Below are 57,671 nucleotides of genomic sequence, written 5' to 3'. Positions count from 1 at the left end.
ACGGCAGTTGAGGCATGCACATAACGTTTACAGGAAGCTTAGACAAGGTCGTTATTTTCGTTATATCAGACACCTGCGTAACACAAGGAAAGAATAACCCATGCACACCTGTTTCCTGATAGACCGGAATTCTTTCCAAAGCATCTTTCAATGCATTGGGCAAGCCTAGCAGGAAGCTGTCGGAACGTAAGTTGATAAAAATTTTAACCTCATCTCTCTTCAGCTGGTCCATTATCTGACGAAGCTTCTGTGCAAATGCTTCCGCATCCGTGATACTTCTTTTCCCATCCTTTATAACTGAATCTTCTATATTAATACCGGACACGCCCAGTTCATACAGCCGCCTGATATTACTGCTGATCTCAGCTGCACTGCGACCATATCCTGCTTCAAGGTCAACTGTTACAACTGCCTTTGTTGATGCAACGATACGTTGAATAACAAACAGATAATCTGAAAAAGGCATATCCTCACCATCGGAGTAACCCAGTGATTCAGCTACGGCGGCGCTGGACGTGGCTACTACTTTAAAACCAAGTTTTTCATACACGCCAGCACTCTGCGCATTCCATACGTTTCCAACATGTAACAGTTCTTTGATATGATGCAGCGCTAAAAATTCATCAAATCTGTTCTTCATAATTTTTGTTTAAAATAAACTGAATAAGTTATCCCGCCAGGTCATAATTAATACCTAACAACGATGTCCATAGATTTTACACAAAACTATTGCTAACGGATCACTACAAATTGTATAAAACGGAAAACTAACTCGCAGCCAATACCTGGTTGATTGCCGAGGCCTGTTTGGCAAAAGCATTAGGGGTAACGCCGGTAAAAAGCTTAAACTCTTTAATGAAATGTGCCTGATCAAAATACCCCGCGCTGTAAGCTATACTGGTAAGCTTTTCCTCTTTCTGGGATATCAGGTTCAGACTATGTTGAAACCTGTTTATTTTATAGAATAATTTGGGGCCTAAACCGGTATACTGGGAGAACATCATGTTCAGATACCGTGTAGATATATTATGACGCTGAGACAAGGAAATGATATTATCATCACTATAATTGTCTTTCAGGTAATGAACAATATCTCCTATAAATTTGATCTTGTTATGTTTCTTCTCTGATGCGGCCAGTTTATCCCATAAATAGGATTCCAACAATCCTACTCTTGCACGCAGGTTTGAAATATCCAGCAGTTTTTTATGCAGTGTTCTTAACGACGGCCCTAGTACGTCTGCAGCGTCGACTATCTGATTGTTAAACTCTGATATGTGCTGGTTAAAAAAGTAAGCGGCAGAATGAGGATAGAATTTAAAGCCCAGCATGATATTCCGCCCCATTGACTGTATAGCCAGCGGTTTTGTTATCTGGCCCCAAAGCTCGATCGGGGGAGTAGTGTAAAAAGCGTCATCTGATTTTGACAGCCAGTTACCGTTACCCAGATTAAAGATCACCTCCATCGTGCCGCTGGGAAACACCAGATCATCATAGCTGCTATCCGAATCAGATTCGTAATAGTAGAAGCACTTGATATACGGCTGAAGTTTTGCGCCCGGAAGAATTTCTTTGAATATCATCTACACAAATATAAAGCTATTGCCGAAGGCCGCATTGTAAAAAACGGAACTGTTTTCTGTTTACCGGTTCACCGGTAAAATCCCTGTTTTCACCGGTTTGTTCAGCACTTTTACCTGTTAAGGGTTGCCCTCCCCTATCGTGCTGGTTACTTTTACGGCAGGAAACCATAACTGTTTTAACCTTGATAAACATATTTATTACACACTAAAAACCAAATAGTTAACATGAAAAACTCAAAGAAGATCATCCGGTTTGACGCAACTCCCCCTGCAATTTGGCGTATTTACCTCCCTTCTTATTAAGTAATTCGCACTAAGTTTGCAGGCACGAATGCTACACATGCAAATACAGATCAACAACAATCATATTAATATTGCTAGTAAGAAGTTTGCAGATAAGTATGCGGAATGCATAATTTATTACAATACCACATCACCGTATCTGTTTTAGTGTATAATCCTGCCGAAAGGCCATATCATTCAATTTCGTAAGTTTTCAATTTCAATTCTATGCATACAACCAAGAAGTCTGCAATCGGCTTTATTTTCATTACTTTATTGATCGACGTAATGGGATGGGGACTGATCATTCCTGTAATGGCCGATCTGATCGCTCAGCTGAAGCACATACCGGTTAATGAGGCCAGTCCTTACGGCGCTTATTTATTATCTGTTTTTGCCATCACGCAATTCTTTTTTGCCCCGGTGATCGGAAACCTGAGTGATAAATTTGGCCGCCGTCCTATTTTATTGTTTTCCCTGCTGGGCTTTGGTATTGACTACATCATCCTGGCGCTTGCTCCTACATACGGATGGCTGTTTGTAGGACGTGTTATTGCGGGTATTACAGGCGCAAGCTTTACTACAGCTACGGCTTATATTGCTGACGTGAGTACAGATGAGACGACAAGAGCTAAGAACTTCGGCATGATCGGGGCTGCTTTTGGGTTAGGTTTTGTACTCGGGCCTGCTCTCGGTGCGCTCTTGGCCACATGGGGGATCCGGGCCCCCTTCTATGCCGCGGCAGTGCTTTGCCTTTTAAACTGTTTGTATGGATTTTTCTTATTACCTGAATCCTTGAGCAAGGAGAACCGCCGTCCATTCGATTGGAAACGTGCTAATCCCTTTGGCTCACTGAACTTCCTGACAAAACATCCTGAGATCGGAGGATTGGCGATAAGCTTTTTCCTCATATATCTGGGTAGCCAGTCAGTGCAGGGCAACTGGAATTTCTTTACTATCTACCGCTTTAACTGGAGCGAAAAAATGGTAGGTATTTCACTCGCCGTCGTAGGTGTGCTGGTGGGTGCTGTGCAAGCCGGACTTACAAGGGTTGTCATCCCTAAGATCGGCAATGAGAAAAGTATATATTTCGGTCTTTCCTTTTATACAATAGGACTTATACTCTTTGCTTTTGCAACACAGGGCTGGATGATGTTCGCATTCCTGATCCCTTATTGCCTGGGCGGGATCTGCGGTCCGTCGTTACAATCAGTAATATCCGTTCACGTACCGCCTAATCAACAGGGAGAACTGCAAGGTGCGCTTACCAGTCTGATGAGTCTTACTACCATTATCGGCCCACTGATCATGAATAGCACATTCAGCTATTTCACTACCGATAAAGCGCCGTTCCATTTTCCAGGTATACACTTTTTAATTGGCGCAGCATGTATGTTACTTAGCATCATCATTACCAATAAAGTGCTAACCCGTGAAAAGAAAGAACGACCTGAATTGAAGAAAGCAATTGCCGGAGGCAACCTGACGGATGTACCAATGCATTGATGAAATGTTCGATAAATAAAAAGGATGGAGCAGCTCCATCCTTTTTTATTTTATTATACTTCATCGGCTATCGCTTCTCAAAAAAATCCAGCACAGCCTTATTAAACGAAGCCGCATTCTGTGAAGGATAATCATGCGTTTCTTTTGGTGCAATCAGCAAGGTACCTCCTTGTATATGTTCCGCAATCCCTTTTGTATGCCCCGGCAATACAAGATCCTTCTCACCAGCCATCACTAACACCGGGCAATGAATGGCCTTTAAATCGTCGAAAGTATGATGGGGTTCTGTTAGTAACATATTAAGCAGCCGTGCCCTGTTTTTTCCCCATGACGTGGTATCGTTCTTTAGTTGCTTTAACTGATGATCTATTTCTTTGAACACAATTTTATCAACTGCAGTCTTGTCTATAAAAACATTGGCGCCCATGGTCACCAGCTGCTTTACTTTGGCGGGATATTTCATTGCCATAATAAGGCCTGTATTTCCACCATCGCTCCAACCCACTATACGTGCACTATCAATGTGTAAATAATCCAGCAAGGCATTCATATCTTCCGCAAACAGATCGTAGTTGTACGTCTTGCCATCCTCGCCCGATTTTCCGTGCCCCCGTGTATCGACAGCAATGACCCTATATTTTTGGGCGAACGCCGGTATCTGAGGTGCGAATGAACCTATAGACTGTGAATTGCCATGCAGCAACAAAAGAGGTTCGCCCGTACCATATGACTCATAATAGATCTTTACACCATTTACCAAAGCGTAATTGCCTGCACTATCGTTTGCACCGGGTTCTGGTTGCTTTTTAAATAAAGTACCATCTATCTTAATAGATTTACTGCCGTAAAATGCTGTATCGGTCGTTAATGTTGTGGCGAAATTCAGGTTCTTGGTATAATGCCAGCTCTCCAGGGTATCCGCTTCAAAGTCGCCATTAGACAGCGGTACTTCTTCAAATTCATTTTTTCCCTTTTCTATCCACAATCGAAAATGATCGAAATAAAAAATGCCTTTCCCCTCATAAAGTCCGCCAAACACCAATTGGGCCGCATCTTTATCAACTTTACCGTTGATCGTATAAACAGCCCAGTTGTTGCTGCGGATAGGCTTATCCTTCATATTATAGAAGAAGCCCATTTTCTTGTTTACTTTATCCACCCGCACCCATACCCCGGCTTCAGCTTTCGGGTCAATAGCCTGTACTTTGACAGCAGCTTCCAGCCTGAACTTTTTACCGGCAAAGCTGTCGGCGTTCATAAATCTGATAAAAGCGCCCCAGCTGCTGTTTATTGCTTGAGCATGGAGTAATATAGGGAAGAGCAGAATAAAACAGGATAACAATTTCTTCATAAGATATATTGAGATAATTAAAAGCGATCAGGCGCGGCCGTAGCATATACCCAACTTCGTCCTTTACTGACCAGACAACATACTGATTTCCGTTGATATTTGTAACATTCTGCCGGGATAAACGTTTCACCCTCTTGAAATATTCTAAAACTAATCCATTTCATGCCGGTTATTTTGAGGTTCATGAAATGATTAATATATCAACCAAAATATAGCTATCCGCGATCTTCACTACGCAAATTAAAGAAGATTTTGAGGCAGTTTCAAACAATGTCCCTGAACTGTAGAATTTTGTCTTTTTAACGTAGAAATCGCGGCTTGAACTGCAAAAAAGTAAAGATCATCAACCAATAACCAGCGGTTTAAGCCTGGATATAAGTTGCATACAGCTTTCATATGACGTTCATGATCTTCATACCGGCATTGATTATTTTTTTTATTATTTTCAGGACACCTGCAACCGACAGGGTGCCAACCAAATCTATATTCTAGTCATTCGCTGGATCAATGAAGTATTTAAAATATCTGATAATAACCGGATGCCTGCTATTCACCAGTCTGTTGGCTCGTCCTAACAACAGTCTGCCTTACTGCGATTCTCTCATAAAAAAGGGAATAGATTCCATGATGGCGAAAAAATTCGTTCCGGCCATCACACTGCTCACAGAAGCACAGGTCATGTCCACCGAAAACCACTGGCAGAAACAGTTATTCCTATCTACCAACAATATCGGTCTGACCTATTATTTCATGCTGGATTACGGCGAGGCATTGCGGAACTTCCTTATCGCCTACAATATTGCTATGGAAGAAAAGGACGCCACGCTCGAAATGACCGTCCTGAATAATATAGCCATCCTCTACTCCAAAGAAAAGAACTTCGACAAAGCCACAGAATACTTCCTGAAAGCTTATAACATCGCTAAAGAGAAAAACGATAAGATCAGGATAGGCAACTATGCTTCTAACCTGGGCATCGTACATAACGAAATGCACCAACTGGAAAAAGCCAGGGAATATCTCCGGGAAGCCGCATTCTATCTCCAGGACGATACCCGTAGATTGCTGGGCGCCCGCTATGCCTATGCCCAGAATCAGTTTCAGCAAGGTAACATTGAAGAGGCTGACCAACTGGCTTCAAAGCTATATGCTACCGCCCGCGATTCCGGCTACAGGGATGAACAGATCTCCCTCAGTATCCTGCTGGCCTCCTTAAAACTAAAGGCAAATAACTCCGACCAGGCCACCTTTTACGTTAATGAAGCCCTTTCCCGCTCTCCCAACCTGGAAGAGAAGATCGAGATCTACCAGACCCTGTCTGATATCCACTTCAGGAATCATGCTTACTCCCTGGCAATAGCCGGCAAAGATTCCGTGATGCGGTTCAAAGACTCTATCAATACTATCAAGAACGGACAGCAATTCGAAAACAGCAAACTGAAATTCGAATTACTGAATTCCAAACATACCCTTTCCCTGAACGAAACCCAGCTCACCAGCCAACGCCGCTTACTTTACACGGCTGTGGCGTTTATAGCCATCATTATCGCATTTTTTATCTGGCTGATGCGCATTAAAGCAGCGGAAAATCGTCAGAAAGTTATACTCGCCGAACGAAGCCATAAGATCATGGCACTGGAGTTCGAGAATGAGAAAAGCCAGAAATTGCTGCTCGAAGAACAATTCAAGGAGCAGGAAACTGCCGCCCTTCTCGAACAGGAGAGACTGAAAAATGAGATCGAGATCCGGAACCGGAAATTGTCAGCCAAAGCATTATACCTCTCCGGCAGAAATGAGCTGATTGACGAGATCATCACCGCTCTTTCCAAAATACCTGATTTAAGTAAGGAGGGCGTCCTGGTCAAACATATTTCCCAACTCAAAAGTTACCTGCGGACCGACAATGAATGGGACGATTTCAGTACCCATTTCCAGGAAGTGAATCAGGGATTCCTGAACGCCCTCCGGCAGAACCATGCAAATCTGACCTCCAACGACGTTCGCTTCCTGTCTTACATATACATGAACCTGAACACGAAAGAAATTGCCGCACTGTTAAACATCACGCCGGAAGGTTGCCGTAAACGGAAGGAACGTATCACAAAAAAGATGCAACTCGCTGATAATACATCACTTTTTGAGTATTTGTCCGGGTTATAGGACAGATGTCACATTTTGTCCGGGTCCTGTCCTGTTAATTACATATGCGTTTTGGGAGAAGCGGGGTACTTTCACAAAGAACCCAATCGACCAAAATACATGAGAAAATTTTTACTCTGCAACTTCTTACTGTTCCTTTTCTTCTCAGCCAACGCTCAACAGCTATCCTATGAGGCGACCTGGGACCACGGAAAACTATGGGATGTTACAAACGATCCCTCTGTTCCGGAAAGATTATATGCCATCAGCCTGATTAATCACGTCATGATCTCCAATGACAGAGGCAAAACCTGGGATATCTTCTATTCCTTCGAAAACAGCGCTTCCAGGATTTCCAACTTCAAGCTGCTGCCCGGTGGCAAATCCTTCGCGTTTACAGCTATAACACCTAACATCGAAACAGGCGGACTGTATGTAGTGAACCTGGAAACCAAAGAAACGATCCGGCACTATATCACACCAGACCAATTTCTCGGCGCCTGGGTAGAATCGTATGATATTTATGACGCAGAAGGCATGACTGCCGTGCTCAATACCATGTACATGGATGGTTTTACACCATATACAGAAGTCTATTTCACAAAAGATGGCGGTGAAAAGATGTTTACTATTTACTACAGTAATCAGCACCAAAGCGTTCATATTAACAATACGTTCTTCCATCCTGACGATCCTAAAAAGATCTATATGGCCAGGAGCCTGGGCAGTGAGGGTGTCAACGGCGGATTATTCATTTCATCTGATGAGGGTCAACACTGGCGGGAAGAACTGGCAGGTAAAGGACCTCTTTCTGCATACGCGTTCAATCCAAAAAATCACAATGAATTTTTCATCGGCACCTTTATCAGTTTTAGCCAGTTCCCTGAGGCACTCTATCATACACTGGACAGCGGGAAAACTTTTGAGAAAGTCCCTGTAACCTTTACCGACCAGACGCTAAACAACATCGTCAGGATAGTGTACGATCCTGGTAATAACAAGAACATGTGGATAACGGACGAAAATGAAATACTGAAGAGTACCGACGGAGGCGCCCATTGGACATCTACATCTTTTGATCCCAGGTCAGACGTATATCACTATGGCACATCCCTGGTTGTCAATCCAAAAAACAGTGACGACATTCAGATCTACTCAGATGCCTGGCCGCAATATTCCACCGACGGAGGAAAAACACTCAAACCAATTAAACTTCCTTTCTGCGTAGCCTCGTCAATGGCGCTGGGTGCCAATGGGAATTCGCAACAGTTATATTACACTATTCTGGGCGGATACATTTCCAAAAATCCAGCTACCAACAAATCAACTGCCTATAATATCCAGCCATATGACATGGTGAATGTATCTGAAATGCGCGTCATTACAGATACCACTGTAGACGGTCGTGTTTTCCTGTTCAAACCAAGCGATGGATTTGCCAATCCTTCCGAACTGTACTACAGTGACGATATGGGCGCCACACTCAATAAGCTTCCCTCCGAACAGTTTGCCACCGGTCTGAGTTTCATTCAACGCGACCCAAACAATAAAGACCGCTACTGGGTATCCTATTCTTTTTATGATTCGTTTTCCACCCTGTTCAGAGTTGACTTCAGCGATCCGGACCAACCGGAAGCCATAGCTGTTCCTGTTACAGTCAACGGTGTAATTGCAGCAGCTTTTGTTCCTCAGGGCAACAACGGGCAAACCGTCTACATTGCCGGAGGCAGTAAGGTGTACCTCTCACAGGATGGTGGTGTGACCTGGGGAGAAAAAGCAGGTGGAGAACTGGCTAACCTGGTTGATGGCTATGATATGATCACCGACCTGAATGCTAATCCATTTGATGAGAAGACAATGGCTGTCGCCACTACCCAGGGTATCTTCCAGACCACGGACGGCGGAGAGGAATGGAAGCTGTCATTGTCAGCCACTGACCTCAGAAAAGTAGTCTACTCTAATGCTGTAAACGGACATATCATTGCAGCGTCCTATTCAACATTATTTACCGATACACGCCTTGCATTTTCTACGAACAAAGGTGTTAAATGGTCAAATGTCCCTGCTTCAGTACTGGCTTATATTCCCGCCAGCCCATATATGGACTTCAAATTTTATGAAGACCGTGCAGAGATCTACTTTGCCACATCAGACCTGGGCGTAGTAAAATACAAACTTGACAACCTGCTATCGCCACAGCTGATCTTCCTCACCTCATTTACCGGAAGCCTTCAAAGAGGTAATGCATTCCTGGAATGGAGAACACGTAATGAAGAAGGGCTTCTGCATTATGAGCTGGAAAGAAGCACAAACAATAAAGACTTTTCCCTCATTAATACACAACAGGCGACGAACAATAACGGGTCTTTCTATTATAAGTATGAAGACACCGAATTCCCTGCCCTCGCAGCGCAATTTGGCAATGTTTACTACCGGTTAAAACTGGTAAGTGACGATAACACTTTTGCGTATTCAGATACCGTAAGACTGACTGCAAGGGATATGTTCCTCTATCCCGTACCGGCTCATGACGTTATTAACTTACACGTACAGGGCGTCACTGAAGCCGCCAAATACAGGATCCTGCTGGTGGATATGCTGGGCAGACAGTATTCCATTCAGCAATTTAATATCCCGACAGGACAGACGACCATCAACATGTCTATCAGCCGTCTTTCCAGCGGTATGTACTTCATGCTGGTGGAAACCCGTCCGGGAGACATCAAGAAATTCAAGTTTATTAAACTCTAATCTGTCCTATAGTGTAATCCTGTCCTACAACACGAGGGGGGCTTATTGCCCCCCTTCTATTTTTATTTAAAATCCAAAAGGCGTCCGCAAGCCACGTGGTTCGGGCGACAGGAAACGCCCCGTCTGCGGATCATACAATCTTGTTCCAAAGTGGTATAACTCAACTTTAAAGCCATTTTTGAAGAGCGTTTCATCTAACATCTTCCCCATGAACTTTACATTATTCTTCGGATATTCCGGTCCTTTCAGCGCCTGATTGCTTAGTCCTGCCATGGTAAGCCCGAAAGGATAATAGTGCGTTTCTTCCAACAGCGGACCACTTATGTGCGTCACTATCAGGTTGTCAAAATATACGTCTGCTGCACTCTCATTACTGGTATAGACATACAGGAAGCCCGTTTTCTTCACCTGTTGCTCAGCTACCGCCAGTGTCAGTAATGTGCTGGCATCTCCCTGTACCTGCCGCACTCCTGAGTTTTCACTTACAATGTTAAACTGATCATCAAAAAGTATGTAATTGAGATAAGCCTTAGGTTGTGACGCTTCATTCTGGTCAGGGTCCATATTGGTAAGGTTGTTATACACGGTACCGTCAAACACCGTATTTATCGGCGATCCCGTACCTGTGGCCCGATGCACGCCTTCTGCGATCACGTTGCCATTCAGTGCCGATAATAAGCTCGCCACCATCGCTTCGGGCGTATTATCAGATGTATTCGCATCTGAGCTTTCGTAATATGCTTTCACACCCATTTTCACTGAATCGCCCGCCATTACACGCAGTACAAGCGAAGGCCCGATCTTTTGTCCGCTGCTTCCATTCAATAAGGCTACATAAGCATTCGGATCTGTCGTATTATCCACAGGATAGCCAATGGGTTTAGCTGCCCTCGTATTATCGATATTGGCGAATAGCGCATTCTCTACTCCACTTGCAGCGGTTTCCATCGTAGCTGCATAAACGCTGGTATCCTTTTCAGTTGTTAACACTACCCTTGTATTGCCCTTATCATCTTTCACATAGTAATCATACACATACCGCACCGGCTGTCCAGTTGTATATACAGCGCGGATGCGTCCTTCTTCAAAGCCGACATACTGCAACTTACCATTACGATATACAAATCCGCTGGCATATTTATCGACTGTGTTTATGGGAGACGCTAATCCATCGGAGTAATCGATCGCCAGTTTAGACAGTTTATTACCCAGTGCATCATATATATAATGCTGGGCTCCTCCTGTCAGGCCATTGAAAAGAAAGAGAGCAGGAAGGCCGTTAAAATCATGCGCAAGGGTATCTATCTTCCTGTTCCTGTCTCTTGCCACATTCCCGCTTCTGTCATAGCCGTAGTCAAAGATGTTGATATGCGTATAGTCTTTGAAATCGCCCAACACTGTCTGGGGATCATTTACCCTGTCTGTAATAGATACCACACGGTCGCTGTTAAACGGGAAACCGTCATAGTTATATGACAGGCTATCGATCGTTTTCTTTACGATCCCGTTCATACCACGATTAGTCCTACTCTGTACATTGCCATTAAGATCGTAGGTCATGCCAGTACTGGAATAGTCCTCAACATCCTGTGTCCAGCCCACACCATTTTGTTGTGTATAGTTGGCGGAGAGCATACGGCCGGCCCTGTCATAACTATAGTCATATGCCCTGGCTATCCCATCTGACCTTGTTTTCCATTTCATTCCTATTGTACTATCTATCTCCTGACCGAACCAGTTGATCATACTACCGGCAGTAGCAAGAAACGTCTTATTGATCCCGCTCAGCCTTCCTGATGTATACTCATAGTCCAGCGACTCAAGCTGTGTAGCATCATGTGCATCCAGTCTCTTGTTGATGATATTTCCATCTACGTCATAAGTATTTAATACGACGGTGTGCATGGCGCTTTCATCATCATTCAGCATCTTCTTAACAGAATCGACCCTTCCGTTACTATCATAATGATACATGGTAAGCAGCGTGGATTGCGGTGTTAATGCGCTCTCCGGATTTGTATGGCGCAGATAGCTACTAAGCAGCTGTCCGCTGGTATCATAAAGATGATTAATGATATCCTTACCTCCGGCATAATTCTCTGCCAGCGTTTGTATCACCCTGCCTTTATAGTCATAGTAGTAGGTTGTCATTAACCATTGCTGGGTTGTCATTACATATAGACTACGTCCTGTCACCCGTCCTGTTGCGCTATCTGGCGTAGCTGGTGGCGTTTCAACATCTTCATTACTACCTGCCCTTGTATGATGAATATCAGTAGCATCATAATCCAGTTTACCCGGATAATTATAATTGTCATAATAGGTGCGCACCTGTGGCAATCTGTATGCTTCGGGAAGAAAAGGAAGTTCTCTGGTTGTGGTATCCATTATTTCCTGCATCATCCGTCTATAAGGAGCCGCGTAACCAATTCCCGTTGTAGTGACACGGTTCAGGCTATCATACTGAAAGTACCTGGACATTGAAAACTTCTTCTGAGCGCCATCGAAACTAACAACCACCCGGTCATCGCGGTCATACACATACTCTATTGAATCTGCGTCCGGATCTTTTTGCATGATCAGCCGGTCCTTGCTGTCATAGCGATAGAAATAAGTTGACTGAAGAACATGGTATGTGAAGGAGCCGACGTATATTGATGGGTGGGTCACATCTCTTACTGTTTCAGGCATGAATACGGCTGTCAGCAGGCCACGGTTATTATAAATGTTGTAAGTGCATATCCAACCTCTGTGCGCTGGACCGGGTACATCATCCAACTGCTCTTTCCTGAGAATAAGTTTGCCGGCAAGGTTCCGGAACTCTATCACCTGCGAGCCGTTTACATCTGTACTGGTATTTTTATATAAAGTGCCGGGAGCATACATTCCTGCGATACCAGGCGTGTTCGCATTATCTTCAAATGTTAGTATTCTTACTGAATCTGTCGCTACATTGAATTGTGCAGCAAGCTGCTCTGATAATATGCAAAGAAGGAACAGGAACATTATCTTCCTGAAAAGAATAAGTGCCATAAAATATAGGTTGAAAATGATTTATAAGGTGTACCCGATACGCAATTTGAATTTGTCTGACTGGCCCTGCCGGCGTTCTGCCAGGAAATCGTACAGCAGCATCATATTGGCTTTCAGTTTAGGGCCGATAGGATATTTCTGGCTTATGCCGATCAAACCACTTGATACGAAACCTTTTCTTGTCCGGAGTTCCTGGACATTTCTAAAGGGGGTAAACCTGTTCAATTCATAACCTCCGTTAAGGAAGAAGGTGCCTTTTAATTTCCAGTCAATGAAGCTGCGTACGCCAATGCCTCTATGACTGAATTGTATCTTGTCCCAGTTTTCGCCCAGGCCCAGTTTATAGCCCAGCCCTACACCGAGGCTTCCTTTTTTATGGAACTGATACGCAAGCTGGCCGGCGATCTCCACATTGGCGGGAAAATAAGATCCCGAGCGTTGGAACTGTATATTTCCACCGGGTTTCAGGCGTTTCAGGAAGGCCTGCATTTTCATTTCTTTTGGCTGATAGTCAGGCATCTCCGCGGCATTATCCGTTTGCGGGAATTGCTTTTTTAATGTTTCAATTTGTTGAGTAGCTGCATTTCGCCTGGCAGTTGCAGTTTCAATTCCGCTGGCGTCAGTGCCTAACCGTTGCTGCACTGCCTGTGCTACGGTAGCCCGCGTTTGCAGCCCTTCTGTTGTACGATTACTGTTAAAGCCTGTACCCAGGTTAAACAGGGAAGCTACCTGAGAATGTGTGGAGATAAAATCATTGTAGGCAGGTATCTTTTTTAACAGGACGAGCGCTTTCTCTTCTATCTTGTCCGGGTTCTTCAGCATTTCTTTGTAAGCGCATAATTCGCTCCCATACTGGTACGCCGTCTGGTTCAGCGTTTTCAGATCTTTGACCATGCCCGGATAGGAAGATAGCGTTTGCTGTAAAACCTGCCTCCGGAGACGAATGTATTCCTTCACCTGGTCGGCGTACTTAAATTTGCCGGCCAGCGACTGATAAGCTGCTGTGGCAGCAGGCAGCTGCGATGCAGATTTACCGAGTAAGGCCTTATGCTTTTGAAGATAGGCCAGTGTTTGTTGTTGGGTGTCGTCTATCCCGGTTGCCTGCAGCGGCGTAGGCAAACCAACTTGTGCTGTGGGGAAAACAGCAGCAGGATCTATACGGCGAAGTTTGGCCTGCATTTTTTCTTCCTGCTTTTGCCATCGGGACAATAGTCTTGTTGTCTTTCTTTCAAGACCATTCTGTAACGCGACAGCTTTGTGGGTTGTGCGGGTCAGATATCTTCCGGGGAGATGTGTAATTGCGCTATCCTGCGCCATGCATGGGGTTGCACAGAATAGGAATAACAGGGGTAGCATTATTTTCATAGTGTGGTGATTATTTTGAGGTATTGTCAACTATAAGAACACCCGTATCTATGAAATGTTTACTCCTACATAGCGATTGCTTTAAATTATTCCGTCTTTTTGGAACGCATTGCTTTTACCTGCGTGATGGCTTTGTCTTTTGAAAATTGTTTGTATTCGTCAGATTCTACTGCATAAATAGCCATCTTCCCTTCTGCATCAAAATGCGCTCCCCAGCCGTAGCGTTTGGTTAACGGGGAAGCCCGGAAACATGCCTGTCCTTTGGAAAAGAAGCGCTCCTTCTCTATCTCAAATTCTTTTGTTCTCAGCTGATGTTTCGCAGCGTAAACATGGAAAAGCACATCATCAGAAGTAAATTCATATGGGTTATCGATCAATAATTCAAATGAGATATTGGCAATAGATTTCTCTCCTCTCATGGGAGGGATTTCAGCTGTTGTTACCGGACAATCCTCCGCCACTTCAATGAACGTATTGTAATAATTGGTGGTCTTCATCTACAAACTTTTTACGGATCAACGTGACATTACATTACCTGAAATATAAAAAAATCCTGGCAACTTTTGTTACCAGGACCAGAATCTCTCTAATTAAAGTATATATTAGTTATTTCCCATTTTTCTTATACAGCCAATTCAGTATATACTTTCGCGAGTTCCTTGTTGATAAATCCTACCTCGTCCGTCGTCAATTGCAGGTTTATAGTTTGTGCATTTTGTTCCGCCTGTGCAGCATTACGGGCGCCTGCCAGTACGATCGTAATACCGGGCTGTAAGGTCGTCCAACGTAACACCAGTTGCGTGAGGGATGCATTTTTGCTTTCTGCCAGCGGTGTAATATTATCCAGGAAAGTCTTTACCCTATCGGCGGAGAACTGACCGAAATAGCCATTGCGGTGGTCGTCGGCCTTTAGTGCAGCGTTACGGAAGTACTTGCCGGTCAGCAAGCCTCTTTCCAGCGGACTGTAAGCAATGATGCCGATATGATGATCGATCGCGTAAGGTACTACGTCCTTTTCAACACTCCGGTTCAGCATGCTGTAAGATACCTGGTTAGATGCCAGACGTATTGTCTTCTCCGCTTCTTTCATGTGGGACAGGTCGTAGTTGCTCACACCTGCAGCCCTGATCTTTCCCTGGCCGATCAGCGTATTGAGCGCTTCCATTGTTTCATCTATCGGTGTTGTTCCATCAGGCCAATGCAGTTGCAGCAGGTCCACGTAATCGGTCCCCAGACGTTTGAGGCTTTCTTCCAGTTCCTTTATTAGATTTTCTTTTGAAGCCAGTTTGTAGATAGGTATTACTTTTCCATCTTCTGATGCATCAAAAAAATATTCTCCTTTTCCCTGGTTGCTGCCATCCCATACCAGTCCGAACTTAGTAAGCAACTGTACCTTACTTCTGTCTTTTCCTTTAATGGCCTGACCGATCAGTTCTTCACTTAACCCGAAACCATAAAAAGGAGCCGTGTCGATTGTTGTTACGCCATTGTCAAGTGAGGCATGGACAGCGGCAATAGAATCTTTGTTTTCATTGCCACCCCACATGTTGCCGCCTATTGCGAATGCACCATATGTGATAGCGGATAGTTCCAGATCTGTGTTACCTAATTTTCTGTATTCCATTTTTTCTTAATTCAAATTTGTAAATACACTTTCCAGATGTTTTTGATATAAACCAAGATCCCTCTTAACATCTGCGTTCTTTTCAATATCATGGAAATGCATGCCGGGCAGCGGGTCAAGTCCGATAAATGCATTCATGCGATGAAAACCGAACAATATCCCTTCGTCCACAGGAGTTTGTTTGAAGAACTCGCCAGGAAGCGTGAACGCCTCTTTGGGCGCATTCCAGGAAGTGGTTACCATGTACTTTTTGCCATGTAGCATACCACCTGTACCGTAGTTAATAGCGGGATTTGCGGAAGAGCGTCCATCGCTGTGATAGATACCTGTACCGTGCCCTTCTGTGAACACCTTGTCTATATATTGTTTGAAACCGTGGGGGAGTTGAAACCACCAGATGGGGGTGTGATAGATCACGACATCCGCCCATGTATATTTTGCGACCTCTTCGCTGAGGTCGTAGTCATCGTTGATGTTGGTGGTTTTAACTTCAAAACCAGGTCTATTCCGGAAAAATTCAGCGGTAGCTGTTGAAACGGTCTCGTTAAACCGGCCACCGGAATGGCCGAACTGCTGACCTCCATTGATGATAAATACCTTTGTCATATTGTGTTTACATTTTGATATGACAAAAGTACCCCCGATAATAGTATTATTAAAACAAGTTAATTCATACCTTTGTATCAGAATTATAATAGTATCAGTATATGGTAAATCTGGAATGGTACAGGACCTTTAAGGCAATATATAAGACAGGTACACTGACGGGGGCTGCTGAAGCCCTTTTTATATCCCAGCCAGGGGTAAGCCTGCATTTAAGCTCACTGGAGAACTATGTGGGCTACAAACTATTCGATAGGACCGGCCGTAAAATGGTGCCTACAGAAAAAGGAAAGGTCTTTTATAACTTCATCATCGAACCGCTTAATAAGCTGGAAGACGCGGAAAAGAACTTCCAGAAAAGCACTGAGAAACATACACCTACTATCAGCGTAGGCATGTGCTTTGAAACCTTTCAGATCACATTAGAGCAATATATTTCTACGCTGCCATTCAACGTGATCATCCGTTTCGGTGAGTATCCCGAAATGCTGGATAACCTTGATAAGGGTATTCTTGATCTCATCATCACACCGCAGAAAGGAACTTCTGCCAATATCGAACACGAAGCCTTCTCTTATGAAACTATTGTATTGGTGGCAGGCAATGAAGTAGATTCGAAATCATTCAACAAACTGGCCAAAGGAAAAGATACAAGTGTTATTGAAGATTGGCTAAAGCAGCAGAAATGGTATGGCACGACAGGCGACATGGAGCATCTTTTCAGGTTCTGGAAACTGAACTTCAATACACATCCTGACTTCAGGCCTAACTACATCGTACCTAATTTAAACTCCATCGTACGTTGTCTCAAAAGTGGGAAAGGAGTAGCCGTAGTACCCGATTTTCTCTGCAGAAAAGAGATTGATAATGGGGAGATCAAACTGTTGTGGGAAGGAAAAACAAAACTGAAGAATACTTTACATTTCGGTACACGGAAAAAAACGGTCTATGCCGATGAGATCAATCTGATCAAAAAACTATTCAGAAAAGTAATGTTGCCTGTAGAGTGAGATTTTATTTGTCAACTCTGTGAACAAGAATGTATATTTCCAGTGGAACCATAAAAACAATCATACTACTTACTATGCCAGTTACCATTAGAAACATTGAGACTAAAGACAATGCAGCATTAGCAAAGATCGTACGGGACACATTCGATGAATTTGATATACCGAAAGTGGGAACTGTTTATTCTGATCCTGAAACAGACAGGTTATATGATCTGTTCCAATTTCCCGGCAGCGCTTATTTTGTGGCAGAAGAAGACGGAGTAGTATTGGGCGGATGCGGTATGTTCCCTACGGAAGGTCTTCCGAAAGGTTGTGCCGAACTTGTAAAATATTATCTCTCCGCCGATGCCAGGGGCAAGGGTCTTGGCAGAGCATTGATGGAACATACCTTTGCAGCTGCAAAACAGTATGGTTATACACAGCTTTACCTGGAATCCTTCCCTGATTTCGCCAAAGCCGTTACCATGTATGAAAAAGCAGGTTTCAAACACCTGGATAAAGCATTAGGCAATTCAGGGCATTTCGCCTGTACCGTCTGGATGCTGAAAGATCTGCAATAAGAGGAAACCGCGATAATTGTCGCGGTTTTTCTTTCTCCCCGTTTTCGGTTATTTCCACAATCACGAAAAAAGTGAACCTTGCATACTGTATACTAATGGTTTGCCCCATAGAAAGTAATACCGGCAAAAGACATAACGGAAACCATATCCTGATAAGCACAAACAAACTATGCTCGAATTTCCGCGTTACACATAGACCTTCACTTAACGTGAGGGTCTTTTTATACAACAGAATCTATAAGATCATCAATTCTTTATATAGCTCTCCAAAAGGATATTTCCCTACTTTTACCATATGCATACTGCCCACATATTAAACATTGATATCAACCCTGCGTTGAGAGACTCGTTCTCTGTGGAAGAGATCAGCGGACAATTATTTGAAGATGATACGCTGCACCGCATTTCCTTCAATGAGTTAATACTTGTCACGGAAGGATATGGCACGGTAGCTATTGATGGCGTTTCGTACGATATTGTACCACGCAGCCTTTTCGTCATATCCAAAGGACAGGTGTACGCTGTTAACAGCAATAACCATGTTGAAGGTTATGTACTCCGCTTTGGAGACTGCTTCTGGGAAAAAGCACCTGCCAGCGCCAGTAATTGCAAGGCGGTACTGTTCAACGACGCATCAGGTCATCAGCAGATGCAGTTAAATATCCAGGATGAGGAAGCGCTCACCAGTCTGATGATCACCATGCTGGATGAGTTCAATGCTGCTGATTATGTGAATAAGGGTGATGCGCTGGCTGCATATCTGAAAATCATGATGATCAAAGTGGCTAATATTAACAGCCTTTTGCATGAAGGCTTAAGCACTACTGAGAATAAAATATACCGTCAGTACCTGGAACTGGTCAGCAAGGAATACCGTAATACCCATGAAGTGGCCGACTATGCAGAAAAACTGGGTATTTCTTACCGGCAGCTGGCCGATCTGTGTAAACGCTGTGCAGGCCGCAGGGCTAAAGATATTATTAACGGGCAACTGGTAGCAGAAGCAAAAAGGCTGTTGCAGTTCTCCTCCAAACCCGTAAAAGAGATCTCGTATATACTGAACTTTGCCACCCCTTACCAGTTCAGCGCCTTTTTCAAAAAAGAGACACACCTCTCCCCTAACGACTACCGGGCGCAGTTTGTGAAAATTGGTATCTGATTCGTCGTTTTTAGCATTTTCCACACCCCCTCTCTCCGCTAATTTTGTGGTATAAACTTGAAAGTTATGCCAGTAACCAGATTAACAAAACTAGCCGGAATAGACATCCCAGACAGCCAGGTAGCTAAACAAGCAACAGAATTGCTGCTGGAACATGGTACAGATTTTATCTATAACCACTCACTCCGCGTATTCCTTTTCTCTTCCCTCAATGCAAAAAGAAACAACATAAAACATGATGCAGAACTGTTATATATCAGTTCCGTATTCCATGACCTCGGATTGGTACCACATTACAGCAGTCCTGACAAACGTTTTGAAGTAGACGGTGCAAATGCCGCAAGAGATTTCCTGAAGAGCCACGGCTATCCAGAACTGGCGCTGCAACGGGTTTGGGATACCATTGCCCTGCATACTACCATCGGCGTCGCTGAGTATAAGGAAGCAGAAGTAGCGCTGATGTATTCAGGTGTAGGCCTTGATGTGATGGGTGAAGGATATGAGCACCTGACGCAGGAGCATAGAGAAGAGATCATCAAGGCATTCCCGAGGAACGACTTTAAGAACAGGATCATCCCAACCTTCTTTGACGGTTTCAAACATAAAACAGATACCACGTTTGGAAATATCAAGGCAGACGTATGCGCCTTTATGATACCTAACTTCCAGCGGAAGAATTTCTGCGATTGTATCCTGCATTCTCCCTGGAGCGAGTAAAGACGTCAACCAGATGCCATCCCCTTTGTCAGGAGAGGCTGTCCGCTGTGAAGGGCAGTCTCTTTTTTATTGCTTTTCGCCTTCTTTTTTCTCCTTTTCCAGGAAATCTTCCAGGGCATCCAGTTTCTTCATCCAGAAAGACTGATACTGCGCTGTCCAGTCTGACACTTCCTGCAGTTTCTCCAGGTTAGCCTTGCAATAACGCTCCCTGCCCTGCTGGGTGATCATCAGTAAGCCGCATTCGGTCAATATGCGGATATGTTTGGATACCGCAGGCCTGCTGATATCGAAATTGTCGGCTATCGCATTCAGGTTTAGTGCCTGGTGCGCCAGTAAATTGATGATCTCCCTCCTTGTAGGATCAGCTATCGCCTGAAAAACATCCCTTCTCATCGTTTTGATAAACGTTTTTAAGCAACCGTTCGGTTACAAAATTAAGGAAAGCGCCCGTGCTTTCCATGGCCTCCATTTTGATAAGTAAAAAGAAACAGGCTTCATATTATGGAAACACATGAATTAAGACTGGAACATGGCGGAGAGCAGTATATCATCCAGGCCGGCATAGAAAAAATAGGCCATGAGTACAAGATCACTGCGACAGTAAACGGAACTGACGTCATTTTCTATCAAAATGAAAAACAGAGATTGGTGCCTGACTATGTGGAGGAGAAGATACATCTTAACCGGGAGCTACTGGACAAGATCGCACTTACCATAGAAGAACAGTGCCTGTCAGGCGATTAATGTCTCTGGTGTTTTTAATGTGTCTGTGTACCATCGTTCAAACACTGTGTCAGGTCTTACTCATCATTATCCGGATAATAGTTTCATTTCTCCTTCCTGTTGAATCAAATGCTGGAATATTGAGCTATCCCATGTCTGAAAAGGCTGTCCACATACCAGGCATGCTTGGCGCGGCAATTGCAAAAAGTTACCGAACTGTTATTAACATGAAGAAACAACTCCTTCCTCTTTTGCTTGCTCTACTGATGCGAACAGCACTGCCAGTGAGCGCTCAATCTCCGGATAGCACTATTTTCAAGGACCTATGGTATAAGAACACGATCATCTACAATCTTGAAATCGGCACTTTTAAAGACAGCGATGGTAGTGGCACCGGCGATATTGAAGGACTGATACAACAGTTGGATTATCTGACTGCATTAGGCATTAATACGGTCTGGCTGGCTCCTTTTCAACCTTCTCCCCGTAAAGATGATGGTTATGATGTATCAGACTATTACGGCATTGATACCACCTATGGTACCGGCGGACATTTTGCAGAGCTGATGTACCAGGCACGTAAAAGGGGAATCAGGATTATGATGGACATCGTATTAAACCACACGTCCGACCAGCACCCCTGGTTCAGGGATGCGGCCGCCAACCCGAAATCCCGGTACCACGACTACTATTCCTGGTCTAAAAAGCGGCCATCGTTCTGGAACAGAGGCATGGCCTTTCCCGGCGTGCAAAAAGAAACGTGGACATACAACAAAGAGGCGGACGCCTACTACTATCACCGGTTCTATGATTTTCAGCCTGATCTCAACTTCATGAACCCGATGGTAAAATCAGAAAGTAAACGCATCCTGGGATACTGGCTGAACCAGGGCGTATCGGGTTTCCGGTTGGACGCGGTCCCTTTTATTATTGAGAAACCTGGTTCAGATCCTGACAAGCCGGAACATGACCTCAAGATCATTCCTGAGATCAGGCGTTTTGTTCAATGGAGGAACGGGGAAGCCCTCATCCTGGGAGAAGCCAACGTTATGCCTGAAGAGAACAATAATTATTTCGGGCAGGATGGGACCGGCATGCATACCATGTTCAACTTTTACGCTAATCAATACCTGTTCTATGGGCTCGCCACAGGAGACATTGCTCCCTTTATAAAAGCGCTGCGGGACCCCCGTGACATTCCTCCAACTTCACAGTGGATGTTCTTCCTTAGAAATCATGATGAAATAGATCTGGGCAGGCTTACAGAAAAACAACGTGAGAAAGTGTACCAGCGGTTCGGACCGGAAAAGACCATGCAATTGTATGACCGTGGCATCAGAAGGAGACTGGCGCCCATGCTTGGTAACAGGGCTATGCTGGAAATGGCCTACAGCCTCCTGTTTTCCCTGCCTGGCACACCTGTCATCCGTTATGGCGACGAAATAGGTATGGGAGATGATCTTAGCCTGAAGGAACGCCTTGCCGTAAGAACGCCTATGCAGTGGTCTGACAGGAAAAATGGAGGTTTCTCGTTGGCAGATACAACATTCCGTCCCGTGATAGACACCGGCGCCTATGCCTATCAAAAAGTGAACGTAGCCGCACAGCAGCGTGACCCGGCATCTTTGCTGAACTGGACCATTAATATCATCCGGTTGCGAAAGGAATGCCCTGAAATAGGACTGGGCAATTGGGAAATACTGGAAACAGGCACACCGGGGGTACTGGTGATGCGATACGACCTCCATGACAAAACACTGATCACCATCCATAATTTCAGCAGAAAAGCACAACAGGTAAAATTCACTGCACCGGGTACAAAGTATTATAACCTTCTCCGGCATGACATGAAGGAAACTATTAACGGAATATTCACAGTAAGCATCCCCGAATACGGCTATAGCTGGTACAGGATGGAAAATTTTCGTTAACTTCAGAGAAAGCACTTTTGTAACCCTTGCTGAAGTTTATTCTCAATAATGAAGATGTTGGTACCAGCCTTCCGCCTGGTATGCCGCTGCTGGATTTCATACGTTACCATCAGCAACTTACCGGTACAAAAACCGGTTGCAATGAAGGCGACTGCGGCGCCTGCACCATTCTGGCAGGGGAGCTGCAGCGAGGCAAACTGGTATATCGTTCATTTACCTCCTGCCTGATGCCGCTGGGCAATGCACACGGTAAACACATCGTAACCATTGAGGGCATTAACATGCTTCCGGCGCTCAATCCCATTCAGCAGTCCATGGTAGATAATGCGGCCACTCAGTGCGGTTTCTGTACTCCGGGATTTGTGATGTCACTCGCAGGGTTCTGTCTAAGCACCCAGCCGCCCACTACCGAAAATGCCATTACGGCTATCGACGGTAACATCTGCCGTTGTACCGGTTATAAGTCCATCGAAAGAGCGGCCGCCGGTGTTGCTACTTTACTGGCACAGCGAAATCAGGAGGAACCGGCCCAATTTGCCGCTGAGCAGCAAATCCTGCCTGCTTACTTCGCCGGCATAAAAGAGCGGCTAAAACGCCTTATTCTGTTCTTAAACGGGGAGTTAGCCCCTCCTTCCGGAACAACACCCCGTTTCATGGGTGGCGGTACCGATCTCTATGTGCAGCAACCGGAGGAAATACAGGAACAACCGCTCCAGTTCCTTTTTAACCAGGACATACTGAAAGGCATTACACGGGAAGATAACCGTTGTGTGATCGGCGCAGCCTGCACAGTGAGCGATCTGCTGGCTTCTCCTGTCATGCAGGCCTATTTTCCTGCACTGGGAAATTATATCAGCCTGATATCCTCTACACCTATCCGTAATATGGCCACCATTGCCGGAAATTTCGTCAACGCTTCTCCCATCGGGGACCTGACCATCTTTTTCCTTGCGCTGGAGGCTACACTTGAACTAAGTGACGGAACCGCTACCAGAACATTACCGCTACGGCAATTGTATAAAGACTACAAGAAACTGGACAAACGTCCGGAGGAATATATCACACGGTGCTGGTTCGAATTACCTGGCGCCAGCACAAGTTTCCATTTTGAAAAAGTGAGTAAACGCACCAACCTGGATATAGCCAGTGTAAACACGGCTATCTGCATTACAATGCAGGAAAACCTGATCAGCACAGTCAGGATCTCGGCTGGCGGCGTAGGACCAATACCAACACTCCTGACGGATACCGCTGCTTTCCTGGAAGGGAAAGCACCCAGCGGAGCAGTGATAAAGGTTGCCTGTGCAATTGCGCAGGCTGAGATCACACCTATCAGCGACGCCAGAGGTACGGCAGTCTATAAACGATTGTTGCTGGAACAACTTATAAAAGCACATTTCATCACCCTGTTCCCATCCCTGAAGGTGGAACTGTTATTATAACGTGGTATGAAAAATATTGATTCCAACACCCATGTCAGCGGTACTTCTGTGTACCTGGACGACATACCGTTAATTGGTGGTACGTTGTTCGGAGCGGTGTTTAGTTCCCCCGTAGCACATGGCGTTATCAGGGAATTGATATTGGACGATGCCATGCTGGTACCCGGCGTAGTACGCATATTCACAGCTGCCGATATTCCCGGGCAAAATGAAATAGGTGGCATTATCAAAGATGAGCCGCTGCTGGCAGATCATCACGTCCATTTCTGCGGCATGCCTGTTGCATTTGTAGTGGCCCATACCCGGGAAGCCGCCAGGGCTGCCGTTAAAAAGATCAGGGTACACATCGATCCTCTGCCTGTTATCACCGATCCCAGAGATGCGCAGGCCCGGGGTGAGCTGATCATTCCTCCCCGCACTTTCACACAGGGAGATATTGACAACGCATGGCGGCAGTGTACACACATATTTGATGGTAGCGCCGACATCAACGGACAGGAACATCTTTACATAGAAACACAAGGCGCATACGTCATTCCGCAAGAGAACAACAGTTTACGCATCTATTCATCCACACAGGGACCAACAGCCGTACAACGCGCAGTAACATCCGTTCTCGGTCAACCCATGCATCGCTTTGAAGTCATTGTTACCCGGCTGGGTGGTGGTTTCGGAGGGAAAGAAGACCAGGCTAATACCTGGGCGGCCCTATGTGCACTGGCAGCCTGGCTGTTGAAGAAACCTGTCAAATACGCACTGCACAGGATGGAAGATATGGCAATGACCGGCAAAAGACATCCTTACGCGGCCGACTTTAAAATAGGGCTTGACAACGATTATAAGATCATTGCCTACGAAGTATCTTTCTTCCAGAATGCCGGCGCTTCTGCAGACCTGTCTCCGGCAGTAATGGCCCGGACGTTGTTTCATTGCACTAATTCCTATTTTGTTCCGCATGTAAAGGCAACCGCCTGGTGCTGTCGTACAAATCTTCCTCCCAATACCGCCTTCCGGGGCTTTGGCGGCCCGCAGGGCATGTATGTCATAGAAGCAGCCATTGCAAAAGCAGCACATAGTTTACATGTGGACGCTGCCGTCATCCAGAAAAAGAACCTCATTGAAACAGGGCAGGGTTTCCCTTACGGACAAACCGCCAAAAGCGAGGCATTGACCTGCTGGGAAAAAGCAGAGGCGCTGTACAATCCTGATAATCTGCGCAAGGTGGTCAGCACTTACAATAAGGAACATAAACTGCATAAAAAAGGGATCGCTTTCATGCCCGTTTGCTTCGGCATTTCTTTCACGAATACCATGATGAACAACGCCCGCTCACTGGTACACGTTTATTCCGATGGCAGTGTATGCATCAGTACAGGAGCTGTGGAAATGGGACAGGGCGTCAATACAAAGATCCTCCAGGTAGCGGCACATACATTGGCCATTGCGCCTGAAAGAATAAAATTGAATAACACCAGCACATATACCATCGCGAACACCTCACCTTCTGCTGCCAGTGCTACCGCCGACCTGAATGGAAAGGCTACCTTAATGGCTTGTACCGCTATCCTGGAACGCCTGAAGAAGGTTGCAGCCGACGGATTACAGGTAACAGTGGAAGATATTTCTTTGGTGAATGAACAGGTACTGGTGAAAGGCACGCCTTCTTCCTGGAACTGGCAGCAACTCGTTACCAGTGCTTTCCGGCAAAGGGTAAGTCTCTCCGAACATGCACATTATGCTACGCCTGAAATACACTTTGACGAGGCTAAAGAGAAAGGACATCCTTTCGCTTATCATGTGTATGGTACCGCTATTCTTGAAGTGACCGTAGACTGCCTGCGGGGCACCTATACCATCGACACTGTCCAGGTAGTGCACGATTTTGGCAACAGTATGAACACCGATATTGACCGTGGACAAATTGAAGGCGGCATTGTGCAGGGCATCGGATGGATGACAATGGAAGAAGTGATCTACGACAGAGACGGCCGTTTACGCTCTAACGCATTATCCACTTATAAGGTACCGGATATTTATTCCGTACCGAAAACGATAGCCATAGACGCATTACAAACCACTCATGACAACCTCGCTGTATTCCGTTCAAAAGCAGTGGGAGAACCTCCTTTGATGTACGGAATAGGCGCCTGGTTTGCGCTAAGCAATGCTATAAGGGCGTTCCAACCCAATGCTGATATCCCTTTCAGTACACCTATAACACCGGAAAAAGTGTTGATGGCGTTATATTCAAAAACAACTCTGGAAACTAATCAGCAACATGAAGAAACAGTTAGTCACCTGGGAATTGATCTGTAAAAGCCTGCGGCAGAATATACCGGTAATGCTGCTTTACGTTATGGAAAGCCACGGCAGTAGCCCGGGCAGACAAGGCTTCTTTATGGCCGTAAACCATGCGGGAGAAATAGAAGGCTCTATTGGCGGAGGTATCATGGAACACAAGTTTATAGAACTGGCGAAGGAACAGCTGGGCCACTTTGCCACCTCCTACTCTATTCACAAGCAGTATCATGATAAAGAAGCCGCCAGACAGCAGAGCGGCATGATCTGCTCCGGCGATCAAACCATCCTGCTGTATAAACTACTGCCTGAAAGTATTACGCCCGTCAATAAGATCATTGCCTGCCTTTCTCAGAACCAGCAAGGCATCCTTCAGTTGTCTCCGCTTGGTCTGCACTTTACACCAGAGATACATGGAGAGCCGGACTATCACTATGCGATGCAGTCAGAACTTGACTGGTCGTATAGGGAGAAGATCGGGTACCGTGATTTTCTGTATATCATTGGCGGCGGACATTGTGCATTGGCATTATCTGAAGTAATGCAAAAACTGGACTTCTATATACACATCTTTGAAGATCGTCCACACCTTCATACGTTACTGGAAAACAGTACCGCACACGAAAAAACAATTGTACGCGACTATAGTCAGCTGAAGGTAATGGTCCCTGCCGGAGAGCATCATTATGTAGTGATCATGACTGTCGGTTACAGAACTGATGACATTGCACTCAGAGCACTATTGCATAAATCATTCAGGTATTGCGGAGTATTAGGCAGCGCTACAAAGATCGGGAAGATGTTCGATACCTATAGGGAGGAAGGCATCAGTGAAACATTGTTAAACAGGATACAAGCTCCCATTGGTATAGATATCAGCAGTCAGACGCCGGGAGAAATTGCTGTCAGTATTGCCGCACAGATCATAAAAGTAAGGCACAGTATCCCTGTATTGCATTAACTACTCTCTTACCACTGTAGCTGTGATCATACCATAAGGTTCGTCTGTCGCAATGAAGATCTCATTCTGATTCTGTATCTCAAATTGCTCAAGGTTGAAAGGGATGTGATGTTTATTGGGCATCTGCAAATAGATCTCCCTGATGCCGGCATATGTTTCCAGAACAGCTTCCCCCATTGCGTATAAAGTCTGTTGTACGGAGAGACTTTTATGCCCTGCAAATGTCTGCAACAACAATCCGCGGATGCTATTGAACTGTTCAGTATAGTCAGCAGGCAGTTTATCCCACATCCAGGCGACCTCGCACTTGGTAGCCAGTATCCTGTCGCCCGTCTCTTTCAGCGTTGTATACTTGTCTTTGATATACTTCTCAAAACCGGAGTCTGTTGTTTTCAGAATAAGAAGGTCTGCTATACCGGACTGCACACTGACAGTTGAGGCAGTTTTTACAACACGGGTCGTCCGTTTCTCGCTTCCTCCGCCAATGTACGCATGTGGATGTTCAACTCCATCGAACTGCATGCGATGATACTGTTGTTCCGCTATTTCAATAGTAGCTGCCTCCACCTGGGCTTGTGTTGTTATAAAGTAATTAGCGAGGTATAATGCGAAGTCTTCTATGGAAGTTTTAAAATGATCTTTCGCCAGGGCATACACGGTATTTTTCTGCGTATCCGTCGGTAATATCTTGCTGTTATCCCCATCTTTATGTGCCTCATTAAAATCTCCTTTCAGCGATACATTCACCGTGATCTGCCGGAACTCATGGTAAGCAGGATGACGGATGATCTTCGACAGTTGAACGGCGTTCTTGCCATAGCTGTTTTCTCCAAGTTTGATTTTCATAATGGGGCCTTTTTATGATGATAACATACCCTAATATAAAGAATTAATTGCCTACTTTTACTTAGAAGCCCCATCATATGTCTGACCTCATTATAAAAGGAAATAATATACTCACGCCTGATGGTGTACGGCCAGCGGTGGTATTGGTAAAAGGCGGCAGGATACACGCCATTCAGGCCGACCTGCCGGATGATGCCCGTACGATCGTTGACATAGGCGATAAGGTCCTGATGCCGGGCATCAACGATCCACATGTACATATCAATGAGCCGGGCAGAACGGACTGGGAGGGCTTCGATACTGCCACACGCGCAGCTATTGCCGGTGGCATCACTACCCTGGTAGATATGCCGTTAAATTCCTCTCCCGTAACAACCACTGTACAGGCTTTTGAAGAAAAGGCCCACGCCGCTACTTCTCAGTTACATGCTGATTGCGGTTACTGGGGCGGTATTATTCCCGGCAATGAAAATGAGATAGCAGCACTGATCAATAAGGGCGTACCGGGTTTCAAAGCATTCCTTGTCCATTCCGGTATTGACGAGTTTCCCAATGTTACAGCGGCCGATCTTGAAAAGGCGATGCCCATTATCGCGCGGCATCATCTGCCATTGCTGGTACATTGTGAATTAACTGACAGTCAGCCGGCCATACAGGAGAATAAACGCTCTTACCGGCAGTATATGGCCTCCCGGCCGCAGTCATGGGAACAGGCTGCTATCAGCCTCATGATCCATCTCTGTGAAAAATACAACTGCCGGGTACACATTGTTCACCTGTCCGCGGCCGACGCTATTCCACAGATAATAGCAGCAAAAGAAAAAGGATTACCATTGACTGTTGAAACTGCCCAGCATTATTTGTATTTTAATGGAGAAGAAGTGCCTGATGGGAATACCAGTTTCAAGTGCGCTCCTCCTATCCGGGAGAGAGAAAATAACCAGCGGCTGTGGGAAGCGTTAAAAGCAGGTGTGATAGATTTTGTAGCGACTGATCACTCCCCCGCTCCTCCGGAATTGAAGGCACTGGACACCGGCGATTTTACCCAGGCCTGGGGCGGTATTGCCTCTCTGCAACTCGCATTGCCTGCCTTATGGACAGCAGGCCGGAGCCGGGATGTAACATTGCCACAGATAGCACAGTGGCTGTGCGAAAAACCGGCGGTACTGGCAGGCTTACAAGACAGGAAAGGAAAGATCGCGATGGGATATGATGCGGATTTTGTGATATGGGACCCGCAAAGATCATTTACGGTTAGTGCAGAAGGATTATATCATAAACATAAATTGACACCTTATCTCAATGAGACGCTTTATGGCGTTGTGGAACAAACGTATATAAGAGGCATCAGGGTATTTGATCAGGGAAATTTCACGTTGGCACAGGGAAAAATGATATTAAACACGATCAATAAACATGATTGATAACATGTTTTACGATTACATAAATGCATCCATATTATATACCCGGGTTAAAATCCGGGGCTACAAACACACCGGCTCCTGACGGAGCCAGTCTGCGCGATTGACTACGTGATGCATATTGTTAATTCAGTACACCAAACAAGCTGACAATGGACTACGCACAAAGAGCAAACGCAGTAATGTCCAGGATCCACGAACTGGCATGTATCAGTGAAGACCCTCACTGCGTGACCCGCACATTCGGTTCTTCCGCTTTTATCAGCGGATGCAGCAAAGTAATGAAGTGGATGCAGGAAGCAGGTTTACAAGCCAGGATAGACAATATCGGAAATGTGAGAGGCCGTTGGCCCAGCACGCAACCCAATGCCCGTACACTGGTCATTGCATCGCATATAGATACTGTAAAGAATGCCGGTAAGTTTGACGGTCCGATGGGAGTGATCATGGGATTGGACCTGATCACACATCTTCAGCAGGAAAGGATCAACCTGCCGTTCAACATAGAACTAATCGCCTTCAGTGATGAAGAAGGTGTACGCTTTCATACTACTTATCTTGGCAGCACTGCCATTACAGGCAAGTTTAATGACGCCCTGCTGGACAAGACAGACAGTGCAGGTATTAGCCTCAGGAATGCCATTAAGACGATGGGAGGAGATGTGGACCAACTGGCAGCTGACGCTATTCCTGAAGATGAATGGCTGGGATATTATGAGATCCACATTGAACAGGGACCGGTATTATACGAACAACATATTCCCGTTGCCATAGTACAGGGTATAGCCGGTCAGCATCGTATCCGTGTCAGGTTTCATGGTATGGGCGGCCATGCCGGTACAGTGCCCATGGAAATGCGGAAAGATGCATTATGTGCCACAGCAGAGTTCATCCTGGCGGTAGAGCGTTTTGGACTGGAACATAACAAGGACCTGGTAGCCACAGTTGGCACCGTAGAGGTTAAAGATGCGGCCAGCAATGTAATACCCGGAGAAGTGACCTGCACATTGGATGTCAGGAGCACAGACCAGGTGCTTCTTAAAAAAGCACGCAGGTATCTGAAAGATATCGCGTCACAGATCTGTGCTGAAAGACAACTTACGGCCGACTGGGACATTATACAAAAAGCCAAACCGGTTGAATGTGATACTGCCCTCAGTCACCTGCTGGCGCAAGGCATCACAGCTGCCGGTTATAATGTAAAGAACCTCGTCAGTGGTGCTGGCCATGACGCCGTTATGGTAGGCGCAGTAGCACCGGTGTGCATGTTGTTTGTAAGATGTTATAAAGGCATCAGTCATCATCCTGAAGAAAATGTAGAAGTAGCTGACATCGCTGCTGCACTTCAGGTATCAGAACATTTTATTCATCGCCTTGCAGAGGTATACAAAAAGCGGTAATATGGAAATATCAGCACTGACAAGATCAGTAGTTAAAAGGAATCATGCGGTCATCTGCCCTGACGGATATGTGAACAGCGTTGTGCCCGGATGGACACACTGTAAAGTGAATGTCATCATCAATGAACAAATGGGTGCGCGGCTTGGGCAGACAGTGATCACAGCAGAGAAAGATTGTATTATTGCAGGCGACACCGAAACAGCACAGATCTTTTTCTACATCATATCCGGGCAATGCACTGCAAAAACAGGCACACAAATACAAACACTGACCAGTGGTCAGTTCTTTTATGTTCCATCAGGGCATCCCTACAGGCTGGAACAATTCACAGAAGGCACACAGATCGTTACCTTTCACAAGGTATATGAGAAACTGGCAGGACATAACCACCCGCCGGTGATCTTCGGAAATGCTGCCACAGTACCCGGACCGGCTTTCCTCGGTGATCCCGCCTTACGGCTACAGGTGTTATTGCCGGAAGACCTCTCCTTCGATATGGCCGTGAATATATTCACGTACGATGCTGGCGGACATCTTCCTTTCGTAGAAACACATATCATGGAACATGGGCTGTTATACCTTCAGGGACAAGGCGTTTACATGCTGGACCATGAATGGTACCCTGTTAAAAAAGGAGATGCCATCTGGATGGCTCCATATTGCCAGCAATGGTTTACTGCTATGGGAAAAGAACCTGCCATTTACATCTATTACAAAAATGTGAACAGGTTCCCCACTACTCTATAATAAATTCCACCCAATGACTTTGACAGCGCTTAATGCACTACCACCAGAACAATTAACTGAAACGCTCAGCACCTGCTGTGGCGCAACCGCATGGATTGAAAAAATGAAAAAGGAGTTTCCTGTAAAAGATGAAGACAGCCTGCTGGCTGCTGCCGTCAAACACTGGCACACGTGCTCGGAAAAAGACTGGAGAGAAGCCTTCGACCATCACCCGAAAATAGGCGACCTGCATTCCATGCAACAGAAATTGGCAGCTACCGCACAATGGGCGTCACGGGAACAGGAAGGTACCATCGATGCTTCAACCGTTATTCTCCAGGCCTTTACAAAGGGGAATAAACTGTATGAAGATAAATTCGGTTACATCTTCATTGTATGTGCAACAGGTAAGTCGGCCCCTGAAATGTTGTCTATCCTCACAGATAGGCTGAAAAACGATCCGAAAGAAGAAATTAAGATCGCTATGCATGAACAGGAAAAGATCACCGCCATCAGGCTTAAAAAACTGTTAAGCGTATGAGCCAGGTCACTACACATATTCTTGATACATCTTTCGGTACACCTGCACCTGACGTTGCTGTCAGCTTATCACGACAACAGGAAAATACCTGGACCTGCATTGCCGAAAGTGCTACAAACAAAGACGGCAGGGTAACTGACCTGCTGGCGAAAGATGTGATCGTACCTCCAGGCATTTATAAGCTCAGATTTGAAACGAAACTATATTTTGAGACAAGGGATTTATCCTCCTTCTACCCCTTCATAGAAGTGGTGTTTTACATCAGTGATAGCGAGCATTATCATGTTCCTCTTTTGTTAAATCCGTTTGGTTACTCTACTTACCGTGGCACTTAAAACATTCATAAGACTATGCAACTGGCAATAGCTGAAAATGCAAAAGAACAACTGCTACAGGAACTGCAAAAGGCTAACCTGCAATTCCAGCGGGTATACCCTGGCGACAAACCTGACAGGCAACCTGTACACACTGTCTATGGCGGCGCAAACCTCTTCAAAGCGGATACCTGCACCCGTATGGGACAGATTGCATTGAAACACCTGTATACATATGCGCCCAACTTTGTTGAATTAGCGAAAGTCCTGCAACTGGAGGGACATGAACAGTTGCCTCAACGCATTTCTGATATTGCCCGCCTGGAGGAAAATCTGGACCTCATGAAGGAAGAGCAAAGAAAACATGAACCGGTCTGGTTATATTACACGGTTTACAAGAAGATCGTCCGCAAACTTTTTACAGAAGCTGTTGAAGACTTCCGGATCGATTTTGAAGATGGATTCGGTAACCGTCCGGACAAAGAAGAAGATGAGACAGCCATTGCCGCTGCAAAGGAACTGGCAATAGGGATGAAACAGGAAACAATTTCACCGTTCATAGGTATCCGCATTAAACCATTTACAGAAGACCTGAAGCATCGTAGTGTACGCACGCTGGACCTCTTTCTCACTACACTCTTAAAAGAGACCGGCGGCGTGTTACCGGATAATTTTGTGGTGATGTTACCAAAAGTCACTATTCCGGAACAAGTGACCACACTCGTAAAATTGTTCGAGCTGCTGGAAAAGGCACACGGACTAACACCAGGGGCCCTGAAGATGGAAACGATGGTAGAGGCCACACAGATCATCATGGATGACGAAGGCAGAAATCCATTAATGCGCATCATTCGTGCCAGTGAGGGACGTTGTATTGCGGCACACTTCGGCACTTACGATTATACGGCTTCCTGTGGCATCACAGCGAAGTATCAGACGATGGCACATCCGGTATGCGACTTTGCGCATCATATGACGAAAGTAGCGCTGGGCGGCACTGGCATTTTCCTGTCAGATGGTGCTACTAACGTGATCCCCGTAGCACCACACAAAGGAGATCCGCTCAGTTTTACACAGCAACAGGAAAATAACGATAGCGTACACCATGCATGGCGTATCGGCTACGGCCATACCATGCATTCGCTCATCAATGGCTTCTACCAGGGCTGGGACCTCAATCCCGCACAGCTGCCGATGCGTTATGCAGCTACTTATTACTTCTTCCTTAATAATTACGATGATGCTGTATTCCGGCTCAAAACATTTGTAGAGCGTGCTGCCATTTCCACATTGACGAAAGACATTTTTGATGATGCAGCAACGGGTCAGGGACTATTGAATTTTTTCCTCAAAGCCATCAATTGCGGGGCTATTTCGGAGGAAGAAGTACTTGTTACCGGCCTGACAATGGACGAGATCAGAAGCCGCTCTTTTTACAAGATACTTGAAGGCAGAAGGAAGCAAAAAAAGAAAAAATAGCTTTCAGCGGCCTCAATTGCCATAGCGGTTGACGCCGCTGCCATTGGCCCGGCAATTGTAGTATGCCAGATATGCCTTCGTCTGTGGTATATAGAATGCATTACGACCGGGATACGGCCACATTGCGGGTCATCTTCGTTTCAGGGCTTATTTATGACTATAAAAACGTCCCGGAAGAGGTGTATCAGGCCATGAAGACCTCTTTTTCAAAAGGCATCTACCTCAATAAACATATTAAGGGACACTATGAATATGAAAAAGTGAATTGATGCATTAACGTTTCCCCAGCCAGAGCAAAGCATCCAGGGTGAACTGATCCTGTTCCTTATTGCCAAAAGTCAATGACAGATCTTTATTGGTGTGATGTTCATAGTCTATATCGTTATGTCCCATATTCATGTAAATCATCCGGTATTTCCTATTCGTCCAAACAACAGGATAATAACCGCTATGCCAGATCTCGTGCTGTTTAGGCCCTGTTCCGAGCGGGAAACTGGTTGAATCTATCGACAATAGGATAGTGATGTCTTTATTAGCCTTCAGATCGTTCGACCAGCGATACCATTCATTTGGAGAAGCTTTGAAGGTACTGTTCAGATGTTTCATTGCAGGATGTTCCGGATGTTCAACCCGGAGGACCGCTGAAGTAGGCCTCCAGGTATTACTGCCATAGGAACCCGAGCCCAGGAATTCATTATGGTACCAGTCCCAGTTCTGCGGAAAATCCGACGGAGTTAGTGCGAATGCAGAGAAATGGAATCCCATCCAGGCGCCGCCATTTTCCATATACTGCTGGAAGGCTTCCCGCTGGGCAGGCGTATCCGGTCTTGTATCAAGGAATATGACCACCTGGTACTTAGACAGAAAGGCTGGGTTCATATTGCTCCAATCGTTGGTAGAATCGTAGCTAAAGTTGTTCTCTTTTGCTTTGGCGGCAAACCAACGGTTAGCTTCATGTACAAAACTGATATGTGCCTGGTCATGCAGGGCTGTATAGAAACCGATCACTTTAAAGGGCTTTCCTTTCTTTTGGGCATTTGCTGTAATAACAAACAAACAACAGGAGGCTATGAGTATTCCCTGCCATATTCTTTTCATGATACGTGGATTTATATAATCCCAAAATATAACTTTATCTTTATGTACACAACATAGCCCGGCCGTCCCCAAACCACATACAACCATGAAAAAGTTATTATGCCTCCTTTTCCTCCTCGGTGGATTGCAGTATGCGCACGCCCAGGACCCTGCAGCTAAGCTGGACACCTTACTAAGTGCCTATAGCAGTTTGCACAAATTCAATGGTACAGCCCTTGTGTCACAACAGGGCAAGATCTTACTGAATAAGGGCTACGGCTTCCGTAATACCACCGATAGTTCCCGTAATGACCCTGGCACCATCTTCCAGCTGGGTTCAATTACCAAACAATTTACAGCAGCCATCGTGCTGAAACTGGAAGAAGAAAAGAAGCTCAGTTTGCAGGATAAGGTATCGAAGTTCTTCCCTGATTTTCCGAAAGGGGATAGTATTACAGTAGAACATTTGCTCACGCATACTTCCGGCATCTACAACTATACCAATGACAGAACTTTCATGGAGGCAGAAGTATTTAAACCGGCCAGTCGTGTAAAGCTGATGTCACTGTTTAAAGATAAACCGTTAGACTTTTCTCCGGGCACCAAATGGAACTATTCCAATTCCGGTTATTGCCTGCTTGGATATATTATTGAAGTAGCCGCACACAAACCTTATTATCAAGTGGCAAGAGAATACATTTTCCAGCCGCTGCATATGAACAATACCGGGTTTGATTTTAAACAGCTTAACAATAAGGATAAGTCGACCGGCTACTTCTTTATCAATGAAGACAGCAGCAAGGTCGCTCCCAGTGTAGATTCATCCGTATCTTTTTCAGCGGGCGCGATGTACAGTACTACCGGTGATCTTTATAAATGGCATCAGGCGGTACAACAGTATAAGATCCTTTCCAAAGCAGACTGGGAAAGAACATACACGCCACAAAAGAACAACTACGGTTATGGCTGGAACATTGATTCAATAGCAGGGAAAAGAAAGGTTAGTCATGGAGGTGGCATACATGGTTTCGTTACGACTATCATACGTGTGCCTGAAGATGATGTTTGCATCATTCTGCTGGATAATGCTTCCGACAGGACCATTGGAAAGATAAGTGAATCCATTCTGGCCGAGCTCTATAACAAGCCTTATACACTTCCTAAAAAAAGGATCGCTATACCAGTGCCCGAAACCATTCTTCAGCAATATACAGGGGAATATGATATGAAGCCTGGCTTTAAAATCGCAATAGCCGTAAAAGATGGTATGCTTACAGGACAGCCTTCAGGACAAGGCCCGGCTACCTTATATGCAGAAAAAGAGGATTTCTTCTTCCTGAATATAGCAGATGTACAGATCAAATTCACCCGCGACCAGAAAAACGAAGTGACAGGCATGATCCTGTACGAAAACGGTGGAGAGGTACCCGGTACTAAAGTAAAATAGAGGATGTCCTTCAATCTATTTACGCCAGGTGTTTATTTTGGACAACCGCGTGCTGCAAAGGAAGTCCCCGCAGTGCGAGGATCACATTTTTTGCGGCAATCCCGGCCATCGCGTTGCGTGTATCTACAGTAGCAGAACCGATATGTGGGAGAACAGCAACGTTCGGCATGTTCAGCAACGGATTATCCGCTGCCATTGGCTCCGGATTGGTCACGTCCAGACCCGCTCCCCAGATGGTGCCGCTTTCCAGCGCTGCTATCAGATCTTCTTCATTATGCACACCTCCCCTGGCAGTATTAATGAAAATAGAAGACGGCTTCATTTTGCTGAACGCGTCTTTATTAAAAAGACCTTTTGTTTCAGGCGTCAGCGCCGTATGTACAGATACCACATCACTCTGCTGTAACAGCTCATCGAAAGGAACACGTACTGCTCCTAATTCCTTTTCTGCCTCCGGGTTTGTGCCACGGTTATGGTAGATGATCTTCATATTGTAAGCACCTCTGCATCTCTTTGCCAGTTCAAAACCGATCTTGCCTAAACCTACAATACCTAAAGTCCTGTTTCCCAATTCAAGTCCCAGGTTAGCAGTAGGATCCCAGAAATGCCAGTTGCCACGTATAATTTCCTTATGCATGTGAAAAGCCTTTCGGGAAGCTGCCAGCATCAGCAGGAAAGCAGTATCAGCTGTTGCACCGCTTAATACGCCCGGCGTATTTCCTACGGCAATGCCTAACGTTCTTGCAGCCTCAATATCAACGTTATCGTAACCGACAGACATGAGAGAGACTATTTTCAGATGCTGACACGATTCCAGGAAGTGACGGTCCACTTTTACAGGACCGGATACCAGCACCGCATCATATTGTTGCAACACCTTTATTAACTCATCTTCCGGCTGATGGCGCTTTTCATCCCACACTGTGATATCAAGTCCGGCATCTTTTAACATCTTTATTCCAACCTCCGGAATGTTCCTTGTTATATACACTTTCATATTACTATATGGTTTGCATTTACATTTAGCAACAAAATACACAAATGCCGGAATTCAGGGATATTTCTAATAAAATTCTTACGTAACTTTGCGGCGCATACAAGAAAACCGCCTTTTCCCTCGTACCATTTGAGAACACAGGTCAATGGTTAAAGCGTTCTATTTAATTTGTTTATTTTAGTCTAGTCAGGTAAGCCTTTTAAGTTTAACTTAAAGGGCTTATCCTTTTTAACTACTTCTTCTTCAAAGAAAACTCTTCCACTAACTTTTATACTTCTTATTGTTTTGTTAAAGCTCTGCATCCGGCACCGTACCGATTGCAATAATTCATGAATAAATATAAATTGCACACAGGTCAATTGCCCGTCCCTACTGCGTTAACAATTGATTTAGGATTGTAACAATCCGTTTAAGATCATAACAATTCATTTAAGATTCATCAGCATGAGGATGACCCTTGCAACTATGCTAATTATCGCACTAAGCGGAAAGCAACTGTATGCACAACAAGTGAAGAGTAATAGTGAGATCCTATCTCCCGCAGTTACGGCAACAATATTTTCTGACAATATTGTGAAGCAGTTTAATCTGCTACACCCTATCAGGCGTGTTTACAGCTATCATGATCAGTCCGGCGACTACTACCTCGCTCTTTGTGAAAGCATAGATGAAATAACCAAAGACGATACACTACATCAGAAGATAAAAGCTGTCAATCTGAAGAAGGAAGGGAATGGATTTGTTAAAACATGGGAACTGAATGATTTCACCAACAGCAATAACCTGAATAACGGAGAAGAATCGATCTGGTTCTGGACAAAATTCTGCGAAGTGAAAGACCTTGACAGAGATGGTATCACAGATCCTTTGCTCGTATATGGCAGCAGCGGCATGAACGGATATGATGACGGCAGAGTGAAGATCATTCTCAATTACAAAGGACAAAAGATCGCTGTCAGACATCAGAACTCAACCATGGACGAAGGACGGAATATTCAGATAGATGCTGCATTCTATACATTGCCGCAATCCATACAGCAACATGTGAGAGCACTGATGAAAACACTGGCAGATAAAGACTTCACCATATATCCGGATGAATATGAACAAGCGATGGATAAAAAGAAGCTGCTGATCAACTAACCTACTTACAACTTCGTATGAAACTAAATTGCTATAAACCTTTAGCCCTGATGGGCTTACTCTCCCTTCCTTTGTTCATGTCTGCACAAACACAAACGGCAGCAACAAAGGAAGCTCCTGCTGTAGTGAGCAAAGAAGCCACACATGAGATCCTCGAAAAGATCAGTCATGGACTTGATGAAAGTTATCCTTTCCCCGATATATCAAAGAAATATATCGCTACCTTAAAAAGCCAGGAGGCGAAGAAAGCTTACCAGGACCTCACAGCTGAGCAACTTGCAAAAAAGATCACAAAAGACCTGCGTGATGTGCATAAAGATGTGCATCTGACTATATTCTTCAGCAAAGACTATTTCGACCGGCTTACGCGAACAGTGACCAATACAAGCACTCCGGAAGACGCAAAGAAGGAGCTTGAAAAGCAGCGGCAGAACAACTATGGTTTTGATGCCGTTGAACTGAACAGGAAAACATCCACTGCCTATATCAAGATATCAGGCGGCTTCCACGGCGATCAGGAAGCTTTTGAAATGGCCGCCAGCGCTATGAATATGGCAGCCTACTCAAAGAACATTATCATCGACATCAGGGATAACGGTGGTGGTACCGGTATGATGGGCCGCTTCCTTGCAGGCTATTTCTTTAATGCAGGTGATGAACGTTATTACCTGCACGGTTATCACAAAGACAGGAAAAACGATATCCAGGAATGGACATATCCTTTCGTTCCCGGTAAAAGAATGCCGGACAGCAAATTGTATATACTGGTAAATAAACGCACAGCATCTGCAACTGAAGGTTTCGCTTTCGCTATGCAAAAGATGCACAGGGCTACTGTTATCGGCGATACAACTGCCGGTGCCGGTATTGCAGGCACCATGATACCATTGAAAGAAAACCTGGTAGTGTTCCTGCCGGTGAAGATGGTAGCAGCACCAGGTTCAGAAGAAGGATGGGAAGGTATCGGCGTAATTCCCGATGTACCTGTAAAGGGTGATGATGCAAGAACTGAAGCTGAAAGCATCATCAAAAAAGAACAGGATGAAGCAACTGCAAAAACGAAATAAGCAATTGTAATATTCAATAAAAGGAAGGGGATTGTAGTCATTGCTGCAATCCCCTTTTTTATAACCTTACCTGTACTGGTAGAAAATGCCTTTATCGAAAGGCGTCCACAGACAAGCCTTTTGTCCGCAGCTTTTCAAGCCGCTATTAGTCCAGGTATTGCAGGTATGAAACAGGCTGTAACTGCCTTTGGCCTCGTAAAACGCATCTGTCCTGCCATAATTAGCATCGGTGACAATATGTATAATATTCCCGCTGGCATCCCTGTCAAAACTCTCCCGGATGTAACTGATCAATCTTGCATACTGAGCACTGTCAACATCCATCCGGATACAATCGTTGCCTTCTTTAACACCACGGTAGTAGGTAGCATGAATAGCAGACGTACTTAATCCCGTAGCAGCTTTAAAAGCAGTGCTGAACTTGAGATCTGCCCAGGTGGGCGTTTCAAGGTAGAAACCTTTATCGCCCCAGCCGAATGCGATCCATTGAGCGCTTGTATCGTTGCCTTTGGTATTTGCAAAAAGCACCTCCTTGCTCCAGTCTATCTGCTGATTACGCACAGGCATTACCAGGTCGGTATGTACGCCATTGGTAAGAATATACAGCGGAATGTCTGCATTTGCTGTTTGCTCCTTTTCTACGGAGATACGGGACAATACATAAGCTGCTCCCAGGTACAGGGCGATCAGTAATACGGGCGTCAGGATCGTCCACGCAATGATCTTTAATGTCTTCTTCAAGCTGTTGGTATTTATGGGGGATATTGTCTTCTGGTCTCTGCTTCTTCTCTCCTTCTTTTCTCAGACCATTTTAAGAAATTATGAACCCTTTGTTTCGAAAGCACAAAGATATATATTAGAGGATAATAAATATAAACTCAATGGATATCTACGAAGAGCATTTCGAAAACTCCTGCAAGTTAAGAAATGAGCACTGGGAGACGATAGGAGGCCTTCAGTCATCTGAGTGATCAACAGGGCCATTACTTTGCATTGTTCAGATAAAATTATTTCACGAGAGGTGCCTAATTCACCGATTGGGAATACCTCTCCAATGTTTCCCTTTCTTTTCTTGTAAGGCTTTTAATGCCCGTCTTATGGATCTTCTCCAGTAAGAAATCGATCTCCTGCTGACGGTCCATACGCTGAAGGTTATACCTGTCGTCAATATCATAATCGCCGATATGCGTCTTGAAATACTGGTTGTCCACAAGCAGCAGGTGCGGGCGGGTGATGATCAGGTACACGGCCAGTGATCCCGGGAGAAGAATGGACAGTATAGTGGGATAATTTTCCGCAATTGCTTCCGGCACCATACACAGCGCCACCAGCATGCCAATAAGTGCACCCCCGAGATGCGCTTCATGCCCGATATTATCCTTCTTTGACCTGATACCATAAATGGAATACAGTACGTAAAGTACGCCAAATGCCCAGGCAGGAATGGAGAAGAACGGCAATCCGAAAAAGCTTAACCTCATTTCGGGAAACAAGGCGATAGAGGCGAATATAATTCCACACACTGCACCCGAAGCGCCTACCGCACTGTAATCACCGTGGTTCCGGTGTATCAGTAATGACAATAAATTACCGCCTATCAGACTGGCAAAATAAAGCGTCAGGAAACTGGATGGTCCCATCCGCAATTCCAGGCTGGTGCTAAAGACGTAAAGAGAAAGCATGTTGAAGAACAAATGCATCCAGCTGACATGCAGGAAACCTGATGTCACCATCCGCTTGTAATCCTTGTATACGAGGATGTTATCCACTTCAAAGGAATACTTGTCAAAAAAGGAATGGTCTTTCAATCCTTTGTATGACACTACAATGTTTACAACAATCAGTAACAGGTTAATGAGACCAATGTATGCCATTCAATGCGGGTTTTTAATAACTATAGGGAGCGTCAGCCGGATAATCTTGCCCACTGCAATATTGTGATTAATGCAAATATATCCAAATCTGCCGCCACGAATTCGCGCTTTAGCGATTTTTATTTAATATTAGCAAAAATCGCACCCATGATATCCAAACCTCAACCTGGCGAATTTCAACCCTACCAGGGCGACTACATCAACTACGTTGGAAACGCTGAAGTTCCTGCCATCCTCGAAGAACTGAGAGACAGCACCTACGCTTTTTTTACTGCTATTCCGGAAGAAAAAGCTGATTACGCCTATGCTCCGGGTAAATGGACCATTAAGGAGACGCTGGGGCACATGATCGATTCAGAAAGAGTATTTGCCTACCGGCTATTATGTTTTGCCCGTGGAGAGCAACAGGGGTTACCAGGCTTTGAGCAGGACGATTACGTCCTGAATTCATTTGCCAATGACCGCACATTGCAGGACCTGGCAGATGAATTCAGGGTGGTACGTCAATCGTCAATATACTTGTTACGTCATTTGAAGCCGGAGAAGGAGAGCTTTATCGGCACCTCGAACAACCATCCTCTCTCAGTAAGGTCAATCGCCTATATGATCCCGGGTCATGAGTTACATCACCTCAGGATATTAAAAGAGCGGTACTTACCTGGACTTGGCATCCAGATCTAACCATTCGTTCACTGTATTGGCGCTTGTTTCCAGTACGATCTTATAAAAGTTGGATGGCAGCTTAGATACATCCAGCAGCGCATGACGGTCCTGTACGGGTACTTCTGCCAGCAGATGGTACTCGTCAGTACCGCCTGTCTTGAAAAGATTAGTGGTTGTTACCCAGATCTTCACTTTGCCGGTGTCCTGCAATGCAGACCACTTGATATCGATGTTCCCCTGGATAAAATTAGCTTTCGCATTTGCGACAGCCACCTTACCGATCATCGGAATACCATCTACTTCACGAGCGGTAGCCTGAGGAATATTCATATTCAGGTAACGTGCGATAGTCGGCATGATATCAACGATCGCCGGCTCATAATAATGTGCATAATCATTGTGAGGCTTATAGTTCGTCACCATCCAGGTACTTCTCTGACGAGGTGTTTGTCCGCCATGATGACGGCCGGTCTTTTCGTCACGGCCATGATCTGTGGTAATAACGATCATCCAGTCTTCCGCAAAATGTTGCTGCCTGTAAGTAACAGCCTCCCAGAGACGGCCTATCTGTTTATCCAGTGTTTCTATTGCGTTATAGAACTGCGGACTGTCACCGAATCCGTGCCCCATATCATCTGTATACTCCAGGTATACCCATGTTAATGAAGGCGCGTCTTTTTTAATACCGGCGGATGCTTCATCGATTACCTTTTCATCAATAGCATGCAGGTAATCCCCTTTTTCGTCGTGCGGGAAAAGAACAGTATCCAGTTCATAACCATCAGCATGCAGGTCTATCTTCACATTACCTGCATCGGGCAATCCATCGCCAGCCAGTTTGGTGCGGTTATCCAGCCAGGTGGAATAAATAGCGGTCTTCTTTTGCGGGAACTGCGCTTTAAACAACCTGAAAAGGTTATAATAATGATAGTTAGGCGCTTTAATGTCGTTGTCCGGTACGTTATGTTTATTCACCCATACCCCTGTCAACAGGCTGTTATAACCTACGGCCGAGATAGTAGGCGTCTGGTTGTAAGTATCTTTGTTACCGCCTACATGCATGCGGGTATACCTGCCTGCAGCGGCGATACGGTCAATATTGGGCGTGTTTAATTTCTCCAGAACATCCGCCGGAATACCGTCCGCAATAACAAATACTACTTTCTTTTCTCTCTTTTGCTGGGCCTGAAGGCCCCCTGCCAATAAAAGGCAGAGGGCTGAGGCCAGATATATTTTCTTCATCCTGAACATATTCTAATCCTGAACTTAAAACTATAAAGTACAACTTATTCTGCTTTCAGCATCCACATTATTCCGTTGATATTATCATCTCCGGCAAACTGACTGTTGATAGCTGCTTCCACATTTTTCTGATTTGTCTGTGATTCCTTTATAGGATACATCCATCGTTTAGGCACTTTTTTATTGTTAAGCACACCAGCACCCGATACATCGAAGACAGGCAGACCAGTACGGCGCTGCTCAAAGAAGAAATGCCAGTCGCTGTTCATGAAGGAGGCAATGTATTTCTGCGTCATGATCGCTTCCAGCTGACCGCTGGCCGGAAGTGGGTTCGTTGTCAGATAAGTATCAATTGAATCCTGTGGTATCTTATAAAACTGCATAGAAGCCTGTACACCTTTGTTGTAGTAAGTTGCAGCATTGCCATTGATCCAGCCACGCACCACTGCTTCTGCCAGTGTGAATTGCGTTTCTGCATAACCAATAGCGATACTAGGCTCATTCACGGCATCATCGGTATAACGTTTTTTAATTCTTGATACTTCTCCGGCGAGTACTTTTTTACCGATATCATCTACAAGATCACTTCCTTTAGCGCCGCCATAAGCATCGAAGTCGCTATCAGGTAATGAAACGTGTTGAGGCGCCTTTTCAGCGAAATGAAATAACCGTGGGTCTTCCAATCTTTTCAACAGATCAACGAAAGTACCTTCCATATAATAAGCCGTGTTCACATCATTATCGTTGTAAGTCGGATAACGGGTACCCGACACGTCAAAAAACGTTAACTGGCCATTATCTGTATTATCTGTCATCAACGGATAGGTATTGGGATCATTTACGATTTTTGCGAATCGTCCTTTCACATTTAAAGCCGCATTATTTTCTTTCAGTGATAAACTCATCAGAATGCGGAGTGACAAGCTATTGATCAGCCTTTTCCATTTTATCATGGACCCTTTGTACAGGATGTCTCCCTGTACAGGAACTGTAGTATTTGTAATTGCAGCATTAGCCGATTCCAGATCATCCAGAACAGATATGAAGATGTCCTGCTGTTTGTCATAAACGGGAGCAAGCGAATCCAGTTCACCTTTCAGTGCGGCCGTATAAGGAACATCACCAAAGGTATTCGTCAACTGCATGAAGTAGTACGCCTTGAAGAATTTTACCAGCGGAATATATTCTGTTTTCTGCAACCTGTTAGCTTCCTGTTCCATCTTGATCACCTGGCGCAGGTTGTTATAGGTAGAAAATTCCGCTCTGTCCCAGCCATAATATTGTTCATTCGAAGCTTCATTGATAAATACCATCTGACGCGTAGCCAGGGTCGCTCCGAGATTAGTAGCCTGAAATGCTTCCTGGATAACTGTATTCAGCAGCAGATCGGGTGTAGCCATTGTAGGCCTGTTAGGGTCCGTCTGAAAATCTTCGAACTTTTTGCAGCCTGCCGCAATGACCAACAGCAGTACAGCTATACTAAATATTTTTCTCATGGTTGTTGGTAATTAGAATTTAAGGTTAAGGTTGATACCAAAACTTCTGGTAGAAGGCGTTTGCAGATCATCCACACCAGCGTCCGGATCTACGTTTGGCATTTTCGTGAACAACAGCAGGTTACGACCTACAGCAGAAATATCAGCCGCACGGAAGATGTGACCTTTCATCCATTTAGATGGCAATCTGTAAGTAAGGGTCACCTCTCTCAGTTTCAGGAAAGACTGTGAATAATAGTTATAGTTAACATTCGCACCGTTGCTGGTATTTGTCATGTAAGAAATATAGTTCACCGCTGTTGTATTAGGCGCAAACGTTCTTGTATCGCTGACAATATTACCATCGCGGTCGTAGATCACCTTGCCGCCAGTCAATAATACACCCGGATCTACATAAGTGGCTTTCGGTTCATTGGCCTCATCCCTGAAGTGATTTACAGTACCCGGATGTGTACCGCCCCACCACATTTTCTGATTGGTAGTAGAATACATCAGTCCACCGAGACGGCCATCTACCAGGAAGCGGAAACTAAAATTGCCATATGAGAAACTATTCTCAAGACCGTAAATCAGATCAGGATCACTGTTACCAATAAGACGATCAACGTTATCTGTCAACGGAAGTCCGTCCGCCGTATGCACAATATTTCCTGAAGGATCTTTCTGATAAACTGAAGCAAAGATCTTGTCTGTTCTGTCGCCTACTTTCAGATAGCCAATCCTGTCGCCACCGGTAATTTCCTTTACATAACGTCTGTACGTACTGAGGTTCAGCAACACATCCCATCTGAACTTCTCTTTACGAACAGGAGTAGCTGTTGTTACTATCTCAATACCTTTGCGACGATATACGTGGGCGTTTTCTAAACGGGTTTGGTAACCGCTACCCCATGATACATCGATCTCCTTGATATTATTGTAATCTTTTGTCTGGAAATAAGTAACCTCAAATCCCAGCCTGTTGCCGAAGAACTTAGCCTCCACACCGGCTTCCCAGCTATTAGATGTTTGCGGACGTAGATCAGGGTTGTTGATAACATTCTTATACTTCAGACTAGGCAACTCATCCCAGGTCACACCTTTATCATAAGAAGGCAGGTAACCATAGGTGTAGCTGTTATCCAGTGTACCGCTTGATACTCTTGATACCGCACCTCTTGCCTTCAGGAAGGAAAACCATTGAGGCAGACGTGTCAGCTGCGATATCACTACTGATCCTGATAAAGATGGATAAAAGAAGCTGTTATTCGCAACCGGCAAAGTAGACACCTTGTCGTTACGTCCGGTCAGGGAGAGGTATACAGCATTATATAGCTCTACGTCAACAATACCATAAACACTGGCAGTTCTGCGCTCTTCCAGCCAGTTATTTGACTGTACCGCTTTTATAGAGTTACCAAGATTATACAATCCAGGGATGTTCAATCCGTCAGTATTACTGGAGTCACCTTTCAGGTTCCTGTAGTAATTAGATCCGCCTGCCTGTGCATGGATCTTGAAATGATCACTGAAGGTATGGTTATAGTCTACTATGAGATCAGATACGATATCAAAGTAAGCAGTTGAAGTAACAGTATACTGGCCTTTTGATTTATCGCTATAACGGATATAGCTCTTAGGCTCATTATAGTTACGGTTCAGGCTATACTGGTTGATACCGGTACGGAATTTTGCACTGAAAGAAGGACTGATCTTATAGTTGAAATCGACAGAAGCAAACGTGTTGTTCTTATCATATCCTCTCAGGAATTCATATGCCTGGAAGTAAGGGTTGTTATAATAAGAAGTATTGAAGTGACGCTGTTGTACACCCTCTTTACCTGGCGCCCAATAGTTACGCAGGTCACGTACATCAACATCCGGACCTGTCCAGAGGATCAGGTTATACAGGTAGTTGGCAGGGCCATAGCCTGTTTCGGGGAAGTTATGCGTATACTCTTTGTTATAACTGATACGGCCGTTCATGCTGAAGTCCTTACTCAGGTTATAGTTGCCTGATAAATTGAAGGAAGTGTTCTTCAGATCAGTATTAGGTACAATACCCTGCTGATAAATATGTGAGGCAGAAGCCCTGAAACTGCCATTGTCGCCGGTTTTAGTAAAACTCAGGTTATTGCTGGTGATAACACCTGTACGGAAGAAGTTTGTAACGTTGTCTTTACCGCGTGACAGGAATGGCAATGGCACTAACTTTCCGGTAGTTGGATCAACAGGACTGTTGAACTGCGGTGTTTCAAAATAACCGCTTGGGGTTGAAGGATCACGCTGGTCCAGTTTAGGTCCCCATATCCATCCACCACCTTCTGGTCCGCCGCCACTACCATCGATGTATTCATACTGACCCTGAAAACCGTTACCGTAAGTAGTCTGTACTTTAGGGATACGGATAAAGCTGGTCTGGAATTGTGTAGAAGAGTTGAACTCAACGCTCAGATCTCTGGAACCACCTCTTTTAGTAGTGATCATGATAGCGCCATTCGTACCGATAGAACCATACAGTGCAGAAGCAGAAGCACCTTTCAGTACGGTCATGCTTTCAATATCGTCTGCATTCACCTTATAAAGGTCAGCCGTCTGGTCAGGAATACCATCTATTACGATCAGTGGTTTTGCACCACGCAGGGAGATGCCCGGATCTCCGAACAGGTCAGTTGTATTTTTAATGGTCAGACCAGCCACACGGCCTGTCAGTGAACTGATCACGTTAGACTCACGTGCTTTCACCAGATCAGCACCTTTTACTTCCTGTGCTGCGTAACCAACTTTTGCTTTCTCTTTTTTGATACCTAGAGCGGTTACCAGTACTTCAGATAATTTCTTTTCATCTTCCTGTAATACCACCTGATAACCTGCACTTTTATCTACAGTCAGCATATAAGGCAAATAACCGGTAAAGAAGAACTGGATCACTTCTCCTTCATTGGCCTTGATCTGAAAGTCGCCGCTTTCATTGGAGATGGTACCACGCTTAGTACCTTTCACCATAATAGATACACCAGGCAATGGTTGTTTCTTTGCGTCCGTTACCTTACCGGAGATGATCTTTTCAACCGGGTCTTCTACCGCAAGCGATGTAGTACCAGCTTTTACGATGATGTTATTGTCCAGACATTTGTAGTTAAAAGCGGCTTGTCCGGCAAGCAGCTTCAATACGTTTTCCAGTGTTGTATTGCGTGCATTCAGGTTCACCTTCCTGGTCATCAGCCCGGACTGGTCCATGCAAATAATAGCATAATGTGTTTGTTGTTCGATCATCTCGAACACTTCTTCTAATGGCTTATTCTGTACGGTCAGCGAACACGGAACCTTATGCAGGTCTGCCCGTCCTCCTGCCAGCACAGCTGTGAATGGCATTGATAATACACAGCAGAACAGCAAATATATAATGGCTTTGCTGCGTGTGATACTCAGGTGTTGATAAAAACGAAACATAAATTCAGGCATTTAGCGTGATTGATAGGCGTTGTTTGTGGTGAAGTGAATTTGTTTTCCGCTGATGGTGTAATCAAGATTGTCCGTTGCTTTGATCACGTCCAGTATATAATCGAGCGGCTTGTCATTGAACTTTGCGAACAGCTTAAAGCTCTTCATCGCAGGATCTGCAAAGGAGATCTCGACATCATATAGTTGCTCCAGTTTATGTGCTACGACCGACAGCGGCTCATTGCGGAAGATCAATAAGCGGGAGGTCCATCCCGTTACAGATTCCACGTCGTAGGTACGAGTATAGGCCAGTTGGTCTTTTTTGTCATAATACAATTCCTGCCCCGGTTGCAGTTCAAAAGATCTCTTTTGTGCCGGTACGCTTACCTGCACCTTTCCATCTACCAGCGATACTGCGGCACTGTCCACACCTCTATAGTGCGTAACATTGAACCGGGTACCTAATACCTGTACAGACAGCTCTCCTGCCTGTACTGAAAAAGGCTGGTGAGCATTTTTGGTCACCTCAAAGAAGGCTTGTCCTTCGAGAATGATGTTCCTGCCTTTCTTTCCGAATGCTGCCGTATACCTGATGCTGCTCTTCGGCGCCAGGTGTACAACAGTGCCGTCGGGCATAGTATCTTTCAATACCTGCCCTGGCAACGTTTTCTTTTCTATATAGGCAAGGGAATTCTTCTGTGGTGTTTGTCTTAAAAAGACGATACTACTTATAATAACACCGGCAATAGCGGCTGCCGCGGCGATCTGCAGGCGATATCTTCTTACAATGGTCTGTCTGCGGTTATGGATGCGCTGTTTTACACCCTGCAGAGCGTTCGTGATCACTACTTCGTCATGCTGTTGCTGACTGGCCTGCCATATTTCCTGCAATGCCTGATAGGTCAGTCTGTTCTCCTCCGCACTTTCCAGCCATTCAGCCAGGAAGTCTTCTTCCCAGGGCAAGGTCTTTTCATTAAAATGCCGGGTTATCAGTAAATAAAGTTCCTTTTGTTCCAATCTCTTTTCTGTTTACAAGAGTAAGGACGCAAAGAGTGATCATGCTCGTGACAAAAAAAATGGAGTTAACATATTGGTAATATTGGGTAGGCTGTTTTGAGGATCTTCAGGGCACGGAACATATGTGTCTTAACGGAGTTAACGGATATATTTAATAGACCCGCAATCTCATCATAGCTGAAGCCTTCATACCGGTGCATCTTAAATACCAGTTGCATCTGCGGTGGCAGCTGGGTTATCAGCTGTTGAATCTGCGAGGTAACATCTTTATACATCAGCTGATGATCAGGTTGTTGATGATCGTCTCCGGCAGTTTCAGCCAACGCTTCCTCCGGAAGGCTAAAAATAGTTCTGCGCTTACGGTAGTAGTCGAAAACCCTGTTCCTGACAGAGACGTATAGATAAGCGCTTAAGGTAGTGGAAATAGCGATCTGGCGGCGGTTATTCCAGAGCGCACAGAACATTTCAGCAACGACGTCTTCTGCTTCGTCAGTAGGATATGGCAGTAATACTTTCGCGAATTGAAGCAGGCCTTCGTAGTAACGTTTGAAGATAGCGTCAAACGCATCTTCGCTACCGGAGATGAATAATTGCAGGTATTTGTCTTCGTCGAAAGAATGGCGTGCCATCAGCACAAATCTAAGGGGGTGGGAACGTGTTTCAATGTTAGGTTATTATTAAGTCTGGGTTACCGCAATGTGAAAATGCAATTACGCTGTTCTTCATAAACGTAATCGTCTGATACTCCATACATATCTTTTTTTACTATCTTTGCATCCTGGAGTTAACCACAATAAACAGTTACCCTATATCAATGAAAGAGAAGATTATCAGAGCTTCGTATGATGACGATACCGTTACAGTATATCAAGCTTACAACAAAACAATTGCGCTACACGCCGTAAAAGAGCAGAAATTCGTCTCTCCTCCTTTTAAAATGGAAAGAATGACCTGGATCAAACCATCTTTTCTTTGGATGATGTACCGGTCAGGATGGGGCACCAAAGAAAATCAGGAACATATCTTAGCCATTCAGATCAAAAGAGAAGGGTTTGAATGGGCATTAGAGCATGCCTGTCTTTCCCATTTCGATCATACCATCCACAGCTCATTACCGGAGTGGAAGAAAGAATTGCAAAGCTCACCGGTGCGCATTCAGTGGGACCCTGAAAGGGATCTCTATCTGCAGTCGCTGCCTCAACGTGCTATTCAGATAGGATTGACGGGAATTGCCGTTGATAAATATGTGAATGAATGGATTGTGGGAATAGAGGACATTACTGCAATTTCTCAAAATATGCATCAGCTGGTGAAGGCGAGTAAAATGGGTCAGGCAATGGAGATGTTACCTGATGAAAAGGTTTATCCTTTGACAGATGTCATAGCGAAGAAGATTGATGCGTCATAATGCATCATTCTTCGCTATAACATCTGTACCACAAACATTTATTCTTACTGACTTTTCCTCCAAATCCCAAACCAATCAGGGGAATGTACATAAAGGTCCATATCCATTACTATCAAAATAAACTTCATCTGGTTGCGGATTCGCGCCTTCTATCCGGCATATGAAATAATCAAAAGCATAGGTAGCGCTATAAGTTTCCGCCCACATTTTCAAGTCGTTCATCTTAGAACGCGAAAGAGAAGGATCATGATCCCTTAAATCAAAAAAGAACAGCAACTCAAATTCATTCTCATCCCGTGTCAGATTTATAAACACACGTGGCACACTCACTTCATTTACAGCTAAATGATCAGTAGCCATTATGAGGTCTGCGTAGCTATTTGCATGAAACACTTCAATAATGGCATCGTATGTGTCAGGTGCAGAAATTTCTGGAGAAGTAAATATGCGGTCTCTTGACTTCGGTAATACCCCTTTCAAAAAACTAAAATCTATCTTATCGTATTTCCCCTGGAAGATGATGTCTACAGGTTCAGATGTCATATGCCCGAATTATCTAAATACCAGCGTCTAGTTGAAATAAATATCGATATAGTCGACTACGTTATTCCCCTCGCAGTTATCCATCTCCTGTAATCGCCAGTACTTTCTTGCGCCTTTAGCCAGGAAGTGATAAGTACCGGTCCTTTCACAAACATTTCCTTCGTTGATACTTGCATACAAACTTTTGATCGTACCTGTAAATAGCAGCTCAGCGGGAGAAACAACTTTCAGTGTTCCATCGATGGTTACGAAGCTTTTTGCATCCCGTTGTTCTCCTTTGACGGTATAGGTGTCTTTGCTTTGTTTGCGGATCTGGACCTTGCCAGGTTTGTCCCAGCTAATCCATTGGAGCGTGAAGTTATGAGTACCTTCGCGGAGAGCGGGTATGGTTTTCTTTTGGGCATAAACCGGACAGACACTAACAAAAATTAGGCATGCAATCAGACAGGTGTATATTCTCCTCATAATTCAAATGATCTTTTTCGCCACTAAAATAGAATAATTTGGGACTATCTAATTGTATGGTATACCGGTAATATTTAAAAGAACTACTTTAGCATCCAAACCTATCCCTATGCACAAATTTATTCTCCTCCTCACCACCATTATTTCCCTTAACGCCTACGCACAGCAAGAAACGCGGATCTACGTTGATCCGAACGAAAAGCCACCTACCACTACTATCGGCTCTCAGATCTGGACCACATCCAATCTCGATGTTGATCACTTCCGGAACGGCGATAAGATCCAGGAAGTCACTACCGGCGAACAGTGGAAAAAGGCATGGGATGATGGTACCCCAGCATGGTGTTACTATGAGTACAAGGAAGAAAATGGCCTCAAGTATGGCAGGTTATATAACTGGCATGCTGTTACCGATCCGAGGGGGCTTGCACCTGAAGGCTGGCATATTCCTAAAATCGCTGAATGGGATACGCTTACAAACTATCTGGGCACAGACAAGGTGTTCACTAAAATAGTAGACGGAAAGGGCTGGATAAAAGGATTGTCCAAAACAACCAACGAAAGCGGGTTAAGCATCTTTGCCGGAGGCTCCGGAGATGCCAATGGCTTCGGAGGAATAGGAATAGAGACTTACCTCTGGGCCTCTCCTAAAGATCCAAAGGCCTATTCCAGTGCACTTATCGTCATGGTCAGCATTTATTCTGCACCTGGGATCAACAAAGCCTATGGCATGGAAAAAATAGGCATGTATGTACGCTGCGTAAAAGACTAGACACTTTAACAATTAAGTACATATAACTGTCCTGGACTATAATGGATGATGTAACGGCAATGCAACATCGTTCAAAAGGCACTTTTTAGCCTCATTAAGACGCTATTCCTCTAACAAACATACATCTACCTTAAAAGCCTTCAAAAGCCAATTTCTGCCCTTTTAAAGCATTCAAGAGTTTCAGGGCATAATTCACCTGAAACCCTTGCTTTTTCGTTCGGGTTTCTATATCTCCATATCGCGAAACCGTCATCTGACCGTCACTTTACCGTCACCTGTATATCCTTTCGATATAGAGATGCCCCTAAAATGATATGGAAGTGACGGTAAAGTGATATGGACGAGTAAAGGAAAGATAGGCTCCCAAAGGAGATTAAAGGTATTTTTTAAGCTCATTTATACCTGCTAAACCGATTAAACAAACTAACAAAAGGGAAAAAAAGAACGTCACCCGGACCGGATGACGTTAAAAAAGAGACCGCCTCACTTTCATGAGACGGTCTCTTTAATAAATATCCTAAGAGGAATTATTTTTTACCCAGTTGATATTTCGGCATCACCAGGAAGCGTACAATTGTATGAGCCGTCAGTGAAAGTACCACTACTACACCGGGGATCAGCAGTTGTTTAACCGGCGTGTCAAACACATCAAGGATCGCGGATACATTTTTACCCGTATAAAGCACGGCCAATAAAAATAATAATCCACCACAGATCCATAAGGTGAGATGAGAATAGAAGTATCTCATCTTCTGGTATCCGTTCTTTCCGAATGAAGTGAACAGCAAAATAACGTGGGCAATGAAAAATAACAATGCCAGGGCAACGAGGGAGTTAAAAGCATTCATAAGTGTCTTTTTAAGTTGTGAGGTTCAATGTTAGTTAATACGACAAAATAGGTAGATGTATCTTTATAAAGATATCGTATTTAACAATTTCTCCCAAACTGTTTTAATGCTGTTGTTGCGCTCCCTCTACTACCGGTGGTTTAGATGCTGGTTCAGTCCGTCCGTTATGACAGGTATAACATGTCACTGTCATCATCTGCATTCCGTTGTCGTCCTTCCCGGATTTAAAATATTTTTTATTAAGACGCATCGTCATTCTTAACATCTCACGCGCTGTTTCCTTTTCTTCTTTGTCATCACTTGCGAAGTCTAGTTTCTGTGGATTGTCTGTTTGTTTGGCATGGCAAAAACTACATTTCACACCCAGCGCTTTATTAAAACCACGCATTTCTTTTTCCAGGTCCTCATGACTAATGTTCTTCGGTAGTACCTTCAGATTCTTAGCCTTCTCTTCCTGAGGTAATGATAATGAGCAGAGCGTCACCGCCAATAAGAGGGACAGCGGTACGAAATAAGACCGTTTCAATTGCATAACTATTTGAATTATTAGCTTCCTTATAAAATCCAGAGGAGGAACTTACAAAAAAGTATTTATACTCCTGCAAATTATTATATGACTGCCAGCATTTTATAGTTTAACGGATGTTAAAACAGTATTAGGTCATTGCGCAGCTGTAAGCATAGATAAACAGTGTTTAACAAAATACAAACAGCCTGCTCCGAAAAAAGGAACAGGCTGTTGTTCAGTTGTAGGTTTAATATATATAGCGGATCATCTCAAAGTCAACTCAATAACTGGTATTTCTACCGGAGGCTTTTTCAATGGCAGTGTAAGCACAATATCTTTACTACCCTGGTTTTCCTTTCCAAGATACTTTATTTCTGAATTATCGTGCAGGAATTGAACATATTTAACCTTTTGATCAAATCCAGGTAGCACTAACTTATTGAGTGGCCATACAAATACATGTAAATAGAGTTTCCTCGTAACCGGATTATAGGTCAGCATTGTACCCTGCGGCGCCTTAAATTCTTCCGGTGCTTCCGTACAACCATAGATGGATTTACTGTTCAGTTGCATCCACTCCCCGATCGCATTCAATGCGTTGGTAGCGCGATAATCAAATAAGCCGCGGGCTGTAGGACCTACATTCAGCAAAAGATTACCACCCTTACCTACAGATCCGATCAGCAATTGTAACAGCTGGCTTGGGCTCTTCCAGCTATCTTCATCACGATGATAACCCCAGGAACCAGAAAATGTCTGACAGGTTTCCCAGGCTACTTTTTTTCCATTAACAGTAGGCCATTCAGATACCACTACCTGTTCAGGCGTTACGAAGTCAAAACCATCCTCATAATCATTCAGATCAAGACGATTATCCACGATCAGACCAGGCTGTAATTTATGCATCATCTTCATTAACTCCTCAGAGCCCCAGTCATCATGGCCTTTACCATTCTTACCGGGATAAGAAAAGTCAAGCCACATGATGTCGATCTTACCATAATTAGTAAGCAGTTCCTTCACCTGGTTGTGCATATACTCGCGGTATTTGCTCATGTCCTTGCCCTGGTTCAATCGCGCATAAGCACTATCACTATTGTCTGCCGGTTGCTGCGGATGATGTTTATCTATTGTAAAGTCAGGATGATGCCAGTCCAGCAGGGAATAATAGAACCCTACTTTCAAGCCCTCTGCACGGAAAGCTTCGACCCATTCTTTAATGAGATCTCTTTTCGCTTGCGTATTAGTAGCTTTATAGTCTGTGAATTTAGAATCAAACATGCAGAACCCTTCATGATGTTTGGTCGTGATCACTGCATACTTCATACCGGCAGCCTTTGCCGCCTTTGCCCATTCCTTTGGATTATACAGGTCTGGGTTGAACTGCTCAAAATACTTCTGATAATTTTCACTCGTCAGCTTCTCATACTTTTTCACCCACTCATGACGGGCAGGCAGGGCGTATAATCCCCAGTGAATGAACATACCAAAACGGTCATTCGTCCACCAGGCCATTCTTTTCTCCTGATCTCCCGGTTTTTCATACCCAATCCTTTTCTGTGAAAATGCAAAAGGGGAACAGCATAAAATTGCTGTCAGCAGCAATAGGCAATGTTTTCTCATAACGGAATCAGCGGTTTTTAGGAAAGCAATCCTGTATTATCACCAGGTGTCAAACCGACACCCGGAATTCCTAAAATAACAAACTATTCCTGATTACACAATATTAAATAAAAACTTATCGCTAAAGAGAAGGGCCGGATCCTGTAGGAACAGGTCCGGCCCTCTTTAAAATGTTTATACTTCTAGAATGCCGGATCATCCGGAATGTTTGCATTATCATTTCTTTCAACAAATGGGAACGGTAGCCAGGTACGTTTACGCTCGGCTACCGGTCTTTCAAACCTCCGTTGGTCTTCCAGTGCCATACCACCCATAAACAATTCTATCTGACGGTGTTTATAGATAAGCGTTAGCAAGGCATCTTTAGTGGCGGCAACTTCACCTGTCAGTCCTGCACCTACACCATATGGATCTTCAGCAGGCTGTTTGGTCACCACTTTGTTCAATTCAATCAAACCGTCTACCAGATTATCCTTACGCGCATAACATTCCGCTTTGATCAATGTGATCTCACCAGGCAGATATAAAGGAATGCTCTGCGTTGTTCCGGTAAAGAACCCTTTCACACGGTAACGCGGATTAGCACCGATCGCCACGTAAAAGGGGATGCGCTTATCTGCAAGATTTGGCTGAAGCCCCACCGGAAGGCCCAGTGTAGAATCTACTACCTGGTAGATATTATTGGTAGCGGTAACCAGTGTGAAGATTGGGTTCGTGATCAGCGAATTATAATTGAAGGTAGAATAGGCTGTCACCTGGTTAGCTGCTGCCAGTGCAATATCATAATCGCCTGCGAATAAAGCATAACGCGCCTTCAGTGCATACAGTGTATTCACTATGTCTATACCGGCAGGCACGTTTGCTTTAAAGCCTGCACTGATTGCGTTCGCATTCACTGCACTCAATGCGTTATCTATCACACGCACTGCCTTTCTGTACCCTTCCTGACTGGTAATGAAAGATACATCAGCAACACCGGCAGTATCCGGAACATGCGTCCAGAACATTGCCATGTTACCCAGTGCCATAGCCTTAAATATAGATGCATAAGCGATTACGCCACTCGCATATCCCGGTTCAGGCACAACATCATCCACAGCATTCAGCACACGGTTAGCATCAAAGATGATCTTGTTTGATACCGCCCACATACCGGTAACAACGGCGTTCGTATTCTGTACAGCGGCAGCACCGGTATTCAACTGACCTTCATCTGCATTACCTGCATTGACCACATATGTGCCACGGGTCAGCAGCGTGGAGGTCGCGATACTGGTATATATCGTACTTGTTCTGTTTGCACTGTACCAGTTCTGTAATCCTACCGCAACGTCTGTCAATGCATTCGCTGTGCTGATAGCATCATCAGAGGCCGGGCCGGAGGGATCAGTATATTCTTTTTTACAGGACGCGGCGACTAACAGCAGCATACCTGCCAGAAAAGAACGGCTGTATTTATTGAGATACATTTTCATAAAACTACTTTTTGATGATTTAGAATCTGGCACGAAGCGCTACATTATATGTTCTGGGAGCCGGTACACTACCGAAGTCAATACCACGCAGTACGGTACTTTGTCCGGCAGCATTTACTTCAGGATCATAGCCTTTATAATCATCCCATGAATACAGGTTACGGCCACCCACTGTAAGCGTCAGATCGCTCAATCCTTTGATCTTACCAAAATTATAGCTCAGCGCCACTTCTCTCAGTTTTACAAAAGAGCCATCATCTATTCTCCATTCCTGGATGTTATAGTTACCTACGATAAATCCGCGAGGTAATAATCCCAGGTCTTCCTGTTCTGCGATCTTGCCGTTATCCACACCTTGTCTTGTTCTGAAATCAGCATTGAATACATCCACTCCCTGTACCACATCCAGCTGTGTATGCAGGCTAAGTCTTTTATAGCTAAAGTCGTTAGTAAGGGTACCTGTCCAATCCGGATTAGGATCGCCTATCTTCTTCTGTAAAGCAGTTACACCAGTAGTAGGTGGTAAACCAGTATTAGGATCCCTTGCTGGTGTATAAGTGAATGGTGAATTCTGTACACCAGCCTCCGTAACAGGTATGCCGTTAGGTTTGGTCAGCTGATTACCGTTTTCATCTCTTGCAAAGAAAGTACCATAGAAGAAGCCTATCGGTTCTCCATTAGCAATGGCAACAGGTGCACCGCTCACTGTCGAATACAACAGGATAGACTGGCCAATGTCAAGCGCTTTATTTCTATTCCGGTTGAAGATAGCAGTCATATCCCAGTTGAAGTTCTTACTCTTCACAGGCACTACGTT

51 protein-coding genes (2 of these 51 only partly in view) are annotated in these 57,671 nt (G+C 44.8%); 25 read left to right on the top strand and 26 right to left on the bottom strand.

Features of this window, described 5'->3' with window-relative positions:
- Window positions 1-640 carry the 5' portion of an isocitrate lyase/phosphoenolpyruvate mutase family protein gene (locus C7475_RS26125; protein ID WP_110056356.1) on the bottom strand. 134 nt of this gene lie to the left of the window's left edge, so only the first 640 of its 774 coding nucleotides appear in the window; the start codon lies at window positions 638-640; its stop codon lies beyond the left edge, outside the window.
- A 127-nt stretch (window positions 641-767) separates the two neighbouring features.
- Complete coding sequence (locus tag C7475_RS26120) at window positions 768-1,583, bottom strand: AraC family transcriptional regulator (RefSeq protein ID WP_110056355.1); 816 nt, start codon at window positions 1,581-1,583, stop codon at window positions 768-770.
- Window positions 1,584-2,093: 510 nt separating this feature from the next.
- Here C7475_RS26120 and C7475_RS26115 point away from each other — a divergent pair.
- Window positions 2,094-3,371 (top strand): TCR/Tet family MFS transporter, encoded by a 1,278-nt coding sequence (locus C7475_RS26115; protein ID WP_110056354.1) that lies wholly within the window; start codon window positions 2,094-2,096, stop codon window positions 3,369-3,371.
- A 67-nt stretch (window positions 3,372-3,438) separates the two neighbouring features.
- On the opposite strand, the gene C7475_RS26110 is transcribed toward C7475_RS26115, so the two are convergent.
- Window positions 3,439-4,722: an alpha/beta fold hydrolase gene (locus C7475_RS26110; protein ID WP_110056353.1), complete on the bottom strand. Its 1,284-nt coding sequence runs from the start codon at window positions 4,720-4,722 to the stop codon at window positions 3,439-3,441.
- Between the two features lie 507 nt (window positions 4,723-5,229).
- Between C7475_RS26110 and C7475_RS26105 the strand changes: the two genes are divergently transcribed.
- Entirely contained in the window at window positions 5,230-6,882 is a 1,653-nt protein-coding gene (locus C7475_RS26105) for a tetratricopeptide repeat protein (protein WP_110056352.1), read from the top strand.
- Window positions 6,883-6,981: 99 nt separating this feature from the next.
- Entirely contained in the window at window positions 6,982-9,612 is a 2,631-nt protein-coding gene (locus tag C7475_RS26100; RefSeq protein WP_110056351.1) for a T9SS type A sorting domain-containing protein, read from the top strand.
- A 66-nt stretch (window positions 9,613-9,678) separates the two neighbouring features.
- Here C7475_RS26100 and C7475_RS26095 read toward each other — a convergent pair whose 3' ends face one another.
- The 5 genes from C7475_RS26095 to C7475_RS26075 form a co-directional block, all read right to left on the bottom strand.
- Window positions 9,679-12,645: a hypothetical protein gene (locus tag C7475_RS26095; protein WP_110056350.1), complete on the bottom strand. Its 2,967-nt coding sequence runs from the start codon at window positions 12,643-12,645 to the stop codon at window positions 9,679-9,681.
- Window positions 12,646-12,666: 21 nt separating this feature from the next.
- Window positions 12,667-14,010 (bottom strand): hypothetical protein, encoded by a 1,344-nt coding sequence (locus C7475_RS26090; protein WP_146217652.1) that lies wholly within the window; start codon window positions 14,008-14,010, stop codon window positions 12,667-12,669.
- An 86-nt stretch (window positions 14,011-14,096) separates the two neighbouring features.
- The gene (locus C7475_RS26085) at window positions 14,097-14,507 is read right to left on the bottom strand and encodes a DUF6157 family protein (RefSeq protein ID WP_110056348.1); all 411 of its coding nucleotides are present in this window, start codon (window positions 14,505-14,507) and stop codon (window positions 14,097-14,099) included.
- A 125-nt stretch (window positions 14,508-14,632) separates the two neighbouring features.
- Window positions 14,633-15,634: an aldo/keto reductase gene (locus C7475_RS26080; RefSeq protein ID WP_110056347.1), complete on the bottom strand. Its 1,002-nt coding sequence runs from the start codon at window positions 15,632-15,634 to the stop codon at window positions 14,633-14,635.
- Window positions 15,635-15,640: 6 nt separating this feature from the next.
- Window positions 15,641-16,240, bottom strand: coding sequence for an NAD(P)H-dependent oxidoreductase (locus tag C7475_RS26075; RefSeq protein WP_110056346.1), 600 nt, complete (start codon window positions 16,238-16,240; stop codon window positions 15,641-15,643).
- 101 nt (window positions 16,241-16,341) lie between these two features.
- Between C7475_RS26075 and C7475_RS26070 the strand changes: the two genes are divergently transcribed.
- The 4 genes from C7475_RS26070 to C7475_RS26055 all read left to right on the top strand — a co-directional run bounded on the left by C7475_RS26070 (window position 16,342) and on the right by C7475_RS26055 (window position 19,683).
- The gene (locus tag C7475_RS26070) at window positions 16,342-17,247 is read left to right on the top strand and encodes a LysR family transcriptional regulator (protein WP_110056345.1); all 906 of its coding nucleotides are present in this window, start codon (window positions 16,342-16,344) and stop codon (window positions 17,245-17,247) included.
- Window positions 17,248-17,321: 74 nt separating this feature from the next.
- The gene (locus tag C7475_RS26065) at window positions 17,322-17,807 is read left to right on the top strand and encodes a GNAT family N-acetyltransferase (RefSeq protein ID WP_110056458.1); all 486 of its coding nucleotides are present in this window, start codon (window positions 17,322-17,324) and stop codon (window positions 17,805-17,807) included.
- Between the two features lie 295 nt (window positions 17,808-18,102).
- Window positions 18,103-18,966, top strand: a complete 864-nt coding sequence (locus C7475_RS26060) for an AraC family transcriptional regulator (protein WP_110056344.1) — start codon at window positions 18,103-18,105, stop codon at window positions 18,964-18,966.
- A gap of 66 nt (window positions 18,967-19,032) precedes the next feature.
- Entirely contained in the window at window positions 19,033-19,683 is a 651-nt protein-coding gene (locus C7475_RS26055) for an HD domain-containing protein (RefSeq protein ID WP_110056343.1), read from the top strand.
- Between the two features lie 66 nt (window positions 19,684-19,749).
- Here C7475_RS26055 and C7475_RS26050 read toward each other — a convergent pair whose 3' ends face one another.
- Window positions 19,750-20,076, bottom strand: coding sequence for a helix-turn-helix transcriptional regulator (locus C7475_RS26050; RefSeq protein ID WP_110056342.1), 327 nt, complete (start codon window positions 20,074-20,076; stop codon window positions 19,750-19,752).
- 108 nt (window positions 20,077-20,184) lie between these two features.
- On the opposite strand from C7475_RS26050, the gene C7475_RS26045 reads away from it, so the two are divergent.
- The 5 genes from C7475_RS26045 to C7475_RS26025 all read left to right on the top strand — a co-directional run bounded on the left by C7475_RS26045 (window position 20,185) and on the right by C7475_RS26025 (window position 27,038).
- Complete coding sequence (locus tag C7475_RS26045; RefSeq protein WP_110056341.1) at window positions 20,185-20,427, top strand: hypothetical protein; 243 nt, start codon at window positions 20,185-20,187, stop codon at window positions 20,425-20,427.
- A 206-nt stretch (window positions 20,428-20,633) separates the two neighbouring features.
- Window positions 20,634-22,337, top strand: coding sequence for an alpha-amylase family protein (locus tag C7475_RS26040; protein WP_233259966.1), 1,704 nt, complete (start codon window positions 20,634-20,636; stop codon window positions 22,335-22,337).
- A gap of 26 nt (window positions 22,338-22,363) precedes the next feature.
- Window positions 22,364-23,779, top strand: coding sequence for an FAD binding domain-containing protein (locus C7475_RS26035; protein WP_233259965.1), 1,416 nt, complete (start codon window positions 22,364-22,366; stop codon window positions 23,777-23,779).
- A gap of 6 nt (window positions 23,780-23,785) precedes the next feature.
- Window positions 23,786-26,095, top strand: coding sequence for a xanthine dehydrogenase molybdopterin binding subunit (locus C7475_RS26030; protein WP_110056340.1), 2,310 nt, complete (start codon window positions 23,786-23,788; stop codon window positions 26,093-26,095).
- Window positions 26,058-27,038: an XdhC family protein gene (locus C7475_RS26025; RefSeq protein ID WP_110056339.1), complete on the top strand. Its 981-nt coding sequence runs from the start codon at window positions 26,058-26,060 to the stop codon at window positions 27,036-27,038. The genes C7475_RS26030 and C7475_RS26025 overlap by 38 nt, the downstream gene beginning before the upstream one ends.
- On the opposite strand, the gene pucL is transcribed toward C7475_RS26025, so the two are convergent.
- Window positions 27,039-27,884: a factor-independent urate hydroxylase gene (gene pucL / locus C7475_RS26020; RefSeq protein WP_110056338.1), complete on the bottom strand. Its 846-nt coding sequence runs from the start codon at window positions 27,882-27,884 to the stop codon at window positions 27,039-27,041.
- A gap of 77 nt (window positions 27,885-27,961) precedes the next feature.
- Here pucL and allB point away from each other — a divergent pair, with 77 nt between their 5' ends.
- From allB to C7475_RS25985, 7 genes are all read left to right on the top strand, one after another.
- A complete protein-coding gene (allB, locus tag C7475_RS26015) occupies window positions 27,962-29,308 on the top strand; it encodes an allantoinase AllB (protein ID WP_110056337.1) in 1,347 nt (448 codons plus the stop codon).
- A gap of 149 nt (window positions 29,309-29,457) precedes the next feature.
- On the top strand, window positions 29,458-30,705 hold the full coding sequence (locus tag C7475_RS26010; RefSeq protein ID WP_110056336.1) for an allantoate amidohydrolase: 1,248 nt from the start codon (window positions 29,458-29,460) through the stop codon (window positions 30,703-30,705).
- 1 nt (window position 30,706) lies between these two features.
- Window positions 30,707-31,453 carry a (S)-ureidoglycine aminohydrolase gene (gene allE / locus C7475_RS26005; RefSeq protein WP_110056335.1) on the top strand — a complete coding sequence of 249 codons (747 nt, stop codon included), beginning with the start codon at window positions 30,707-30,709 and terminating at the stop codon, window positions 31,451-31,453.
- Between the two features lie 13 nt (window positions 31,454-31,466).
- Window positions 31,467-31,973, top strand: a complete 507-nt coding sequence (gene uraD / locus C7475_RS26000; RefSeq protein WP_110056334.1) for a 2-oxo-4-hydroxy-4-carboxy-5-ureidoimidazoline decarboxylase — start codon at window positions 31,467-31,469, stop codon at window positions 31,971-31,973.
- On the top strand, window positions 31,970-32,308 hold the full coding sequence (gene uraH, locus C7475_RS25995; RefSeq protein WP_110056333.1) for a hydroxyisourate hydrolase: 339 nt from the start codon (window positions 31,970-31,972) through the stop codon (window positions 32,306-32,308). The genes uraD and uraH overlap by 4 nt, the downstream gene beginning before the upstream one ends.
- 15 nt (window positions 32,309-32,323) lie before the next feature.
- A complete protein-coding gene (locus C7475_RS25990) occupies window positions 32,324-33,766 on the top strand; it encodes an aldolase/citrate lyase family protein (RefSeq protein ID WP_110056332.1) in 1,443 nt (480 codons plus the stop codon).
- Window positions 33,767-33,837: 71 nt separating this feature from the next.
- Window positions 33,838-34,035, top strand: a complete 198-nt coding sequence (locus tag C7475_RS25985; protein ID WP_110056455.1) for a KTSC domain-containing protein — start codon at window positions 33,838-33,840, stop codon at window positions 34,033-34,035.
- A 4-nt stretch (window positions 34,036-34,039) separates the two neighbouring features.
- On the opposite strand, the gene C7475_RS25980 is transcribed toward C7475_RS25985, so the two are convergent.
- Window positions 34,040-34,864, bottom strand: a complete 825-nt coding sequence (locus C7475_RS25980; RefSeq protein ID WP_110056454.1) for a ThuA domain-containing protein — start codon at window positions 34,862-34,864, stop codon at window positions 34,040-34,042.
- Window positions 34,865-34,949: 85 nt separating this feature from the next.
- On the opposite strand from C7475_RS25980, the gene C7475_RS25975 reads away from it, so the two are divergent.
- A complete protein-coding gene (locus tag C7475_RS25975) occupies window positions 34,950-36,290 on the top strand; it encodes a serine hydrolase (RefSeq protein WP_110056331.1) in 1,341 nt (446 codons plus the stop codon).
- A 19-nt stretch (window positions 36,291-36,309) separates the two neighbouring features.
- Here the strand turns inward: C7475_RS25975 and C7475_RS25970 are convergent, their stop codons facing one another.
- Entirely contained in the window at window positions 36,310-37,287 is a 978-nt protein-coding gene (locus C7475_RS25970; protein WP_110056330.1) for a D-glycerate dehydrogenase, read from the bottom strand.
- A 444-nt stretch (window positions 37,288-37,731) separates the two neighbouring features.
- Here C7475_RS25970 and C7475_RS25965 point away from each other — a divergent pair, with 444 nt between their 5' ends.
- Window positions 37,732-38,430 (top strand): M949_RS01915 family surface polysaccharide biosynthesis protein, encoded by a 699-nt coding sequence (locus tag C7475_RS25965; protein ID WP_146217651.1) that lies wholly within the window; start codon window positions 37,732-37,734, stop codon window positions 38,428-38,430.
- Window positions 38,431-38,447: 17 nt separating this feature from the next.
- A complete protein-coding gene (locus tag C7475_RS25960) occupies window positions 38,448-39,497 on the top strand; it encodes a S41 family peptidase (RefSeq protein ID WP_110056328.1) in 1,050 nt (349 codons plus the stop codon).
- Between the two features lie 66 nt (window positions 39,498-39,563).
- Here C7475_RS25960 and C7475_RS25955 read toward each other — a convergent pair whose 3' ends face one another.
- Entirely contained in the window at window positions 39,564-40,238 is a 675-nt protein-coding gene (locus tag C7475_RS25955; protein WP_110056327.1) for a TIGR02117 family protein, read from the bottom strand.
- A gap of 284 nt (window positions 40,239-40,522) precedes the next feature.
- Window positions 40,523-41,371, bottom strand: coding sequence for a rhomboid family intramembrane serine protease (locus C7475_RS25950; protein ID WP_110056326.1), 849 nt, complete (start codon window positions 41,369-41,371; stop codon window positions 40,523-40,525).
- Between the two features lie 147 nt (window positions 41,372-41,518).
- Here C7475_RS25950 and C7475_RS25945 point away from each other — a divergent pair, with 147 nt between their 5' ends.
- Window positions 41,519-42,052, top strand: coding sequence for a DinB family protein (locus C7475_RS25945; protein WP_110056453.1), 534 nt, complete (start codon window positions 41,519-41,521; stop codon window positions 42,050-42,052).
- Here C7475_RS25945 and C7475_RS25940 read toward each other — a convergent pair.
- From C7475_RS25940 to C7475_RS25920, 5 genes are all read right to left on the bottom strand, one after another.
- The gene (locus C7475_RS25940) at window positions 42,026-43,276 is read right to left on the bottom strand and encodes an alkaline phosphatase family protein (RefSeq protein ID WP_110056452.1); all 1,251 of its coding nucleotides are present in this window, start codon (window positions 43,274-43,276) and stop codon (window positions 42,026-42,028) included. The two genes, C7475_RS25945 and C7475_RS25940, sit on opposite strands and share 27 nt — an antisense overlap.
- A gap of 44 nt (window positions 43,277-43,320) precedes the next feature.
- A complete protein-coding gene (locus C7475_RS25935; RefSeq protein WP_110056325.1) occupies window positions 43,321-44,772 on the bottom strand; it encodes a SusD/RagB family nutrient-binding outer membrane lipoprotein in 1,452 nt (483 codons plus the stop codon).
- A gap of 12 nt (window positions 44,773-44,784) precedes the next feature.
- Window positions 44,785-48,204, bottom strand: a complete 3,420-nt coding sequence (locus C7475_RS25930; RefSeq protein ID WP_110056451.1) for a SusC/RagA family TonB-linked outer membrane protein — start codon at window positions 48,202-48,204, stop codon at window positions 44,785-44,787.
- A gap of 12 nt (window positions 48,205-48,216) precedes the next feature.
- A complete protein-coding gene (locus C7475_RS25925; RefSeq protein WP_110056324.1) occupies window positions 48,217-49,212 on the bottom strand; it encodes a FecR family protein in 996 nt (331 codons plus the stop codon).
- Window positions 49,213-49,277: 65 nt separating this feature from the next.
- Window positions 49,278-49,841, bottom strand: coding sequence for an RNA polymerase sigma-70 factor (locus C7475_RS25920; protein WP_110056323.1), 564 nt, complete (start codon window positions 49,839-49,841; stop codon window positions 49,278-49,280).
- Window positions 49,842-50,026: 185 nt separating this feature from the next.
- On the opposite strand from C7475_RS25920, the gene C7475_RS25915 reads away from it, so the two are divergent.
- Window positions 50,027-50,620 carry a DUF4291 domain-containing protein gene (locus tag C7475_RS25915; protein ID WP_110056322.1) on the top strand — a complete coding sequence of 198 codons (594 nt, stop codon included), beginning with the start codon at window positions 50,027-50,029 and terminating at the stop codon, window positions 50,618-50,620.
- 75 nt (window positions 50,621-50,695) lie between these two features.
- Here C7475_RS25915 and C7475_RS25910 read toward each other — a convergent pair whose 3' ends face one another.
- Entirely contained in the window at window positions 50,696-51,163 is a 468-nt protein-coding gene (locus C7475_RS25910) for a hypothetical protein (protein WP_110056321.1), read from the bottom strand.
- Between the two features lie 27 nt (window positions 51,164-51,190).
- On the bottom strand, window positions 51,191-51,628 hold the full coding sequence (locus C7475_RS25905; RefSeq protein WP_110056320.1) for a hypothetical protein: 438 nt from the start codon (window positions 51,626-51,628) through the stop codon (window positions 51,191-51,193).
- A gap of 109 nt (window positions 51,629-51,737) precedes the next feature.
- On the opposite strand from C7475_RS25905, the gene C7475_RS25900 reads away from it, so the two are divergent.
- On the top strand, window positions 51,738-52,400 hold the full coding sequence (locus tag C7475_RS25900) for a fibrobacter succinogenes major paralogous domain-containing protein (RefSeq protein WP_110056319.1): 663 nt from the start codon (window positions 51,738-51,740) through the stop codon (window positions 52,398-52,400).
- Window positions 52,401-52,927: 527 nt separating this feature from the next.
- Here the strand turns inward: C7475_RS25900 and C7475_RS25895 are convergent.
- The 5 genes from C7475_RS25895 to C7475_RS25875 all read right to left on the bottom strand — a co-directional run.
- The gene (locus C7475_RS25895; protein WP_110056318.1) at window positions 52,928-53,248 is read right to left on the bottom strand and encodes a hypothetical protein; all 321 of its coding nucleotides are present in this window, start codon (window positions 53,246-53,248) and stop codon (window positions 52,928-52,930) included.
- 103 nt (window positions 53,249-53,351) lie between these two features.
- Window positions 53,352-53,780: a c-type cytochrome gene (locus C7475_RS25890; RefSeq protein WP_110056317.1), complete on the bottom strand. Its 429-nt coding sequence runs from the start codon at window positions 53,778-53,780 to the stop codon at window positions 53,352-53,354.
- A gap of 240 nt (window positions 53,781-54,020) precedes the next feature.
- Entirely contained in the window at window positions 54,021-55,379 is a 1,359-nt protein-coding gene (locus C7475_RS25885) for an alpha-L-fucosidase (RefSeq protein ID WP_110056316.1), read from the bottom strand.
- A 182-nt stretch (window positions 55,380-55,561) separates the two neighbouring features.
- Complete coding sequence (locus C7475_RS25880) at window positions 55,562-56,854, bottom strand: RagB/SusD family nutrient uptake outer membrane protein (protein ID WP_110056315.1); 1,293 nt, start codon at window positions 56,852-56,854, stop codon at window positions 55,562-55,564.
- 19 nt (window positions 56,855-56,873) lie between these two features.
- Window positions 56,874-57,671 carry the 3' portion of a SusC/RagA family TonB-linked outer membrane protein gene (locus C7475_RS25875; RefSeq protein ID WP_110056314.1) on the bottom strand. Its footprint extends 2,325 nt past the window's final position, so the window shows 798 of its 3,123 coding nt (coding positions 2,326-3,123); the start codon falls outside the window, past its right edge — the gene reads right to left on this strand; the stop codon is at window positions 56,874-56,876.

This window comes from Chitinophaga sp. S165, from assembly GCF_003182155.1.
In the GTDB taxonomy this organism is placed as follows: domain Bacteria; phylum Bacteroidota; class Bacteroidia; order Chitinophagales; family Chitinophagaceae; genus Chitinophaga.
This window is presented reverse-complemented; position numbering and strand designations above follow the sequence as displayed.

Bases quoted from the DNA above. Each gene is read 5' to 3' on its own strand.
- C7475_RS26040 (WP_233259966.1), top strand. From the start codon at position 20,634: ATGAAGAAACAACTCCTTCCTCTTTTGCTTGCTCTACTGATGCGAACA.
- C7475_RS26080 (WP_110056347.1), bottom strand. From the start codon at position 15,634: ATGGAATACAGAAAATTAGGTAACACAGATCTGGAACTATCCGCTATC.
- pucL (WP_110056338.1), bottom strand. From the start codon at position 27,884: ATGAAAATCAAACTTGGAGAAAACAGCTATGGCAAGAACGCCGTTCAA.
- C7475_RS26120 (WP_110056355.1), bottom strand. From the start codon at position 1,583: ATGATATTCAAAGAAATTCTTCCGGGCGCAAAACTTCAGCCGTATATC.
- C7475_RS25900 (WP_110056319.1), top strand. From the start codon at position 51,738: ATGCACAAATTTATTCTCCTCCTCACCACCATTATTTCCCTTAACGCC.
- C7475_RS26085 (WP_110056348.1), bottom strand. From the start codon at position 14,507: ATGAAGACCACCAATTATTACAATACGTTCATTGAAGTGGCGGAGGAT.
- C7475_RS25945 (WP_110056453.1), top strand. From the start codon at position 41,519: ATGATATCCAAACCTCAACCTGGCGAATTTCAACCCTACCAGGGCGAC.
- C7475_RS25980 (WP_110056454.1), bottom strand. From the start codon at position 34,864: ATGAAAAGAATATGGCAGGGAATACTCATAGCCTCCTGTTGTTTGTTT.
- C7475_RS25885 (WP_110056316.1), bottom strand. From the start codon at position 55,379: ATGAGAAAACATTGCCTATTGCTGCTGACAGCAATTTTATGCTGTTCC.
- C7475_RS26100 (WP_110056351.1), top strand. From the start codon at position 6,982: ATGAGAAAATTTTTACTCTGCAACTTCTTACTGTTCCTTTTCTTCTCA.
- C7475_RS26105 (WP_110056352.1), top strand. From the start codon at position 5,230: ATGAAGTATTTAAAATATCTGATAATAACCGGATGCCTGCTATTCACC.
- C7475_RS25950 (WP_110056326.1), bottom strand. From the start codon at position 41,371: ATGGCATACATTGGTCTCATTAACCTGTTACTGATTGTTGTAAACATT.
- C7475_RS25985 (WP_110056455.1), top strand. From the start codon at position 33,838: ATGCCTTCGTCTGTGGTATATAGAATGCATTACGACCGGGATACGGCC.
- C7475_RS26025 (WP_110056339.1), top strand. From the start codon at position 26,058: ATGAAGAAACAGTTAGTCACCTGGGAATTGATCTGTAAAAGCCTGCGG.
- C7475_RS25905 (WP_110056320.1), bottom strand. From the start codon at position 51,628: ATGAGGAGAATATACACCTGTCTGATTGCATGCCTAATTTTTGTTAGT.
- C7475_RS25960 (WP_110056328.1), top strand. From the start codon at position 38,448: ATGAAACTAAATTGCTATAAACCTTTAGCCCTGATGGGCTTACTCTCC.
- C7475_RS26050 (WP_110056342.1), bottom strand. From the start codon at position 20,076: ATGAGAAGGGATGTTTTTCAGGCGATAGCTGATCCTACAAGGAGGGAG.
- uraD (WP_110056334.1), top strand. From the start codon at position 31,467: ATGACTTTGACAGCGCTTAATGCACTACCACCAGAACAATTAACTGAA.
- C7475_RS25965 (WP_146217651.1), top strand. From the start codon at position 37,732: ATGAGGATGACCCTTGCAACTATGCTAATTATCGCACTAAGCGGAAAG.
- C7475_RS26110 (WP_110056353.1), bottom strand. From the start codon at position 4,722: ATGAAGAAATTGTTATCCTGTTTTATTCTGCTCTTCCCTATATTACTC.
- uraH (WP_110056333.1), top strand. From the start codon at position 31,970: ATGAGCCAGGTCACTACACATATTCTTGATACATCTTTCGGTACACCT.
- C7475_RS26055 (WP_110056343.1), top strand. From the start codon at position 19,033: ATGCCAGTAACCAGATTAACAAAACTAGCCGGAATAGACATCCCAGAC.
- C7475_RS25975 (WP_110056331.1), top strand. From the start codon at position 34,950: ATGAAAAAGTTATTATGCCTCCTTTTCCTCCTCGGTGGATTGCAGTAT.
- C7475_RS26065 (WP_110056458.1), top strand. From the start codon at position 17,322: ATGCCAGTTACCATTAGAAACATTGAGACTAAAGACAATGCAGCATTA.
- C7475_RS25940 (WP_110056452.1), bottom strand. From the start codon at position 43,276: ATGAAGAAAATATATCTGGCCTCAGCCCTCTGCCTTTTATTGGCAGGG.
- C7475_RS25990 (WP_110056332.1), top strand. From the start codon at position 32,324: ATGCAACTGGCAATAGCTGAAAATGCAAAAGAACAACTGCTACAGGAA.
- C7475_RS26095 (WP_110056350.1), bottom strand. From the start codon at position 12,645: ATGGCACTTATTCTTTTCAGGAAGATAATGTTCCTGTTCCTTCTTTGC.
- C7475_RS25970 (WP_110056330.1), bottom strand. From the start codon at position 37,287: ATGAAAGTGTATATAACAAGGAACATTCCGGAGGTTGGAATAAAGATG.
- C7475_RS25880 (WP_110056315.1), bottom strand. From the start codon at position 56,854: ATGAAAATGTATCTCAATAAATACAGCCGTTCTTTTCTGGCAGGTATG.
- allB (WP_110056337.1), top strand. From the start codon at position 27,962: ATGTCTGACCTCATTATAAAAGGAAATAATATACTCACGCCTGATGGT.
- allE (WP_110056335.1), top strand. From the start codon at position 30,707: ATGGAAATATCAGCACTGACAAGATCAGTAGTTAAAAGGAATCATGCG.
- C7475_RS25910 (WP_110056321.1), bottom strand. From the start codon at position 51,163: ATGACATCTGAACCTGTAGACATCATCTTCCAGGGGAAATACGATAAG.
- C7475_RS26115 (WP_110056354.1), top strand. From the start codon at position 2,094: ATGCATACAACCAAGAAGTCTGCAATCGGCTTTATTTTCATTACTTTA.
- C7475_RS25890 (WP_110056317.1), bottom strand. From the start codon at position 53,780: ATGCAATTGAAACGGTCTTATTTCGTACCGCTGTCCCTCTTATTGGCG.
- C7475_RS26090 (WP_146217652.1), bottom strand. From the start codon at position 14,010: ATGAAAATAATGCTACCCCTGTTATTCCTATTCTGTGCAACCCCATGC.
- C7475_RS25930 (WP_110056451.1), bottom strand. From the start codon at position 48,204: ATGTTTCGTTTTTATCAACACCTGAGTATCACACGCAGCAAAGCCATT.
- C7475_RS26075 (WP_110056346.1), bottom strand. From the start codon at position 16,240: ATGACAAAGGTATTTATCATCAATGGAGGTCAGCAGTTCGGCCATTCC.
- C7475_RS26030 (WP_110056340.1), top strand. From the start codon at position 23,786: ATGAAAAATATTGATTCCAACACCCATGTCAGCGGTACTTCTGTGTAC.
- C7475_RS26010 (WP_110056336.1), top strand. From the start codon at position 29,458: ATGGACTACGCACAAAGAGCAAACGCAGTAATGTCCAGGATCCACGAA.
- C7475_RS25915 (WP_110056322.1), top strand. From the start codon at position 50,027: ATGAAAGAGAAGATTATCAGAGCTTCGTATGATGACGATACCGTTACA.
- C7475_RS26060 (WP_110056344.1), top strand. From the start codon at position 18,103: ATGCATACTGCCCACATATTAAACATTGATATCAACCCTGCGTTGAGA.
- C7475_RS25895 (WP_110056318.1), bottom strand. From the start codon at position 53,248: ATGAATGCTTTTAACTCCCTCGTTGCCCTGGCATTGTTATTTTTCATT.
- C7475_RS25935 (WP_110056325.1), bottom strand. From the start codon at position 44,772: ATGAGAAAAATATTTAGTATAGCTGTACTGCTGTTGGTCATTGCGGCA.
- C7475_RS26045 (WP_110056341.1), top strand. From the start codon at position 20,185: ATGGAAACACATGAATTAAGACTGGAACATGGCGGAGAGCAGTATATC.
- C7475_RS26070 (WP_110056345.1), top strand. From the start codon at position 16,342: ATGGTAAATCTGGAATGGTACAGGACCTTTAAGGCAATATATAAGACA.
- C7475_RS25920 (WP_110056323.1), bottom strand. From the start codon at position 49,841: ATGGCACGCCATTCTTTCGACGAAGACAAATACCTGCAATTATTCATC.